This window comes from Marinobacter salexigens (genome assembly GCF_018860765.1).
Classification (GTDB): Bacteria; Pseudomonadota; Gammaproteobacteria; order Pseudomonadales; family Oleiphilaceae; genus Marinobacter; species Marinobacter salexigens_A.
Genome location: NZ_JAHKPV010000017.1, coordinates 1 through 57,671, shown reverse-complemented (window position 1 = coordinate 57,671; position 57,671 = coordinate 1). Strand labels below are relative to the sequence as shown.

Genomic DNA, 57,671 nt, shown 5'->3' with positions numbered 1-57,671 from the left:
TGCAAGGTTCTCTGGCGCCACGCTTATAGAAACCGACCTGACCTTCGCAAGCCTTGAGATAGCCTGGCTACCAAAAGTCGATCTGGGTGATGCGAACTTGTTCGGAGCCAACCTGCAAGAAGCAAAATTCGGAAGTGCCAATCTGGCTGGTGCGGATTTACGAAACACCCGCATCCACTACGCAACGTTTGTAGGCACCTTTATGGATGAGTGCACAGGCTGCCCGGTAGATTGGTGAGTTTGGTCGTACTTTAAGCGTAAAGGGAAAGGATGCCCAGCAGGAATCAGTTAAAGCAGGCAGGGCTTTCGCTACCCGCTGCTCCAACCTCGACCAGCCCCGAATCCACGGCAAAGTGTAACAGGCCAAGCGAGGATGAAATTTCCAGCTTGTTTTTTAGGGCTGACAGATGGTTGGCAACGGTCTTCACACTGATATTCAAGCGCTCGGCAATGGTTTTATTGGGCACCCCGCGTGCGGTAAGAATCAGTACCTCCAGTTCGCGCTGCGTCATCTCTGTTAGTTTGTTACCAACAGTGTTTTTAAGGCAATTACGACCCGACTGCACCATGGCCATCTGGGTGGCCAAATCATGTTCAAGGTACACTTCCCCACACGCGGCTTTTTCTATGGCTTTTGTCAGTTCCGTACAACTGCAGTTTTTCGATATGTAGCCCTGGGCCCCGAGCCCAAGAGCCTGCTTAACAAGGCCGGCGTCTTCCATGGAGGTCAAAAACAGAACATTGGCTCTGCGCCATCTCTGGTGGATGCGCCTGCAGAGCTCCAGACCGGAATAGTCGGGAAGCAACATCTCCGTAATAAGAACATCTGGCGCATGATCAGCGTACTCATTGATTGCTTGGGCTCCACTTTCGGCAGTCATAACGATAATGCCCGGCATAGTACTCCTGAGCAGGCAGGCTGTGGCATCCCTTACCAACCGTTGACCATCCGCAAGTACGACCTTCATGGGGCATTACCTCTAAACGCCCGGCGTAATTCAGACCCGGCTAAAGAAAAGATGCTTTTATCCTACCCCGCCCCCGTTCAGGCTAAATGGTTCTTTAGTACTGTCTACTTAGTACTGTTCATTTACGACTTTTCGAATATTTACCCTCTTTTGAGGCTCACGTAGTTTGGCACTTATACTTCGTGAAGCCACTGGAACATCAAGATGAAAGCTCTGTGTTTACTCATGCTTGTTTTTGCCCTGCCTGTGCTGGCATCCACCTCTCATTTTTCTTCGGAAGGCTACCGGATCGAACGTTACCGAAGCCCCACGCCGGACACGGCCCCCGGCGCCGAAACAATCGACACAAAAAAACTTCAAGCGCTACTAAAATCAAGCCCTCGCCCAGTAGTGATTGATGTAATCAACTCCGAATACAGAGCCGGACTATTCATCGAGACAAAACCTCATACATCCGTGCCTGGTGCTTTCTGGCTGCCGAATACCGGGCGCGGCGAACTAAGCCAGCTCTGGCAGAACTATCTTGTTAAAAATGCACTCAAACTTACAACCAACAACCAGAACCATCCTGTTGTAGTGATGTGCAAATCCGACTGTTGGCTCTCTTGGAACGCAACCCGGCGCTTGCATCTGGCTGGTTTCACCAACCTGTACTGGTATAAAGACGGCATAGATTCCTGGGAGAATTCTGATCTCCCCGTGCAGGTCATTACCCCTGTCCCACCGGAGTTCTGAAGATTCATCTCTGACAAAAGTCAAAAATAGTACTTTAGTCTCTAATTTTTGATGCAATGGTCGCATTCAACTCCTAGCGACAGTGGCGTGTAATGGCACAACTACAACAAAAATCAGGGGCCTCGCCATGCTTAACCAAGCCAGCACCGTATTTGCAGACGAAACCAGCTATCATAATCCGGAAACCACTTCCGCCACTGACGACCAACAGGCAGGCACGTTAATGGAGCCGACTTATAAAATCCTGATCGCTGACGACCACCCTCTCTTCCGCGAGGCTATAAGCAGCGTTATTGTGTCTGGCGTTGAAGGTAGCGAGGTTTTTCAAACCGATGATCTGGACAGCGCCCTTTCAGTGACTCGCGAGAACGATGATCTGGACCTGATTCTTCTGGATTTGAACATGCCGGGCATGAACGGGCTTAACGGGTTGATGACTTTGCGAAACGAAGCCCCAACCATTCCAGTGGTTATTGTCTCAGCAGAGGAAGATAAGCAGGTGGTTTTACAGGCCATCACTTACGGCGCGGTAGGTTTTATTACCAAGTCGTCGCCCCGGCAAGAGATGACCAAAGCGATTCAGCAGATTCTCAACGGGAATGTCTATTTACCGTCGGATATCATTCGTACAGGTAAAGAAAGTGACAGCAACCGGCGCAGCCGCAATGACGACAACCCGGTTTCTGCAGAAATGCTGAACTCCCTCACGCGGCGTCAACTTCTTGTGCTGGAGCGTATGGCGAAAGGCGAATCCAACAAGCAAATTGCCTACAACCTCAATATTGCTGAAACAACGGTTAAAGCCCACGTATCTGCAATACTGCGAAAGCTGGGTGTACACAACCGAGTGCAGGCCATTCTTTCGGCAGGCGATGTCGATTTCAGCCACTACCTGAAACGCTAGTGGCTGCACTCACAGCTCAGCCGCTTCGTAGTATGTGATTCAAAGCACTGCGAAGCTTGAGTGGCTTGACGGGCTTATTCATCAACACATAACCCAGCTCGCGGATGTGGTGTTTCAGTTCATGGGTGTAGTTGGCGGTGATCATCACAACCGGCACGGGCGTGCGCCGACTCCCATTGATAGCGGCCACCGTATCAACACCGTTCTCATCGTTATCCAAATGATAGTCTGCCAGTATTACATCTACTGGCTCTTCTGATGGGTCCAGTTGGCGTTCCAGATCTGCCATAGACACTGCCGTAATAACCGAGCAACCCCAGGTTTCCAGCACCACCTTCATGCCGTGGCAAATGGCAGAATCATTGTCGATAACCCATAGCCTACATCCATTCAGTTCCTGACCAATATGAGTTATGGCATCCCGCTTCACGAGGGCTGTATTGGGCGTGTGTGTGGCTAAAGGTACACGAACACTGAAAACGGAGCCCTTACTTTCCTCAGAAGACACATTGACCTCATGGTTCAGTATTCGAGAAATCTTATCGACTATCGCCAAGCCCAGACCAAGGCCCTTATCCGTCTGGGAGTTCGTTGGATGCACACGTTTAAATTCCTGAAATATCTCGACCAGCTTATTCTGCGGAATACCCGGTCCTGTATCCCAAACCTGCAACACCACGGAACCGGTTTCCCTGCGACAGCCAAGCAACACACGACCTTCTCCTGTGTAGCGGATTGCATTAGTGAGGAAATTACGAAGAATCCGTGCCAGTAACTGGGAATCCGACTCTACTATGGCGGAGCTTCCCACAAAGTCGAATTGCAGCCCCTCTGCATTCGCCAGCTGCCTAAATTCCCGCGCGATATTAATGAGAAGATCCCGCAGATCAAACGCAGTCACATCTGGCTTGATAACCCCCGCATCCAGCTTGGATATGTCGACCAGCGTACCCAGTAGGCCCTCGACATCATCCAGCGATGCACTAACCGAATGAACCAGATCTTCGGCTCTTGGGCCAAAGGAGTGCGCCTGTAATGCGCTGGTGAATAGCCTTGCAGCATTCAGAGGTTGCAACAGATCGTGGCTCACGGCTGCCAGGAATTTTGTCTTGGAAAGGTTGGCACGTTCAGCCTCCAGTTTCGCATCCCGCAGGCGTGCCTCGGCGGCATTACGCTCAGTGATCTCCTGGCGCAACTGAGTGTTTGCATCAGTCAGCGCCAAGGTGCGTTCTGTTACCCGACATTCCAGTTCATCATAGGCTCGCTCAAGGGCCTCGGCAGCTTTACGTCGATCGCTGATATCCCTGATGAGAACAAAAAAGCCGGCAACCTCACCCTGCTCACCAAAATTAGGCACGTATGAGCGAAGCATATAGCGCTCCTGGCCTTGCTCGCCGAACTCTTCAAATTCAAAAGTGACGCTGTTTCCAGACATCACACTTTCTATGTGCGGCTGCAGCCGCTCATACAGCTCGGGATTATGGATATCGCTTAAGCGCTTGCCCAAAGGCGATTCGCCACCGCGCCCGTACCAAGCGGCATAAACCTGATTGCAAAACTGAATGCTCTTGTCTGCCCCCACATAGGCGATAAGTGCCGGTACATGATCGGTCACAACCCGAATCCAGCGTTCGCTTTCCTCCAGTGCACTCAGGCGGCGCGCCATTTCGCTGTTCTTCACGTCGGTAATGTCCGAATAAAGTACAACCAGACCGCCCTCACGGGTGGGGCGTTCGGTCATTTGTACCCAGCGCTCATTCTTGAGCAAAAACACCTCGCCCTCAGAGTCTGGCTCACTGTGTTCCTCGAGGATCATTCCGGAATTCAGGGCACGCGCGCGAACATCGCTAATAGGAGTGCCGGGCGACGGCATCGCCACTCCCGCCTGACGCCAATAGCTTCGAAAACGGCTGTTACTTTGAATCAAACGATGCTCGTGATCAAAAAGCACAAAGCCATCGGCAATACTCTCTATGGCATCACTCAGGCGTTGACGAGTGGTTTCCGCCTCTTCGCGGGCATGGGTTAGGGCTTCGGTACGTTCACGAACCTGTTCCGCCAGCACCACAGAATGCTCAAACGCCGCATAGGGCTCAGGTTTATACGCAGATCCCGATTCAACCCGAACGATCAGAGCGTCCCTGATTTTTCGCAAACGTTCATTGTCCGCCTCTAACCGTTCAACCTGTTGCTGCAGGGTCTCCGCCGCCAGACAGGCTTCCTTGCTTGAAGCTACAAACACGTGTTCGTTGGCACTAGCTTTCGGGTTGACCAATGACCACCCCCGTAAATGTCTGATTGATGTGCATTCCGTTGTACTGCTCACCGTAGGTATTAAATCCAACCACTTTATGGCGGCGTAAAAAGCCGGATACCGCCACTGATTCACCAGTCAGCTCTGACTCCAATCTGCGCAAAAAGCAATCACATCCGATAGTCACCAAGGGTTTACCCACAACCCGCTCGGAGTCTTCCAGTTGATCCCGCACGGCTCCTAGCAGCGAGCCTTGCCCCATAGCTGTCATCACAATTCCCGTTTCCACGGCGCAATAGAAGGTCAGGCTTTTATCGGGGTTAACCCGTTGGATTGAGCGAACAAAGTAATTGCTGCCAATCTTTACGCCCAATGGCTGCAGTGCAAAAACCTCCCGGCTCAGTGCTTCAACTGAAGTCCCAACCGCCCGGGCATAGGCCTCTGCGGCGGGCTCGGCGTTGAGTTCGTAAACGGTGCGGGTATCTGCACAGGCATGGGTTACAACAAGTTTTTCGTTACCTTCAATCAAATGGTGGGTTGTAAACACCCGGAAATCCAAAGGCGTATTAATCAACAATACGGTTGCTGCTCCGGTATGAAAGCGCCCCCGGTGAAATACATAGGTATCTGCTAGATGTTCATCATCACCCGCTGAACCGCCGAATTGAGGAATGCTGCCAAGCACTGAGTTCAAAGCTGCCAGCACTAATTCCTCACGGCTTGAAAGCCCATCCAATAGCGTTAGTGCAAAGGTGTTTCCTTTTATCGGGGCAAGCTTCCGGTCTCGGCATCCAGAAAGTAGTTCATCAATGACACTCTGGGCATCCCTCAAGGTAAATCGATCCATTTCCCCGATCAGTGCGCTCTCAATCGCGAAATATCGGCGATCAAATCCGATGGCTGTAATGCAGCCTCGGTCATATCCCTGTGCGGTGATCTCACCTGCAGACGTACACCCTGAAAGCCCAACACCCGCAAACTCTCGTTCCAGAGCCAAACCGAGCAATGTGAGGTCATACTCCGCAGAGCAAAAGAACAGCACGTACCCCAAGTGTTCGTGCAGTAGTTGACTGGCTAGATCCCGTGCGGCTAAGCCCGGGTCTCGGATGCCGGAACTCGCCACTTGCACCGCAGGCGGGGTTGATACTGACGTCATAAAGGTTGGTTCCACTGGGAATAGCTGTCTCTAAATTTTACGGTATCCAGATAACACGCCAATGCGACTTCAGTGCTTTTGATTGACTCAAAGAAATCACTGTAACCCTATGTTTAATAAAATATTAAACAGAATCCGAAAGGCGCGATTGCTAGGCATGGGCAAAAGCCAGTACTTTGGTATTAGAAGTCTTGATCAGCGGGCAGTACACACGCTGCTGTGCCGCCCGCTTAACCTGCCGAAATCGCATAAAATCAAAAGATAACAATAGCACCCATAGCAATTGTGTCTGTGTCGGTGCTGAGCACGCCAGATGTTCGGTTTTTATCCTCGTACATGTTGTATTCAGCAACCAACTTGAAGTTGCTGTTCACATCATGGAAGAAGCCAAACGTATTGCTTTCGGTTTTCAGATTTAGGATTTCTGCGTCGGTTTTTCCGTGGGACAACACAATCTTGTTTGGACCGAAAGCATAAGAAGCCTGAATCAAATATCCGTCTGCACGGTCTTCCGTTAGCGCTTCATTCACGACCAGTACCGGACTATTAGCTTTAGAATCGAACCCCGAGGCAGCGATAGAAAAACCGGCAACTGAGCCTTTTACGCCATATCCCACGCCGGAACTATCAATGGTGGTGTTTCCGTTGCTTGAGGACTGATACCGGCCATTCAGCCAACCGGTTAGCACTACACCGTCGAGGTCAACTGTGTAGGTAATCTCTGATTCTATCCGCGGTGCCGAGTTCTCATCACCTGCACCAGTTACCGTGTCAGCCGGGTCCAGAGCACCTACGGCAATCTTGAACCCACTAAGGTCTGGCGAACGATAGGTTATCTGGGCGGAAGGCGTTGGGTATGGGTAGCCTGCGCGAATATTGCCAAAGGACACACCACCCGCGGCGCCCGGAGAGCCAAAGCCCATCAGGATTTCATCAAGGAAGATATTCGAGCGAGCAAAAAGGCCGAAATCTTTACCAATCAGGACCTGCCCAAATGCCCCATCCACCGTCGCGTAAAATTGGCGAACATCAATAGCCGTATCAGTTGGAGAATCAAGGCTGTCGTTGATACTGGTCCAGAACGACGATCGGCCGCCTAACACCAGATCGCCCATTTCCTTGCGGAAATTAAAGCCGATAGTGTTGGGCAGGAAACCCATTTTTATTCGCGTATCACGTGTGTCTAGTACCGCATCCTCACGGTTTACGTAAAACGCATTGAAGTAACCGTCTACAGAAAATGAAGTGCCTTCTGCGTTATACAATTCAACCGCAGCACTCGCCGCCATACTCGTGCCCAAGGCAGACGTTAATGTCAAAACCATAGCTGACTTTTTAAAACTATTTTTGTTCATAAATCCCCCAGTTCATTTGAAATTCCTGCACACTCGGTCAGCTAACCTGACCTCGCGCAAGAACCTCATGCTGTGCTATCAGAGGAATGTCGAACATCGGCCGAGGGGGCCGTTTTAATGCGTATTTAGAAGGCGAGACAAACAGAACTTTGGGACTAAGACCTACTTTGGCCGTACTCCTTTGGTCGCTTTATTCCGAGGAATTACAACCAAAAAGACCCATTGAGGCCGAAGGGTGTTCACTGAAAGTATGTATCGAGGTTCTACTTACATCTATTCAAATGGGTTAAAGACCACTTGAGGTCAGTGCTATGAAAAATAATAAATCGACGATCGTCTGCTTGATCGGCCTGACAACCATACCCTTCTCGGCCTTTGCACAAGTTGGCTCGGTTATCACCGTTACAGCACCCGTTATAGAGCGTGAACTCTACGAAACCCCAGTATCTATGTCGGCTATACGGTCTGAAACCATTAAAAACGGCCAACCCATGTTGAAACTCGATGAAACCTTAAGTCAGGTACCGGGTATTTATCTGCAGAACCAAGAAAACTACGCTCAGGGGGAGCGAGTAGCCATACGGGGTTTTGGTTCCCGGGCCCCCTTTGGCGTTCGGGGCGTAATGGTTGTTGTCGATGGTATCCCTTACACCTTACCTGACGGACAAGCACAGTTAGACGCTATTGATCTAGACAGCGCCGAGCGCATAGAGGTCATCCGGGGCCCGGCTTCCGTTTTGTACGGCAATGCTGCGGGTGGTGTTGTCAGCGTGACCACAGCAGATGGACGAATCAAATCAGGTCAGACCTCAATTCGCGCGACTGGTGGAAGCAACAGCTTCGGCAAACTCTCATTCAACAACAGTGGCAGCAATGGTAACTGGTCACACAATGTGAGCCTCTCGGCCTTAAATTACGAAGGCTACCGCGATCAGGCAGAAGTCGAAAAATACCTTTTCAATTCAAAGCTACGCTGGCAAATGGACAAGGAGCGTTCCCTCACGGCCATCATCAACTTGCTTGATAACCCACGCTCACAAGATCCGGGAGCCCTCACCGCAGAGCAGGTTGCTGAAGACAGAACTCAAGCTGGGCGCTTCACCGAACAATATGACACAGGCCAAGCCGTCGACCAGCAAGTGATCGGCCTACAGTATCAGGATCTTTCAGCGGGCGCTGGGGAACTGCGTGGGAAAATTTATTACCTCCGACGCAACTTCGAACAGCAGCTTCCTTTTCCTGGGCCCAGTCGTATTGACTACAACAGAGACTATTTTGGGGCGAGTGCAGACTATCGTCAGTCATTCACGGTTGCAGGGCTGCCATTTAGATATGTGGCGGGTGTGGAAGCAAGGGAACAAAGGGATGACCGCATTCGTACACAAATGAGTTTCGGTGGCGATTTGCAGGGATTAACCGCGGATGAACTGCAAACGGCCACCTCCCTAAGCGCCTTCACTCAGGGCGATTTGAACTTAACGGACCAGCTGGTTTTATCCATCGGCGGCCGATTCGATCGAATTCACATGGATGTTGCCGATGAGTTTCTTGCTGATAACGATCAAAGTGGGGATCGTACCTTCAGGGAATGGAGTGGCTCTGCAGGGTTAAGCTATCGCTACCTGCCAAATCACCAAATTTTCACAAATATCAGTACCGCCTTTGAGACCCCAACTTTCTCAGAATTTGCCAATCCCTCTGGCGTGGGAGGGCTTAATCCTGACACCCAACCGCAAAAGTCCCTCAACCATGAGCTAGGGCTGCGTGGCGCCTTTGATTACGGAATGGATTACGACCTCACATTGTTTTGGGTAGATGTTCGCGATGAGTTGATTCCGTACCAACTATCGGGGCCTGATGACAGAACCTTCTACCGCAATGCTGGGGACACAACGAGAAAAGGCATAGAAGCCACTGCGGGCTGGCTGGTTAACCAAAGCTGGCGGTTTGAAACTGCCCTCACCTTGGCGGACTACACATTTGATGAGTACACATCAGGCGGCAACGATTATCATGAAAACCGGCTGCCAGGACTGCCAGAACAACTTTGGTCAAACCGGCTCCAGTGGCAGGGCTTGGGCGGCACCTTTGTAACGTTGGAAACCCGCCATGTCGGAAGCATGTTTGCGGATGATGCGAACAGCGTGAAAGTTGAGGACTACTGGTTGGCCAATCTGCGTGGCGGGAATACGTTTTACGTAGGAAGAAAGCTTCTCCTCAAAGGTTTTGCAGGCGTTCGCAACCTGACGGACAGAGATCATTTTGCCAACGTTCGGATCAACGCCAGCAATGATCGCTATTTTGAGCCGGCTGCCGGGCGTACTTGGTATGCAGGGTTGGAGTTGAGTTTCTAACATATTTAGCACTCTCCAGTGATCGCCAGTTTTTCGTGGATAGTCCAAGCGTATGCGCTGTGGCGAGTGTAATCACAGAAATGGTAATTGACGCGCCGGGCAAGTCGAACGACCGCTGAGTTGGAATCAGGAAGCTCGCACGGCTCTTCAATGGATTGGATGCTTAGTGGGTGCAGCAACCCGGCTCGTTAATGCGCGGAGGCGTCAGATCCACCCTACACTTTCTTTTTCAGCTCAAACTCCTAGAATCAACGGCGAACCTTCTTGGAGCATGTGTATGCATTTGGACCCCACTTCATTGCGGCTGTTTGTTCGCGTTTTGGAAACCGGCACAATTGCTGCGGTAGCTGAGCAAGAGTTCATCGCTGCCTCAGCCATCAGTAAACGCATCAGTGAACTCGAGACCAGCCTGAACACTCAGTTGCTGGTTCGTACCAACCGAGGCGTCGGGGGCACTCAGGCGGGCATGGCTCTCGCACAGTTGTCCCGAGGAGTACTGCATCAGCTTGAAGAGGTTCATGCACGTATGCACGAATACTCTCAAGGTATTCGGGGCGAAGTTCGGGTCGTAGCCAATATTTCAGCCATCACGCAATTCTTACCCGTCCAGTTGAAGGCGTTTCTGGACCAACATCCTTTTATCCAGATTCAATTGGAAGAATGCATCAGTTCCGAAATCATTAAAACGGTAGCGCAAAATCAGGCAGACATCGGCATTTTCACCGAGGTATTTGGCAACACGGAAAACCTGAACATTTACCCTTATCAGTCCGACCGGTTAGCCTTGATTACCGCCAACCAGCACCCCCTCAACCAAGCCGAGAGCCTGAGCTTCATCGAAACCCTGCAATATGATTATGTAGGCCTGCACACTGGCAGCGCCATCAACAATAAGTTATTGCAAGCCGCAGCTACCGCTGAGAAGACATTTCGCATGCGCATCCAGGTAACAAGTTACGAAGCGTTGCTGCGCATGGTTGAACAGGATCTCGGGATTGGCATCATGCCTCAAGACATCGCGCAGCCTTATGCGACCACCCATCGCGTTAAGGTCATCCCACTTAATGACAGCTGGGCAAGCCGAAAACTTAAACTATGCACCAGCAACCAACACCCCTTATCCCATGCAACATTGCGTTTGCTGGAACACCTGACACCAAGCTAATAATCTTGGCATCGTATTTCGAGATGGCAGGCTCACATTTAACCATTTTGCTATTTCTCCCTCCCGGCTCATTATTTTGTAAAACAACACGATAACAATGCCATTCAATGTGAGATGAACATGACCAAGGAATCTTCCTGCCAAGGGGATCAGGAGAATACACCGCAACCCCTTGAAGGCGTTCGCGTGCTGGAACTGGGGTCACTTATAGCAGGCCCCTATGCCGCCAGCATCCTTGCCCAGTTCGGTGCAGATGTCATAAAGGTAGAGCCACCGGGTACCGGCGACCCTCTGCGGCGTTGGCGCAAAATGCACAACGACACCTCGCTATGGTGGTACGCCCAGAGCCGAAACAAAAAATCTCTTACGCTCAACCTCAAAGATCCCGAAGCTCAGGCAGTGATTCACAAGCTGGTTGAAGACTGCGATATCGTTATCGAAAACTTTCGACCTGGCACACTGGAAAAGTGGAATCTCGGATGGGAGCAGTTATCGGCAATTAATCCTGCACTGATCATGATTCGCGTATCAGGCTACGGGCAGGACGGCCCCTATGCGGCACGCCCTGGCTTTGCAGCGATTGCAGAATCAATTGGTGGTATGCGCCACCTTGCGGGCTATCCGGACCGGCCCCCGGTTCGCGCCGGCATAAGCATTGGCGACACCCTAGCCTCGCTGTATGGCGTGATCGGCGCAATGATGGCAATGCATCACCTGAAGGTTAACGGTGGTAAGGGGCAATTCGTCGACGTAGCTTTGTATGAAGCAGTTTTCGGTGTAATGGAAAGTCTGATCCCGGAATACGGCATGTTTGGCTTTGTTCGGGAACGTACCGGTGCCAGCATGCCCGGCATTGCACCCTCCAGCACCTATCGCAGCCGGGACAACCGATACATCGTTATTGCCGCCAATAGCGACAGCATCTTCAAACGACTGATGAACGCTATTGATCGCCCTGACCTTGAGCACGATCCCGAGCTGACCCATAACGATGGCCGCGCGAAGCGCAGTGATGAGCTGGATGAAGCCATAGAAGCCTGGACCTCCCAACATAACCTCGCAGACGCTCTGGCCGTTCTGGAAAACGCAGCGGTTCCCTCCAGCGGAATTAACACCGCAGCCGAAATTTTCGAGGACCCCCATTTCCGCGCCAGAGAAATGATCGTCGAACGCCCTTTACCCGGTGGTGGCGAAATTTCATTGCCGGGCATAGTGCCAAAACTGAGCGGCACCCCCGGAGCAACCCGCTGGGTGGGCCCAAGCCTTGGCGAACATAACAGCGAAATACTGGCCAGCCTTGGTTATTCCGATGACGATATTCAGGCCCTCAGAACCAAGGAGGTGATCTGATGTCTGCCGACCTGCCCAAGCGGGTATTCGTTAACGAAGTAGTCACTCGGGACGGATTCCAGAGCGAACCGGAGTTCGTACCAACAGGCACAAAAATTGAACTGATCAACGCGCTAAGCGATCTGGGGCTGAACAAGATTGAGGTCAGCTCATTTGTATCGCCCCGCGCGGTGCCCAATCTCAGCGATGCCGCGGAGGTTTTTCAGGGTATCCGGAAGGATACTCCAACCCGCTACGTCGCCTTGGTGCCCAATCAAAAAGGCTGCGCCAGAGCACTGGAGCTTGGCGTGGACGAAATCAATTTGGTCATGTCGGTCAGCGAAAGCCATAACCTAGCGAATATGCGCATGACCTGTGATCAGTCGTTGCAGCAGTTTAAAGACATCGCGGAGATGGCATCGGGCGCCCCCATGCGGCTGAACGGCTCTCTGGCAACGACCTTTGGCTGCCCGTTTGAAGGCCAGCAGTCACAGCAACGCATACTGGGCTTTATTGATGCCTACTTGGAGCGCGGCTTCCATAGCCTGACTCTGGCCGACACAACCGGTATGGCGGTACCCAATCAGGTGCAATCACTGTGCGAAGAAGTTCGCAAACGCTGGCCAGAACTGGAGCTGACACTGCACTTTCATAACACCCGTGGCCTTGGGCTTGCGAACGTGTATGCAGCGCTGGTTGCCGGGGTTGACCAGTTCGATGCGTCGCTCGGTGGGCTTGGAGGTTGCCCCTTCGCCCCGGGTGCGACCGGCAACATTTGTACAGAAGATCTGGTGCACATGCTCAGTGAAATGGGGTTGGATAGCGGCGTAGATCTGGATGGTTTGTTGTTACAATCCCAGCGCCTCGAAGAAATCGTTAACCATGACCTTCCCGGACAGGTTCGCAAAGCTGGAAAACGCAACGACACTCGCCCGCTCCCACAGTCCGTAAAAGAATTGATGCAAGACGGCCGCAGTTGAACAGGCCACCCTAAAAAACCAAAAACAGCTAACAATAAGGATCTATCATGAAATTAAAACACCTTCTTTACTCAGGCGTATTTGCCTGCACCCTCGGCGCAGCCATGCCTGCACTTGCAGCAACCACCCTGAAAGTAACGCTGCAACTGCCCTTAAAGCATCACCTAGGCCAGAACCTTGTCGACTTCAAAAACGAAGTGGAAAGCACCAGTAATGGCGATATAAAAATCCAGATTTTCCCGGCTGCACAGCTCTATAAAGACAAAGAAGTTCATAACGCCGTAAGTTCTGGCGCCATTGAAATGGGCGTAATCAGCCTTACCCAGATGGCGGGTACCATCCCTGCAGTCGATGTATTCTATGTACCTTTCATGTTCCCTACAAACGAGAAAGTCGTCAAAGCTACCGAACCCGGAAGCCCCGTGCGTACCCTGCTTGATGATGAAATCACCAAAACCGGTGCCCGCCCTTTGTGGTGGCAGGCCTACGGCGGTGTGGCGCTGCTCTCCAAGAAAAAGCCCATTCAGCAGCCAGACGACATGAAAGGCATGAAGGTACGTGTATTCGGTAAAACCCTCGGTGAGTTCGCCAAATCTGTAGGCGCTGCACCTACTGTAATGGCAGGATCTGAGCAGTTCCTGGCGTACCAGCGCGGAACCGTTGATGCAGGCATGACCGGTGTTACTGCAGTAGGCCCACGCAAACTCTATCAGGTTATGGATCACCTCACCCTAACCAACCACGCCAACATTGAGTTCATGACGCTCATTAACGAGGAAACCTGGCAGGGTTTGACGGAAACAGAGCAGACCATTCTGCAAAACGCGGCCACAAAGGTGGAGAAGCAGCTGCGCGACAAGATTCAGTCGCTTGAAGCCGATGCCATTGCAGATGCCCGCAAAGAAATGAACGTGATTGATCTCACCCCGGAAGATATCGCCAAGTGGCAGGAGGCAACTCGCCCTGTGCTGAAGAGCTTCATCGAAAATGCCGGCCCACTGGGTGAGCAAGTGATCGAAGCCGCAAACGCGCTCTAACTTGAATCCGTTCTCCCGTATACGGACGCTTGTTTTGTAGGCGTCCGTTATTGTTTGCTCTTCTGTTGTCGGGATTATCCATGTCAACTAACAACGCCTCATCAAAAGACCCACAGGCCTGGCGCGCAAGCCATCCATCTGCGTGGGTCCGTATTAATCATGTAGTGGTTACCCTTTGCGGCCGGCTCGCTGCGGCTCTATTTGCTTTGATTGCGGTGATGATCACCTACGAAGTCATTGCTCGTTACGTCTTCCTCTCCCCCACTATCTGGGTGGAAGACTTGTCACTGCTATGCCAAATCTGGGCTTCTTGTTTGGGTGCAAGCTGGCTACTTCAACATCAGGCGTTGATCCGTATCGACATGTTAATCAGCCGCTTCGGCCCTCGTTTGCGAGCTTTCGCAGAACTGTGGTCGTTACTTGTTGTTGCGTTGTTTTCAGGCTGGGTCACGTGGTACGGCGTGTACATCGTAAAAGACGCTGTCGCTATAAATGCCGCATCCGCATCCATGCTTGGCATGCCAATGTATATCACTAAAAGTGCTATTCCAGTGGGCTTCGGCCTTCTTTTTATTCAATGCCTCACAGAGGCAGCGCTTGTCTTGACAGGGCACATTCAGCCTGCTGAAGAGGTTCACGTCTGATGACTGTTGCTCTGATTATATTCGCCCTATTGATGTTGTTGCTGTCTGGGGTACCAGTGGGGTTTGTATTGGGTGGGCTTGGGCTGGGTATGCTGCTACTGGCCGACATGTCACCTTTGATGGTACCCATGGCCATGTATTCCTCGTTCGACAGTTTTATTCTGCTGTCCGTCCCGCTTTTCCTGCTGATGTCTAACATTCTGCTGCAAGGCGGCGTCGGCAAAGACTTGTTCAACGCCGTTCAAACCTGGGTTGGGCATTGGCCCGGCGGCTTGGGAATTGCAACCATCGCTTCCTGCACGATTTTTTCCGCAATCTCCGGGTCGTCTGTTGCCACGGCTGCAACCATTGGCAGTGTTGCCATCAAAGAGATGACCGATCGCGGATACCATCGCCCTTTTGTATTGGGCTTGATCGCGGCAGGCGGAACACTCGGTATTCTGATTCCCCCATCGATTCCGATGATCGTGTACGGCGTTATTACGGAAGAGTCGATTGTTGACCTATTTCTAGCTGGTATATTTCCTGGGCTGATAATGGCTGGCAGTTTTATCATCTTCAGCTTTCTGTACGCAACGCTTGGCAAGGCCTGTACACCGGTGCCCAAGGCCACTAGAAGTGAGCGCCTCGCAGCCACCTGGCGGGCTCTGCCCATCATCGTTCTGGCAGTCATTATTATTGGCGGTATTTACGCTGGCGTGTTCACGCCAACAGAATCTGCAGCCATTGGTGTAACGCTATCACTGATTATTGTTTTAGCATTGAAAACAATGAACTGGGAGCGATTCAAGCTCGCCTGCATCGCCACCATGAAAACCACAATCACTATATTCATTATCATGGCTGGTGCCAAAGTATTCGGTAAGGCCATCACCCTTTATCAAATTCCGCAAGACATCTCGATGTTCGTTACCATGCACATTGGCAGTGCTGGCCTATTCATCCTCGCGGTGTGTCTGGTTTTGCTTGTGATGGGGTTCTTTCTGGAATCCATCTCTATGCTGCTGATTATGATGCCGGTGCTCTACCCTTCATTGGCACCACTGGGTATAGACCCCATCTGGTTCGGCATCATCTTTGTGATCATGATCGAGTGTGCGTTGATAACCCCACCCGTAGGGCTAAACCTGTTCGTGATACAGGCCGTCGCCGGGGGCAAAATAATGGACGTGGTACGGGGTGTTTGGCCATTCATTATTATGATGTTCGGCTGTCTGCTGATTGTTTACTTCTTCCCTGTCGTAGCGCTTTATTTGCCGTTTTATCTATAACAAAGGCAAGCCAGATGATAGGCTGAATTTGAAACCATGTACGACACAAGGCCGTAGTACAGGCACAAACATCGTCATCGAGGTAGATCATGAAGGTAATCAAGTACGCTGTCGCACTCTTTCTGGTTATGGCTTTCGCCCAAGCCCAAGCCGCTGATGGCCTAATTTCGGTTAAGAGCCCTCATAGCGCTCAAGAAACTATGAACAAGTTCGAAGAGGTTGTGAAAAGCAAAGGCTTGAACGTTTTCGCGCGCATAGATCACGCAGCGGGGGCTAAAAAAGCAGGAATGGCACTTAGGCCTACTGAGTTGCTGATTTTTGGCAATCCACAAGGCGGAACTCCATTCATGAAGTGTGCGCAGTCGGTCGGGATAGACCTGCCACTCAAGGCATTGGTTTGGGAAGACAACTCAGGACAGGTATGGCTGGGCTACAACGATCCAAAGTATTTGGCCCAGCGCCATAACGTTCCTGAGTGCGCGGTGGCTGAGAAACTAAGTGGTGCATTGGCAGGTTTTGTAAAAGCGGCATTAGCGCCTTAGCAAATCAAGCCTCCCCGAATTTAGGGGAGGTTTTTTTGTCCTCAAGCCCTGCTCGCTTGCTGAAGAAGATCCGGCTCTTGGGATAAATATGAAGAAACTGCTTCAAACTGCAAAATTCCATCATCAACAGGGTCTTTAACCAACATTTTTTTATCTTTGCCATAGTGCATGGTTATTCTCCAAGGGTCGATCCTGCCCTGCCGAGGCATCTTATCGATTGCCCGGACGATATAACCGGGTGCAAACCCGTCCAATACACTGGCATCGGTCGTGTTATTGTCCGTGTCTACTGCTGTTGCGACCGACATTCCTACCTTGTCCATGTGGGTGAAAAGCCTGCAAAGATAGCGCCCACCAATATCGCACTTGAGGGTCCAGGGCGCATTGGTATAGCCAAAAATCCACCCGTAATTGGGTACGTCCTGAATCATGATGCCCTTGTAGGCCATTTTTTTGGGCAGGTTCACTTCCTCATTGTCGATGCTGAGTGTCGCCCCACCCATCAACTGAACGTCCAATCCTGTCGCAGCCACAACAATATCTGCGGCAATATGCTGGCCGGTTTTCAACACAATGCCGGTTTCATCAAAGCGGTCGATATGGTCGGTTACGATATTCGCCTTCTCCGAGCGCAAGCTTTCAAAAAAGTCTCCATCAGGCGCAGCACACAGGCGCTGATCCCACGGCATGTACTCAGGTGTAAGGTGGCGTTTATTAACGTTTGGTGCATGTTTGTACATATGTGACAAAAACATCTTTCGCATCGCGTTAGGCCAGCGCTGGCAAGCTAAATAAAGAGCGCGCTGGAATAAGATGTTGCGCCTGCGGGCCAGCTTGAACACCCAGGCCTTTGGTAATACTTTGTTCAGTACCATCGACACCTTGTCGGTGTTTGGTAGGGCCATAATGTAGGTGGGTGAGCGCTGCAGCATAGTAACCTTGGCAGCTTTGTTCGCCATGGCTGGCACCAGTGTTACTGCAGTAGCACCACTACCGATGACCACCACTTTCTTTCCGCTATAATCGAAATCGTCAGGCAAGCTCTGGGGGTGAACAATATCCCCTTTAAAAACGTCTTCCTTGGGGAAGCTCGGGCGATAGCCCTGATCGAAGTTGTAATATCCGGCACAGTTAATCAGGAAGTTGCAGCTAAGCACTGCCTCCTCACCCGTTGCTTCCTGTACAGAAGAAACTGTCCACTTTTGGTCTCTGGTCGACCAATTAGAGTTCTTGAGTTTCAGGCCAAATTTGACCTTCTCGTACAATCCGAATTCTTCTGCCGTTTCGCGCACATACTCACGTATATCGTCGCCTTGGGCTAATACGTTTTCGGAATACCAAGGCTTGAAGTTAAACCCGAAGCTGGCCATGTCGGAATCCGAGCGTATGCCGGGATAACGGAACAGATCCCAAGTGCCTCCCACGTTTTCACGGCGCTCCAGTATCGCAAGAGATTTTTCAGGGTGTTCCCGTGCAATGTGACATGCCGTTCCAATGCCGGAGAGCCCGGCACCAATAATGATGATGTCGTAGTGTTTTAAGGCCACCTGAGTTTCCTTGTTGTTATTTTCCAACCAATGTTAACTTTGATTTTCACAAAGGCCACCAGAATCGCCCACTACTCGTTTACACAGCGGTATTCAGGGGCTGTTCCGGCGCGTTCAAAGTACTTTATCCACCCTCCTCGGCAATCGTCCCGGTCTAGGTTGCCCGTTGACCGATCAGGGCGCGATCTTGTTTTTCAGGGTACGGGTGACCGGCAAAGGCAAGCTCGGTAGCGAACGCAGTACCCAAGGTAGGATTTTGCGCTTCAATCCGTTGAGGGATTCCGGCACCATGGCTTCGATCAAGTGTGGACCCGGCTGTGACAACGCATATTCAAGTGCGTAATTGAATGCTTCAGCGGTATCCACACGGACGCCATGAACCCCCATGCCCTGAGCCAACTGAGCAAAGTTCAGCACGGGTCCATTCAAGTCCAACTGAGATTTGGCCTTGTCTCCGGCATCTTCTGCACCCACTCGCTCCAACTCTATGTTCAGCACCGAATAAGAAGCGTTGTTGAATATAATGGTGGTTACATTCAACTGCTCACGGGCCATGGTCCAAAGGGCTTGAATGGTGTACATGGCGGTGCCATCGCCGATCAGGGCAATCACTGGCCGTTCCGGGCAAGCAATAGCGGCGCCGACCGCGTTGGGCAAGCCCTGGCCGATGGCGCCTCCGGTCAAGGTAATCATGTCGTGACGGGGTGAGCCCGCAGTCATGGCATTCAGCATCAGCCCAGAAGTAATAGCCTCGTCGATAATAATGGCGTTCTCTGGGAGAAAGTGGCCCATGGCCTTACAGACTTTTGGTGCCGAGAGGCGACCGCGGGGTGCCGATGGGCATTGTAACTGTTGAACCTCAGGCTGGGCGTTGTCGGCACCCAGTGCCGCCACCAGTTTTTCAAGGCTGGCCAGAGCGTCTTGTTCTGGGCGGGACAAGGTGTGAACAGTGCAAGTATCCGGCACCAGATAGCTCTTTTTACCAGGGTAGGCAAAGAAAGAAACAGGCGCTTTACTGTCCACCAGGATCAAGTGAGCAATGTCGGCCAGTTGAACGCCTGCCAGTTCCGCCAAATAGGCTACGCGCTCAACCGGCGGCAGGCCTTCACCACGCTCCATACGAGTCGGAAAGGTTTCTGCCAGTAGCGTCACACCGTTTGCAGCGGCAACCTTCGCGGCCGCCATCAATGCGGGCTCTCGCAAAGCCCGGCCTCCAAGTAACAGCGCTGTTTTTTTACCGGAGCGAATGGCGTCCACCACAGCGCGAACGGCTCCATCATCGGCAACAGGGGACGCTGCCTGTGCCGGAAGTGCGCATGGACTCCCCCCTTCTCCCCAAGATACATCGGCGGGCAGGATTAAAGTGGCCACTTGGCCGGGTAGGCCGCGGGCGGTTGTGATGGCTTCTACAGCGTCCATACACAAGTCAGCCGTAGTTTGTGACGTACGGACAAAGCCCGGTGATACATTACGGGCTACGGTTTCGATATCTGACTGCAACTGCGCATCGTATTTCACGTGGGCAATAGCGTGGTCGCCTACAATATTTACCACCGGCACCTTGCCTTTGCGGGCATTGTGCAGATTTGCCAAACCATTACCGAGCCCGCAGCCGAGGTGCAGCAGAGTAGCAGCAGGCTTATCGGCCATTCTGGCGTAACCATCGGCCGCCCCGGTTGCTACCCCTTCAAACAGTGCCAGCACGGCGCGCATCTTCGGTTCATCATCCAGCGCCGCTACAAAATGCATTTCGCTGGTTCCTGGATTGCTGAAACAGACTTCGATACCAGCGTCCACAAGGGTTTTCATCAGGGCTTGCGCACCGTTCATAGGTAATCTCCTTGTTGTTGTCTTGTCACGGTTGTGATCGCGTAAGCAAGCTTGATAATCGGTATGGCTATCTCCATTACGCGCTGGCCAGAATGGACCTTGCGGCTGCCCGGGCGGTCATGATGCAACCCGGCAAAAATGTGCCTTCGAGAGAGCGCTTGCCATTACAGCCACCCCCCCCAAAACCGGCGGCTTCACCTACACAGTAAAGCCCGGGTATGGGCTTATTATCGGCTCCAAGCGCACGGGACATAAGATCGGTACGCAAGCCTCCTAGGCTCTTGCGTGTAATCAGTTGCATACGCACGGCGATAAAAGGCCCGGCACCTTTCTTTTGCAGCGGCGCAGGCTTGCAGGTGCGCAGCTTATCTGGCCCCCATTGACGGGCATGCAATATGCGGCGGATTTGATCATCGTTTTCAAGCTTGCTGCCAGCCGCAAAGTTTGCATCGAAAGCATCAGCCGTAGCCTTCAATGTGGCTGGGTCAACATCGTGGGAGCGGGTCAGCATGTTCATTTTTTCGGCTAACTCTACGAGCGTATCTGCAACGAGGAAATCATCACTTTCACGAGCCATCTGTTTGACCAGATTGTGGTTGCCGGTCAGGGTTTCGAATACAAAGCGAACCAACTGTTTGTCGCGTATACGCTGGTTGTGCTCCGCGCCGGAGATGGCAAATTCTTTGGCTGCAATGCGCCAGTTCAACAGGTGCCAGGTCCATGGCTGCTCCTGCTCTGCAACACGCTGGCAAAGCCAGTGAGTATCAAAGCCGGTCACCAATGGCTCCGGGCCAATCCGCCTGCCTTTATGGTCAAGCCACAAGGCAGATTTGCAAGGGATGGTTGATAATCCGTGGCCTTTAAAGTGAGGATAAGGATGGGGGAAGCCAGCCGCATAGTTCCACATTTCGCCAGCGTTAACGATACTTCCACCCAGCTTGTCGGCCACTTCGTGGTGCAGCTTGCCATCGGCGTAAGGATGGGCACCATTCAACATGGTTTTTGGCATGGGTCGATCTTTTGGCCAGTTGGCACGGGTTTGTTGGTGGTTCCCGTTGATTCCACCAGTCGCTACCACCACCGCCTGGGCCGTTAAGTGGATCGGTTCACCCGTTCTATCATTGGTGCCAATGGCACCAGTAACGCGACCATCACGGCTCTCCAATGAACCAATGCTGTGCTGATGCATTACTGTGAGGCGATTGCCCGTACCGGCATCCCGCATGGTCGCAATCAGAGTGCGGGTAAGCTCCCGGGAGGTTCCAAACACTATGTGATAGCGTGGCACACTGTTCCCTTCACCTAACCGCCCCCGCTCGACCCAGTTCACCGCAGGCAAAAACTTGATACCTTCGGCCTTCAGCCAGTCATATACCTCACTGCAGGAGTTTTGCACATAGTATCGGGCCCAAGCGAGGGAATGCTCGTCTTCAGAATCTAGCTCACCGAAGCTGACCCAGTCTCTCAAAGCGCGCTCAGAGCTATCCGAAATACCCATTTTGCGTTGTAGCGGAGTATCAACCAAAGCCATACCGCCAAACGCCCACAAGGCCAGCCCCCCCAGACGCTCAGGTGTATCCCGGTCTACCAACGTAACGGTTTTACCCGCCCGAAGGAGCTCCAGCGTAGTAACTATGCCAGCGATACCGCCGCCAATAACCAGTGTGTCTGAGGTAATCTGATTGGCCATATAGAAACTCCTTGGGGCTAGAAGGACATCAAGCTTGGTTGGCCGTAAGGATAAACAGAATAATGCAGTTCAACTTTAATTACTTGACCAAACACGAGCCAGAATTTGACGATACACGAACAGAAGTCATTTTCACGACAGGCGTCATGCAATAGTTTGCACGCAGTGGTGCACCGGAATTCGGCGCTCGGCTGGGGTCTGGCGCAAACAAGTTTGAACAGAACCACACATTCAACGTGCGGGAATAAACGAACCGTAGCCTATCTCGCGCCCAAACTCCGGTAAAAACTCTTCCTCATCTACCGCCAGCTTTCCATTGATCATCACAGTTTTCACGATGCCCGGATTTCGGTTAACAAGTCTTTGCAGATCAAAGTTTTCCATGTCGCCCCAAGAAACCTCTTCAAGATTTTGGTTAAAGCCTGATGGGTCGAGCACCACAATATCGGCGCGATCGCCCTCCCGAATTTTGCCCGCTTCGATACCAAACCAATCGGCCTGATCACCGGTCAAACGATGAACTGCCTGCTCTATAGTCATCACCGCGTCTCCCTCGTCGATGGATTCTTGAACCAACTTCAACATACGCAACGGCAAGTTGTAGAAAGCCATATTGCGGATGTGAGCACCGGCATCGCTGAAGGTAATGAGCGTGGTTGGGTCTTTTACCAGTCGTCTCAGAACCTGTTTACGGTGGTTTCCAACCGTGGTGTACCAACGTATTTTCTTGCCGAACTCCACTACCAGGTCGAGAAACAAATCCACCACATGGATACCGCGCGCCTTCGCCACTTCTTCAAAGTTTTTACCGACTAGTGATTCATCGGGGCAGTCGATGATCATGGCGTCACCAAAATCCCGCTGCCAAACCCGAGGACTCAGTTTTTCACCATAGAATTTTCGAAAATTACGACGGTATTCCTCGCTTTGCAGGAGATCGTTTCGTTCCACTGCATCTTTCAAATCCAGAGCCATCTCCCCTGCTCCAAATTCCTCAAAGAACACAACGTCAATACCGTCTGCGTATACAGTAAAAGGTGTAGGCAGAACCTGCCATCGGAAGTCTCCCCGCAAGGCATTGGTAAACGAAGATGTTAGCTTGGTGAGGGCTGTTAACGCGGCGCTGCCCTTTAAGTCCATCTGGCTAATCAAAGTCGTTTTCAATGGGCGCCGTAATAGCCCAACGCATTCGCGAACATACTGAAGAATCTGCAAAGGCGTAGCGGCATTCGGCGCTCCTTGATGCACCCGGCCATACTGGCGCACAAGCTTATTTAAGCGTGCGATCTCATCCCACTTGGCGTAAGTGCTGGGCAAACTCTTGGACCATTCCCGATCACCATCTACCTTGTCCCACTTCAAGCACATGGTCGACAGGCCGAGGAACCCTTCATCAAGCGCCTCTTGCAAAAAACGCTCCATGGTCTGCAATTCTTCTTCGGTGGGCTGGATTGACAAGTCTGTGGCGCGACTCAACCCCATCACACCCACCCGCATGTCGCTGTGGCCCAGAAAGCTGACCACGTTAGGGCCGAGGGGCATCTGTTTGATGTGCTCAACCCACTGTTTTGGAGTCGACCAAGTTTTGTGTTCCTTCAAAATCGGCAGTACCCGCTCCCTCGGTACAGTTTCAACGCGAGTGAAAATGTCTGAAGCATCTTCATAATCACTGCAAATCATGCTTAGAGAGCAGCTACCCACCAACACGGTCGTTACGCCATGTCGCACCGATTCGGAAAGACTTGGGCTCACCAGCAACTCGGCATCGTAATGGGTATGAGTATCCAGAAATCCCGGCGTGACCCATTTGCCAGCAGCATCGATTACACGGTTGGCCTGATCATGAGGAATAGGGTCTGCAGTAACTTTCGCAATATAGCCGTCTTTAACCGCCAGATTACGAATGGATGATGGTGCGCACGTGCCGTCAAAGTAACGGCCGCCCTCGATGATGAAATCGTATGGGGTCATCGCGTTTTCTCTTTTTGGATCTTGTTATTGTGTTTTTTTAATTCTAAAGAATTGAGTCTACATTGTGGGCGGCCGCGCTGGACACCGCTAAACTAATTTTCTGGTTTCAGCGTATCGGGTATGTCCTGATATTATACGCTTAAATAAAACAACTTTAATGGATTGAGATCATGGGGTCATCAAGAGTGCCAAGGATTGCCTTAACGCCCAATCTCTCGCTCTATTTGTCTTGATTGTCGATTGGTTGGCCGGCAGCCTTGCACAGGTAGCGCCAGCAGTAACCCACTGATGCATTTGGGAACGGCAATCTATCCATTTTCGGTGCTTTTCGGGGGGGGTATTGCCGAGATGAGAACGGCGTCGGAATCTATAGAAAAAGTCCTCAACAGCAGGCCGACAACGCCCTTTACGAGGCCAAGGCGTCGGGTACAAATCAGGTACTCTGTGCGCCTTAATGAACTCAGTCAGGCCAAAAAATGAATTTGGGAAACCCAACTTTATTATTGCTCAGCATTCTAACTCTACCCATAGGCGGATGCGGAGGTGGCAGCTCCAGAGATAGTGCAACTGATACTCCCGGAGCAACCGAAAACCCCCTAATTCCCGAGCGCCCAGCACTCGAAAGCAGCAATCTTTCCATCGACGAAGAGTCGGAAGTGTTTCTTGCTGTAGATCTCAACGGATCCTCTTTTCAAGGCTTTGAGAGTGAAACTGGTACCGCTTCAAACATTGCCATCCTAGCAGGCGACGAGGGAGTTTATGTCCACACTCCCAGCGTTAACTCCCCGAAAATTGTTGAACTATTTCTGACGTTTACTAATGAGAACTCGACGTTCAGGGAGCCTATTTCTGTTCACGTACGAAACACTTCAGCTGAAACGCTGGAAAAACGTACCCAACAAACTATAGACGATAGCGCTTCCCTTCTAGGCCTTGAGCAGGACTTGGCGCTGTATCACTTTGCCGTCGATACCGCCTATTTAAATGGTGTGATCAAACATTCAGAGAAAAGCCGGTTAATGGAAGCCTTCGTTCCCGAGCATTCACTTGCCTATAACTTGCTTGACTCAAAACTGTCAGAGCTTGAAGCGAGCTATTCAAGTTATAATCAGGGACGCATAGCAGACATTGAGCTGGACCAGCTAATACAACAAATAGAGATTCTTGCTAAAGATCACGGAGCCTATGGAGTTGAGAAACTCACAAGCGTTTCTCACTTCAGTGAGATCTTCGCTCCGACACTGACGGCTGGCAGCTTATCGTTCTCCGAACGAGCGGGGTTCTTTTCCCGTTTTGTCGGTAACCCTGTTTACGGCGACTGGAACGGACAGATATTTCAGCTAAAGCCGCCCTACAACATGATCACTAGCCTTCTTCGAACCAGCTTGTCTCAGGATGTTCTCTGCGATGCGATCTAACAGAACACTATTTTTGGTGCTCTCACTCTTTTTTTCCATGGCCGTTGAAGCTGGCGAAATGCCTCGCCAACTCGTGAATGCTCCGGCCGAACAACAAAAAACCAAGGTGTCGCTTGTTGTTAGTTATCGAACAGATGGACTATCTACACAAAGCTCAGGGGCGGTTAAACGGGCTGAGGTCTTACATGTAAAAACAAAAGATGCGGAGGGATATGCGGCCTACCTAAAGCAAAAACCCGGGGTATTCGCCGTCGAACCGAATTATCTAGTTTCAAATCCCAGAATGCCCAAGGCTCCAATAGTTCTGGCGCCTAGCTCCGTAAGATCACAGTCAGTAAGCAGCACACCAAATGATCCGGCATTCTCTGATCAATGGGCCTGGCAGCCACCTACACAAGAGTACCCCGGTGCCCATGACATCCTCGCTGCCGCCCGCAAATCCGTTCAGAAGCGGAAGCTACGCATAGGCGTAGCTGATTCAGGATTCCACCAAATTAGTGATCTGAAATATACTGAAGGATACAACTTCTCCACCGTCGACGGTCCCGGTGCCGATTTTTATACCTCTCAAATTAACCCATCCTGCACCGACAGCCACGGCACGGCTGTGGCGGGCATCATTGCTGCAACTACAAACAACTTTGAGGGCGTTGCAGGAATTGTAGATACAGAACTTTATGCCGCCCGAGTAATGAGCTGCGGGTATGGTGCCATGAACGACGTCGCCACAGGAATATATTGGCTCGCAGGCCAGCCCACTGGTGCTGCCCCGACCCTTACCAAACCGGTAGATATTATAAATATTTCTCTGGGGTCATCCACATCTGAATGCCCGACTTATCTGCAAGGGGCTATCGATTTTGCGGTATCAAAAGGTGTTCTCGTTGTTGTTGCGGCTGGCAATGATGGAACGGATGTTAGCGGCTATTCCCCTGCGAACTGCAACAACGTTATCACCGTGGGCTCTGTGGATCGCAGAGGCAAACCTTCTGACTTTTCAAACCGCGGCTCCGGGATCGATATTGCAGCATTGGGTGAACTGGTCCGCACCTTAAATGGTGAGGGTCAGGCCAGTCTCTGGTTCGGAACATCGTTTGCCACTCCAAACATTACTGGTATTGCAGGGCTTCTGAAACAACACGCGCCGACCCTGTCCCCTGAATGGCTAGCTCTTCGAGTAAAAGAAGCTAGCCGCTATCCGCAGGATTACGACACAAACGTATTCAAAGGCGGTATCGCAGATGCAAACAGGATGATCACAAAATTAAATGAGGACTTGTCCGATATACAACCAAGTTTCAAACCGGCGCTGGCTGATATCGCAAGATGCCACCGAAATGCGTACCTGAACACGTCGGTAGATCCATCGCAGTTAGAGACGCTCTATGAAATAGACAGCAGCAATCTAGGGCCTCTTGCTGCCGATGAGCACTATACGGTTTTTGCTCTTTCGAAAAATCAGCCCGCAAGCGAAGCTACAATTATAGCTGCAAGCCAAGAATCCAAATTCCTAATACCGAACATTGATCTTACAGAAAACGAGTATCTGTTTGATATCTGTAAACTGGATGACACTGGCTGCCGCTATGGGAAAACACTCAGCCTCAATGTCAGCGTCCAGGTTGTGGACGTTAGATCCTGCTCCAAGGGTTGAATAGACTCCGGTGTTCCGCCATGATTTTAATTCGTTGAATAACAAGCTCCTCATATGCTGACTTGACCTCCTCCGGCATAAAAGAATGTTGGATAATCTCGGAAGCTTGCAAGCCAACGCTTTTGACCAAACAACTTAACCGAATCATCAAAGCACTCGCTCTTAGCCCTGCCCTAGCATTCATCTCGACAATTGAAGCCCACTGGCCCGTTACTGCCTCAAAGTTCGGTTCAGACATAAAAATGTTGGTTTCAGGCATCACAGAACCAGCTTCTAGCCACTTTGCCCTCTCCGGCTAAACGATGGGTAGTCCTTACGTGTCTCTGGGCGCCGAAAACTGTCAAAAGCCTCAATCTCCCATGGGCGCATGGCCATCAACAGGCTCACTCCAAACCGATGCTCTAGAGGCAATGCAACATCTTCTTCATGGCAGTGTCGAAACTCCAGAGCCAACCGTTTGAGCTTCTGCTGCACCACCTCGTTGGACTGAGCAGACAGCATGCCACTCACAAACAGTCTCAGTTCACCGGGGTGATTAAACCGACATCTCAGAAAATCCTGCTGCACTTCCGCTTCGAAAAAGCGCTGTATGGGCCCCCTATGTGTCAGCGTAGTTGTCGCGGCTCATCCGCAGCTCGCCAAGGCGGTAAGCGTACCTGCCACCAATGCTCCAGCGCTCTGTCAGGTCGTATATTGCATCTATCGCAGCGACATGACTGCGCTGGGAGTAATCAATAGCTCTACTCGTCGTGCTGCTCAGCTGGTCCGGCGGGGCCAAATCAGAAAGATAAGTGTACTTGGCTAACAGATTAAGCCGATCGTTGAATACAGGGCGGTAGGCATAACCGACAGACCCTTCAACAAAGTTTCCATCGAAGAAGTCACCTCTGGTTGAGTTGCCAATCGAAAAATCCAACTTACTAATAAATCGCCAATCTGGATTGATTTTGTAGCTAAGATTATTGCGCATCAGCCAGACATCACGAGTTTCGGCATCGCTTTTATCTTCACGATATTCAAGCGCACCCGCATAGCGCAGCCAATCGCCGCTATACCCAACCTTACCGCCAACAGCGCGCCGTCTAAGCTCATCACCCGACTCACTGTTAATCGTTCCAAACTCGGTATTAAGACCGTAGCTCCAATCGTCATTGGGTGCGAAATCCAGACCATAGGCCTGAATCAGGCCACTCTGCTCAGTTGCATCCTGATAGCGCTGCTCCGCAAAAACACTCACGGTATCTGTCCAGCGCGAGCGCGCACCCGTGAATCACCGAAATGGGCAACGTTCTTGGTGAGGTCGGTGTGAGTGTAGAGTAATCACGACCACCAAATGATTCTGGTCGTGGACAATTTTGAAAAAGGATGGGTATTATTTGAAGCTTGGGCAAAAGTAAATACAATCGGCGATTTTTGAGCTAGCGGGAAAAGAAGGCATGGAAAAGTTATTCGGTTTTGGGCTGCTTCTGATATTTCTATCAGGCTGCGCCAGTCAAACGTTGAACGAAAGCGAGATCAATATTGCAATAGAAAACAATGATCTCAAGAAACTTCAAGGCTATAGCGACAACCCTTACGTTATCAGTGGTAGCTTAGAGATACCTCGACCGGGTTTTACTGAGTTTTCTAATGCCATGGAAGCGGCTATCTACTTGCGGAATATTGAGGCTGTAGGTTACTTGGCTAGCATTGGCGCGAAAAATAAAGTGTCAGTGCATTATTATCAATACCCTAATTGGCAGCGTACGCCGGCCAATATACCGGCGGCGGAGCTTGCTTGCGGTGTTGGGGCCTTCGAAATTATGGAGCTATTGCTCCAGAAGTACCCGGATGACAAACCAGACTATACTAATTGCCTTCACTACCTTGTATCCAACTACATGTACTACCCCTCAGCTGAGTATCAGTCTGCCAGAAGAGGGCCATATTTCAGGAAAAATGATCCGGCTCTGAGAAGCTGGCGAACTCAAGCCTATCAAGCTCAGGCCGTGCAGAAGGTTATTGGCCTGGGTGCCGCCCACGACAAGCTTCCCACTTATGGCACCGCAATGTACGCGGCGATACTGGATGACCCAGGCAACGCAGTACTAAGCACGCTGCTGAAAAATGGCCTGAACCCGAATCAAGAGTATTCTTGTATGTATTCTGTCGGCACCTGCCGGTTTCTCATTGATATTTCTCGCTATAAAAATGAGAACCTGGCGAGAGAGCGTGCCAAGCTACTGGCAGAGTATGGAGCCGACTTGGATGCGGTGATTGATACTCCCGTAATTATCGGACTCAACGAGCATTCGGGTTTTCAGTATGGACAACAAAGTGTTACGGCTTTGCACATGGCCAAATATTTTGAGAAAGAATATATTGCGGATACTTTAGTTGGGCTGGGTGCGAATAAGGACACTTTGAATAAGAACGGCAAAACAGCAGAACAGTACAGCCTTAGATTTGCGCCCATCGCAGCCGCCCAAAAGCGGGCGGCAAACAAGGCTATGGCCACAATGCGTCAGGAGGAAGGTTCGAACAGTAATGCTGATGGGTCTTCGGTAATGGGGCTAATGCCTGCTGCTGGTTCGCTAATCGATGTGCTGTTGTAATTTAGATGTCACAAATAAGGTTAGTGGCGTATACAAGTATCGCTTTGCTATTCCTTGTGGAGGTGAAGGTCTTTTTCGGTTGACGCTATTAGCTTTAATCATCGTGACCTGCACCCATGGCAAGAAGAACAAGTGCTGTGCTAAGTTCGGTTACCGCAGCTACAAGGCACTGGGCAACGGCGCGCAGCCCAGCCGTGTCTGGCGGCAGGTCAGACCATCATGCTTTTTCAAAAAGATTACAAACCGGCTGTGATAACAATGTAAACGTCCCGCCCTACGGGAAAGGACTACAGACTTGGCTTTCCAAACGCTTGGGGGTCAGTCAGGAAGCTGTTCGTAGATGGTTTAACGCTGAGAGCGGACCTCGGCCTCAGCTGCTCTCACAATTGTCTGCGGTACCGGAAGTGGATGAAAGTTGGTTGGCACTTGGCATTACCAATGCACCCAAATCCTCAAAGCACCGAGCCTATAGTGATAAAGCTGCTGGCGCAGCCTATGTCGGTTTTGGGCTTCTCAGGGCGGCTGGGTACGCGTGTGCTTTTGCCGAGCACAATGCCCCCCCTATGTGTCAGCGTAGATGTCGCCATTTTGTCGCCATCGATACGCCGGCTCTAACACCGAAAAGCTAAACGACTGAAAAAAAAGGAAAATAATGGAGGCGCGGGTCGGAATCGAACCGGCGTACGCGGAGTTGCAGGACGAACTCTATGACCCAACAATATTCATATAATTCAACATCTTACAGACGCTTAATAAAGATAAGTATCGCTCATTGGCGCAACAAATAACCCTTATCGATCAGTAAGTTACGTTTCTATTTTTTGGGTTAATTACTGCTGTCACCCAGCTTCAACCATAAAACCAGGTTGTTCAATTGATCCCAGCCGGCGCACTAGCATTGTGCGCGAGGCTGAGCCAAACCATCATTACACAGAACCTCTGTTGAGGCGCATCTGAACAAAAAGAGCCAAGGCACTATAGGGCCTGTTGACACCGCTGATGGGCTACTACAACCGGCAAAGGCCTCACACGTTCAACGGTGGCATTTCTCCCGTTGCAGCAGAGAAAAACCTTAAAATACTGTCCGGGATTAGTTGACCACTACACCAACCAAGCTGCGACAAGCAGCTTAACCCCCTACTCAACAGGGCGGTTAAAAATGCGGGGATTACAAATTCAACTAGAAGGTGGCATGGATGGATGAAAGGTATTTTGAAATGCCCCCTTATGATACAGTAACTTGATGAATCAAAATGATAATTTGCATAACATATGGATTTAACACTTCTCGGTAAAACTCTTCCCGGCCTTCACTGCTTTGCATGTGCAGCGCAGTACCTAAGCTTCACTAAGGCAGGTGAAGCCATGAACCTGTCTCAAAGTGCAGTTAGTCACAGAATTCGAAAACTCGAGGAGCAGCTTGGCTTTGTCCTATTCAAGCGCTTAACACGCCAACTTGTGCTAACGGAGGAAGGAAAACGACTCTATTCCGTTATACGAGCGACACTTGGTGATGTATCTTCCGAAATCCATTCACTTCAGAATCAGGAGATAGGAGGTACTCTTCAGATTACGGCGACCCCCTCTTTCAGCAGCTGTTGGCTAATGCCCCGACTGTCAGATTTCGTGAAAAAGTACCCAAGTATTTACCTTCACCTGCGAACTAGGAATGACCTAGTCAATTTCAGTTCAGAAAATGTCGATCTTGCGATCTACTATGGTGAGAGGGAACATCCCGGCCTGGTGGTAATACCTTTTCTGGAAGAGAAAGTTCTACCCGTCTGCTCGAAGGATTACGCCGATAATAAAAAGCTTTGGGGGGACCCTGAAGCATTAGCTTCCTGCACTTTACTTCATGATGCCCAACCTTGGCCAAATGCGCAGTATTTTTCGGAGTGGAAAACTTGGTTGGATTTTCTAGGTCTTAATGACGTTGATTGTGAAGGTGGACACAGCTTTGACCGCTCGGAACTTGCATCTGCCTTGGCTGTTCGTGGTGGAGGTATTGCAATGGGCAGGCTGAGGTTGGTGCAGGATCAGTTGAAGTCTGGCGAGCTAGTCGCACCATTTAAGGTGGATCGTACAGCCTCCCAGTCCTACTATTTGGTTACTACGCAGGAACGCAGCCAAACTACTCGTGTGTCTGCGCTCTGCGACTGGTTGATTCAACAAGCCCACCAACAGGAAACCTGAAGCCAGTAGTCCTCAGTATTCAGCTAATATAACGCTCTAGTTAACATGGGGCCTTTTAAGAACCTTGCCCGGGCGACTACCCGTACATTGGCCGTTTTGCCAGACTACCTGGCCATTGACGATCACTAGATCGATACCATTCGCCTTGGAAATCGGTTTTTCGAAGGTGGAGGTATCGATGATCTTGTCAGGGTCGAAAACAGTAACATCCGCAAACATCCCTTCTTTCAGTCGACCTCGTTCAACCAAGCCGAACTGCTGAGCCGACAGACCCGTCATGCGGTGAACTCCCTCCTCCAGTGTCATAAGCTTCTGCTCACGAACATAACGGCCTAATACTCTGGGAAAGGTTCCCCAAAGACGAGGATGAGGGTGTTTGTCTTCTGGAAGACCATCGGAGCCTATCATCGCATCAGGAGATGCCATTATCTGCTTAACATCGCCCTCGTCCATCATGAAATAGATCGCGCCCGCTGGTTGAAGCTTTTCTATCGCTTCTTGCTCATTACATCCAAGTTTTTCAGCAACATCGTCGAGATAGGTTGCGGTAAACTCCGGATGAGGGTCCGACCATGAAATGAGTGTCCTTACCGCATTTTTTACCATTGACTCTTCAAGCACCGTTGAACAAGCATCGTATGGATATACATCGAGCGCAAGGGATTGGTTCGCCTTAGCTTCGCGAATCAACTCAAGTGTTTTCGTACTCTTTCCAAAATTTCTTTTACCCTGACATTTGTGGTGTGAAATAATGACATGAGCATCAATTTGCCGGCCGATTTCTAGCGTCTCCTCAACACTTTCTATAACCTTGTCGGCTTCATCACGCATGTGTGTGGCATAAATACCACCGAATTCCTTAAGAACCTTCGCGACGCCTATTACTTCCTCGGTCGACGCTTTGAAAGCTGGCTCATAGAATAACCCCGTCGAAAGACCGATCGCCCCTTGTTCCATGCATTCCTTTAACTTCGACCTCATAAGAATAATCTCTTCATCAGTCGCAGTTCTATTTAAGTCATCATCCCCCATCACCTCCATTCTAAGCGTGGTATGCCCCACAAGGAAGGCTGAATTAATCGTTGGCTTTGCTCCTTCCACCTTGGCAATAAAAGCTTCCATGGATTCGGCGACAAAAGCATCAGACTTGAACACCAACCTCAGGAGGCCGGGGGGATTTCCTTTGGAAGAGTACGGCGCACCGCTAATGCCACAATTACCACAGATTACGGTTGTGACACCTTGGCTAAGCTTTGGAGTCATATCAGGGCGCAATATAAGGGATGCATCATCGTGGGTGTGAACATCAATGAAGCCTGGAGCTACAACTTTTCCGGTTGCATCTATATGATATTTGGCAGAGGCGCCTTCAAGATCCCCTATCTTAACAATCCGGTCGTCTTTAATTCCCAAGTCAGCCAAAAACTCAGGCCTACCGGAACCATCTATCAATCGCCCATTTATAATAATAATATCAAAGTCATCATATTCGAACATAACATCACCATTCATGAATTATTTAACTGCGTCTGACTCATTGTCCAACCACTTTGCTTCCAAGCATCATTGTCGGCAACCAAGTGGAAAGGGAAGGAATATAAGTTGTAAGCATCAAAACAGGAATCCCAACATAAAACAAATATTTAAGCATGATTGGTGCAACTTTTTGATAAGCAGTACCTGACAACCTTGTTCCAACAAATAATGACATTGCAAAAGGGGGCGTTATAACACCTAACCCGATATTAATAATGAAGATTGCACCAAGATGAACCAAATTAACGTCTAACTCAACCATTAAAGGCAGAACCAAAGGGACAGTCAATATAAGGATAGGGATAGCTTCGATAAACATACCAAGCAATAACAAAAACCCATTCAAAGATAGCAATATCATTTCGGGACTTTCGAATAAACTCAGCATATGGTCGGCAAGCGATTGCGCAGCCCCAGCACGAACAAGATAGCGGCTTATTATACTACCTGAAGCTATTAAAAGGGCAATCAAACCAATTGAAACAGTTGTTTCTAAAAGAGCCGAACTAAAACGCTCTTTGTTGAGATGCTTATATACAAAAAAACCTACAACGATACTGTAAACTACCGCTATCGCTCCTGCCTCATTCGGTGTACATATACCACCATATATACCCACAAGTATTACCAACGGACAGCCTAATGCGGGCAGTGCTTTCCATGTAACACTTTTAAATTTCATCCACCTATCGTGAAAACCTAAAAATTCTTCAGGTTCCGAATCACCAACTTTATCTATGTACTTCGGGGCAATGAAGTAGTTGAGCACAGCATAACCTACTGCGAGAAGAATGGCGGGTATTACGGTAGACAGAAAAACTGCTGCAACTGATTGCTGCGCAACCAGACAGTATATGAGTGCGGGCACACTTGGAGGAATCAAATATCCAAGAAAACTGGCACTGCAGAGTACAGCAGTAGTGTACTCTTTTTGGTAGCCGAGTTTATGTAACCTAGGCACTAGAATTGGGACAAGCGCCGACACACACGGTACCGAGGAACCTGTAAGCGCACTCATAAAAACTGTCGAAATTATAGCAACTAGGGTCATCCCACCGCGAATCTTACCTACAAGTGCGTGGGAAAAGTCAACGATCTTATCAGCAAGACCTCCGGCCGATATAAGGGAACCAGCAAATATGAAAAAGCCGATCGACATCAGCACGTAGCTGTTCAGTGACGCATAGAACGTCCCGATTACAAAGTTATCAGGAATACCGTCAACTGAAAGTCCAATACCTGTAGTAGCAACAAATAACCAACCCAATGGAATTGCAAGCAACATCCCCACCAGAAAAATACAAATTGTTACAAAAATCCCTATGGACATTGTATATCTCCAGCCTTTATTTGTTTTATCAAGCTTAATGATTTCATAAAAATATGATGTGCCGTATGAAATGCACAGAGAGACAATGAAACCAATACGCTTTGTCTAATCCAGCTAGTATTAAACCATGGAACCAGTGTTCCATATTCCGAGTATTTCATTGCACTGAGAAAGATTCTATGAGCCATGGGGATAAGATATAATATCGATGAAAGAACCAATACATTTATTACAATTTTTGAAAAGGCAATAAAAACAACATTTTTTCTTAACAAAATCTCTAGAAAAACATCTACAGAAGTATGTGATTGCTCTCTGGTCGCTATGGCTATAGAGTAAATTAAAGCAGGAATAAAAAGGTATAGAGCAAGATCCCCAATCCACATTATTTCAAAATGAAGTACATACCTGTTTACAACCTGAAAAACAACAAGAAATGAACAAATTATAAGCATCGAAAAACAAAATAGATTTTCAAGAAAAGATATACACCTAATTAAAGCTAAGTATATATTCATGTTTTCGCCTACTGTAGCCAAATACTATTAAAGAAAGGGGGCCTATAGCCCCCCCTTCACCCTTAATCGCTGTTGCGTGAAGAATTATTAAGTTCTTTTAGCTGGCTACGGAGTTTCTCGCTCATGTTCTGATTTGGATATGCTTTCTCAAGCCAGGTATCGGCAAGCTCCTCCCATATCGCGTCAATATTAGAAGCCTCTCTCAGAGCATCTCGCTCTTCACTTGTAAGACGAACGATGGTGAAACCGTCCAACTCCTCAAGCTCTTGAATATAGTTGGATTCTGCTTCTTTATGCAGCTTATGCGAGTATTCCTGAGACTCAGCGGCAGCGCGTTTCACAGCAGACTTAAGATTTTCTGGCAGCTCATTCCACACATCTGAATTGATGGCAACGTTCTGATTATCCCATACAAAGTTAATGTCAGAGTAATAATCAAGAACCTCAGCATGACGCTCATCTACCAAGGATGGCCACATGGTCCAGTTACCATCAATTACTCCACGAGATAGCCCATTATAGATCTCAGACCAAGGCAGCGTTTGCAAGGTCATTCCTGTACCCGCTCCCATTCCCTCAAGAGCGCGTACGAGACCTAATGATCCGGATACCCGGATCTTTAGATTCTTAAAATCTTCGCTCTTACGAATCGGCCGAACAGTATTACCAATACCGTAAGCGCCCTGTGAGACATGCATTAGTGTGTGCATACCTACTTCGTTATAAGCAGTCTCCAAAACTCCATGCAGTGGGCCACCAACACGGTATGCTTCTTCTGCAGCTTCCCAGTTGGAAATGGCCCATGGCATCCAGTTAAGCACTCCTCCCGGTATAATTTTGGCGTATGGAGAGAATATACCAATAGTTATACTTCCATCCTGAACACCGTGGAAGGTTTCCTCATGGGATCCAAGCAAGCCATTTTTATACAACTTTATGTCAATTGCCCCATTGCTATATTCATCAACCTTATCAATAAAATCTTCAATTACTTTATCAGTAATAGGTCGAGTCCAAGGTTGGGAAAACGTCCACTTATAATCAGATGCAAACACATTACTTGAAATCGCTACGAGAGCACCTATCAAAGTAAAGTTTTTTATTGCCATTTTTGTTTTAAATTTAAACATATAATTCACTCCTAGCAATTGATATTTTAGTTATTGCACATCTCGCTCTTATACCGTTCACGGCCATCTTCGTAATACTTCAACCACTCATCCTCTGGGACCATAATGCCTCCAGTAGCCCAAACTATATGAGTCGAATTTTTCATTTTATCGGTAAGACTATAGTGCTGAATGTAATCTGACGAACCTACTGTTTGAAAGTAGCCGTAGAACCCAGCTGCGGCGGAAGGCTCCAATTTTATTTTTTGAGCATCCCATGAAACAGCTAAATATGGATTAAGCCGTTTATCATCAACTGTAGTGATGCCGCTAATAAGTGGCCTCATTGCGCGGCAAACTAGTCCAGATGGTCGACTCACAGCTAAACCATCTGCAGCAGTGAGCCCATCCAATCCATAGTCCCTGGCGCTAACATGCTCATCCAGACCTGTGGCCACACCTAAGAGGACCGCGGGTGCATGTGTCGGTTCTACAAAGACGCAATGAACGTCGTCGCCAAAAACCAATTTCAATCCAAACGTTACACCCCCTGGCCCTCCTCCAACACCGCAAGGAAGATATACAAAAAGTGGGTGTTGCGAATTTACCTGAATTCTTTGAGCATCAAGCTGTTTTTTCAGTCGGCGAGCTGCTACTGCGTATCCTAGGAATAGATCGGCAGAGTCCTCGTCGTCGATGAAGTGACACTGTGAATTTTTGGCCGCGTCCTTTCGAGCTTCAATTACAGCATGTCCAAAGTCAGCTTCGTGCTCAACAACTACAACACCCTTAGATCGCAGGAGATCCTTCTTCCACTTACGAGCATCCGTTGACATGTGAACTGTAACATTGAACCCCAAACAGGCACCCATAATCCCTATGCTCATACCCAAGTTACCAGTTGAGCCTACTGTAATTGAGTAGTTGCTAAAAAACTCCCGGAATTCTTTTGAGGAAAATCTTGAATAATCATCATTATAAGTAAGCAGTCCACTATCTACCGCCAGGCTCTCTGCATGCTTTAGAACTTCATATATTCCCCCTCGTGCCTTTATCGATCCTGATATAGGGAGTTCGCTATCCAACTTGATCATCAGCTGACCGACCGATACAAAGCCGAGATGTTTTTCTAGCTCCGATTGGATTGGTGAAGCGTCGACAATATCAGACTCTATCACCCCGTTAGAAACTTCCGTTTCTGGAAATATTTTCTTTATATAAGATGAAAAGCGCTCTAACCTTTCAGATGCGGCTATTTCGTCGGTATCTTTGAACTCTATAAAACCTCTTGCATCTTCGAATGGAATTTTAAATGAGTTAATCCAAAAGGTTTCTTTGGCAGAAGTAACGTCATCTTCGTTAGGAAAATGATTCGCACTTTTCAACGCCTCAGGCTTTATGTGTTCCATTAACCAGCTCCAGAAAGGATTTTTTTATATTTATAACATATGTATTTGTGACTATTTCTAATCAGCTTATGAACGCCCACTAAAAATCACAAGCGTATTATTTTTGCCCGACCCATTACTCAGATTCATGCATAAAATCCTCATGCAACTAGCGGTGTCGTTGGGACTGTAGAAAAACCCCAAATTAGGCTGTAGTGGTTCAATGATTCCGGACACCAACGTAGGTGGTAATATCGCCACCAATAAGCGAGGTGTCAGATGACCAGGAAACGACGATCTTTTACGGCTGAGTTCTAAGGAGACTCTGAATAAGTCTCGAAATCAGCGATAATACGGCCATCGTCAACTGCACAGGATTCGTTGCCACCATGGATCAGATCACCTTCTCCGAAGCCGAGTACCAGTACAAGAAGCGCAAAACTCGTCGCGAGATCTTTCTGGAACGGATGGACAAGTTGATTCCCTGGAAGCAGCTGGAGAAGAAGGTAGCCCGATATTACCCTCAGGGCCAGACTGGCCGGCCACCCTATCCGTTGCCCACCATGCTCCGAGTTCACTGCATGCAGTTGTTTTATAACCTCAGCGACCCGGCCATGGAAGACGCCCTGTACGAGATAGAATCCATGCGCCACTTCGCTGGCCTGAAGCTGGACCGCTTGCCGGACGAAACCACCATTCTCAAGTTCCGTCATTTCCTGGAGCGCCATGGCCTTGGCAAGGTGTTGTTCAAAGAGGTGAACAAGCACCTGGAGAAAAATGGTTTGATGCTGCGTGAAGGCAGCATTGTGGATGCCACGATCATTTCTGCCCCGAGCTCCACCAAGAATGAGAGCGGCCAGCGCGATCCGGAAATGCACCAGACCAGAAAAGGAAAACAGTATTACTTTGGCATGAAGATGCATATCGGTGTCGATGACACGCTCGGCCTGATCCACAGCATTGATACCACAGCCGCCAACGTCCACGACATCGTGCCCGCTGGCAATCTTCTCCACGGCGGCGAGCAGCGCATGTTCGGTGATGCCGGCTATCTTGGCATTCAAAAGCGGGATGAGCATAGAGATCGCCAAAATGTATCCTGGTTCATTGCCAAACGCCCCGGCAGTCGGAAGAAACTGGACGCCCGTAAACTGAAAGCCGAGAAGCTCAAAGCCAGCGCCCGGGCCAAAGTCGAACATCCGTTCCGGTACATCAAACAGGTCTTTGGCTACAACAAAGTCCGCTATCGCGGCCTGGCCAAAAATAGTAACCGACTGCATTTGCTGGCTGCGTTCAGCAACCTACTGATGGGTGAAAAATACCTGCTGGCGTAGGGCCAGTACGCCTGTTTTCCGCCAAAACGGCGGGAAATGGGCAAAAAACAAACAGAGGGGCTGATCGTGCCTAATTTGCCTTTGAATGGCTTTTTTTCGAGTTGAAAAGCGATTCAGCGAGAAATCAGGCGTTAATCAGACCTTCCTTAAACACCGCATCTACCGGATCCGCATAAAAACTGGCCTGTAATTTAGTAAACAGTTCCCCTGGCACAGTAGGAATATCAGCGGCACTGGTAATCGGAAGCGCTACACGCTTGCCGCCTGCATCAAACGTTACGTGCAAGCACTCAGCAAGGCTTTGAACAGGGTTTACGCTGCCGCCTAGACTCATATCCCCAAGCACCACAGATTGTGCATGTGTTGGCCTAGCCATGATGCCAGAGGCAAAGGCGACCATACTGGGTAGTGCCAGTGATTGGATGGGGCCACCATTTTGTAGATCCACAAGGTGAAGGTGGAAATCGTGCTCTAACACGCGTGAGGCACCCGAGATTCTGGTTATGTTGGCTTTGAAATAATCAAAGGCCATTTTGAGCTGCTCTCGCAAGGGAGGCAGGCCCCACAAACCTGAAGTGGCTAGTTTACCTGTGCCCTTGGTCACCTGTAGTTCGATTCGATAGAGGCTCGGCACACCTTTGGCGCTCACACTTACCAAATTCACCACACCGGGCTTGCTTGGCCCTTCAGAAATCAGCTTGCCGCCGCCCTGCTCTTTCTCCGTCACGAAATGTTCTTCCAAGCTTTCATTGTCAATGTAGCTGAAATGCACATCGTAGAATTCCATCCCGCCGATTTTCTTTAACTGTTCTTTAACGCTGTGACGAACCTCAAGCGCATACTCCAAACACTGGCGCACGGCTTCTTTATCAAACTCCCCTTGTGGGTACAGCAGCTTCAGCTGGCCTGATACCGTTTTGCGTCCCGCAATCACATCACGCTGGTTCAGATTACTGCCAAACTTGAAGTGCCTGTCTATCGCATCCGCAAAGCTGCGCTTACGCATCTCCCGATAGAACTCGGCCAGGTAATCTACGATCAGGCCATAGCGGTTGGTGAAAAACTCCGGCCGCATCTTGGGGATTTCCCAACCAGGGATATCGGTGTGAAAACGATCAAAGAAGGCAGCATCAACCATCGCAGCTGGGAACTGTGCCAGTAGATGGCTGGTTTTCACCAGCGATTCAACGGACTGGTTGATGTTGCCGATAAACACCATGGAAGCACTGGCCTCCATCTGTTCCCGACCACGGGCAAACGATCCCGAGGCCATGTAACCTTTCATTATCTGGATGCCGTCTTTATCTGTTTGTGACGATTCCACAAGCTTCTGACTAGTAATCACCACACCGCCGACTGCCAATCGCAACTGTTCTTGGGCATCACTTCGTGCCCGGGTCTTTGCCCGCGCGATCGAGCCTCCCTGCCCGATTCCCACAAACACCATCGCCTACCACCAGGTTCCCGAATTTGCGTTTGTAAGGTCCACAATGGACGCTCAGCGGTCTTCAGGATCGGTATATCGTTTGCACAGGCCAAGTCAGATGCCATAAATAGAAGACTGACTGTCATGAGAAGAAAACCTCTATTCATCATTCGTCCTCATCTAGCCGGCCCATATCCTCCATCTCATCGGACCTTCCAACATTAAGCGAATTCATGGGCATAGCTGCGTGAACAGAAAGCAGGTGCGTAATCCAGTTCAGCTCCTGCATTGGGTCTTGAACCCCACTCTGCGAATTAGCTCCGCGTTCAGTCCGCTCGACCTTGGCTTTAACCTGGCTGGCTACAATAAATAGCAACCCGGCCGCGAGCATCAACCATGGCAGCATCTTGCGCGCCCGTTTGCGTGCTGTGCCGGTTACTCATTCTAACCACACGGACAGCCTGGTCTGCTGAATCCTTTATCGCAGTCGGCGCAAGAGTCCACGTCGGACGAGAGTCTTCTCCGTCCGATGTTCAGATCAGCTTGCCGGCAACCACGGGAGGTTCGTAGATAGTAGTGCAAGCGGTCATAAAAATGACCAGAGCGAGTGTCACAGAGAGAGAGGAATAGTCAGTTTGAAATTTACCATTTTGCCCCTGTGTCGCAATTGAGGAAGCAGCTTCTATTTTTCTCATGAATCGCGATCTGCCAGCCGGTCACTTCCAAACTGACAAAGAACTACTCATGTGTTTGTGGTGGTCGGGGCGGCTCGCCGGCTCTTCCCATAACTCCCCATAAAAGTCGGATAGCGCTGTCATAATCTCTGGCCGTCGTCGGTGCGAAATCATGAGCCCTATAAAACTCATGGATCTGCCTTCGGCCAATTTGTTCTGGCGCCCTGCCGCACCACTTAATTAACCGGTCTACACGCTGGAGCTGTCGTTTCCGGGCAACTTTCCCTCCTCGACGGGCATGCTGGTGCAGCTTATAAAACAGTTCTTGATTCATGGCCTTCCTCCAATATAGGAACTCAGAACGTCAGTTCTACCGTGTCCCAGTTCGACTGCAATCACTTTTCGTGCAGCCATGTCGACCGCTTTCGATGCCTTGCCGCCACTAAGCGGCGGTAGTTCACCGGTAATATTCTCGTAGAGATCGCATGCGTACCCAGCTCGAAGGTCGTGTAACCCCGTCATCCCGTGGGCCTGGAGAATCTCCCGAATATCTCTCAAGTCTCCCTCACAAAACTGGGACCAAGTTTGATTTTCTGGCACTAAAGAGCGAGCCTCACCTTGAATGTGAGAGGCATGCTCCAGTGACGCCAACTGTTGTTCGTTATTGATCGGCACTTCCCGTTTTCGACCACCCTTGGTGCCGTGAACGATCGTGACTTTTTCACTTTTCTTCGCTTCCATAAAAGCGGCTTTTGCATCGATCAGGCTGCTTTCTTTAGATCGCAAACCAAGGTCTCGGGCCAGACTCGTGATCGCGCGTCCTCGTTCACTCATGGCCGCCATTGCCATGTCGACCAGACCACGGTCTATCGATGCAGGGGTGTTTTCACGCACGTGGCACCGCTGAGGTATTTTGCACGTCTTGGTCGGACTCACAGATGCCCAACTACCTCTTGTGGCCGCTTGCATAACAGTATTCACCGCGGATACTAGGTTCTGGGCGTAAGCTGCAGACAGATCACCTGTCTCGACCTGCCGAGCCAGCGCCTGGCCATAATCAGTGACAAGATTAACTGTAATTTCCTCAAGTCTTCTCAGCCCCCTGTCTTTAGCAAACTTCGAAAAGAGATTGAATCGATCCCCAATGGTGGCTGCCGTCGAAAAACTGGCATTGCCGTCGGCCACCTCCCGATTCATGGCAAAGCGACCGGCTTTGGCCATGTCACGAGTTTTTAAACCAAGATTATTTCCTCTCATAACTGTTTTCCCTGGCTGTTAAGTGATGCGCTGTGCTTCAGGTGCACGCAAACCCTCTGAGAGAAGACGCTTTCAGTGCCGGTGCGTCAGGCCGGAATTCTGGTAAGAGGTGCTTTCCATTGCGGGATCGAGTGCTGTGGCGAGGTAAGTCGCGCGCGATACCGACCCTGTCGCAATAGGACATTGGGTGATACAGCCCCGGCGTAGGCATTGAGCCCCGCGCTCCAGATGGCGCGGCTCGAGCAATAGAAAGGGTGGTTAAAATTGAGAAAATTTGGCCTGAAGCCACGTTTTCGTCCAGTTTCGTCCACCGAAGTTGGCGGCTAATCCCGCGCGTAGCGCGGCCTAGCATTACATCGTTCTAACCTGTCTCTGTGTAAAATGATTTTTTAAAAAATAGTAGAACAAGTGACAATGCCCTAGTGGTGGCCTTGTAAATCAGCCAGAACTATTCCACGCACGGGCAAGTCGAGTCTAAAAATAAACGTCGAGGCTGGTTTGCAACAGCATTGCGACAAAACGCATGCATGTGGCAAAAAAACTGAACGGAAACTCTCCGGGGGATCATCAAATCCCTACTGAGAGGCTGAAACCGGGAGGTCCGATACAGCGGTCTGAAGTGACTCAATGGTGTGAGTTTTTGCGGTACTGCCGATTGGCAGGCGGCTTACCATCTAGTTCGATGGCATGGCCGCAGCTGTTCGAGGCCCAGCTAGCTCTATTCCGCTATGCGTCGCGGACAGACGTCTGACATGATTCTGAGATAACTGGAGCAACTTCGCAAGTCCTGAAAATGGCGGGTTGCCGCTGCTTTTTTTCGAGCTCAACCAAATAAGGCCAGGCTAGGTACGCCAGTGAACCTGTGGGTTCACTGGCGGTATCCTGCTCATCAACTGCGCTCATCATGAGTAATGCTGTGAACCTACAGGTTCACTCACGGTACACTGATCAATTCATCCGAATGACCTACTTTTTGCACCAGTGAACCCACAGGTACACCAGCGGTTCACACGAAATAGGACGTTTACTTAATATCGCTCAAGGCTTCGTCAGACAGGGCTACAATCGGCACCAGAGGGAGGGTATTTCGGCATCATGCCAATGCTATTTTCCGCTACGCGGTTTGAAGCAGTTTCTGCAATCGCTCAATTTCCTCTTGTAGTTCCTGCTTGGTCAGAGACCGGGTGTCTTGCGCATAATCGCCTGCTTCAAGATCAAACCAATCATCATTAGCAATCAGAGCCTTGGCAACTTTCCTCTGCCCTGGTCTTTTTTCTTTTTTCTTGTTTCGCTCCATGATCTTTGCTCTGAACGTCTCTTTGCTACCAGGCTCTCCGTGATTGATGAAAACAGTTGTCCCCCCCTGCCTGCCCTTATAGCCAACAAGTTCGAAAATATTGTCCAAAAGTTTTTGCTGATCACCATGCCCCGAATAATGAGACGATAAATCGACAACTTCCGCACCTTGCTCAGAGCCTTCCAAGAGAGCCCGCCCAGCAGAACTCTTGGACTGAAAGCCCGTCAAGATAATTGTATTTCTCGGATCATCCCGGAGCATTTGCAAGTACTCAGACGACGGGCCTTGATCACACATTCCGGAACTCGCCAAGATCACATCAGATTTCTCAAAATGTTGCCCGAACGATTCCTCTGCCTTCCCTTTTTTTGGACCGACCGAGGCGATCGTAATCGAGCCATACGATACTGTGCGACCATGGTTAAGTGAGGCTCCTAACGCTGTGTAATCGGCTACCGCTACCCGCAACCTACAACAGCCTCCCATTTATGTCACAATTCTGGTGACGGAAATCGCACGTACACTTCTCTACGCTCTAGTTAGTTGTCCATACCGTATGGGTTTCCAGCAACATCAATCGCTTGGTCGACCATCGGCAAGCCATTTGCTGGGTTAATCTCCAGGCCGAAATTGTCATTATCCAATGAGCTATTTGAGATGCTCATCGACGAATCGTCTAATAATGGACTGGAAGGATTGGTCAGCAACCACTCTTCATCTTCATCGAGTTCCATGTCGGAGTTGGTCGGCAACAACTCTACCGCTGTTTGAACACTGCACAAGTCCTTGGACAGTATACCTACAACAGCCCCGACAAAAGCGGCTAAAGGACTGATCATGAGACCGATCCCAGCTCCCAAAATCATATAAATTAACCGATCCATTTTCCCGCCTTTTGTTCATGATTTGCTATCAAAACTACACCCGCCGCTTGAGTCTGCAAGGTGCTCTACCGTTGATCACTTCAAATGCTCAAAGCTATTAGTCTCGCTACGCTTATGCGGCTCACCCGAAGCACGGGATCATGAACCTACCCTCAGCCAAACCGGTACAAAATTGATAGTCGTACCTACCTAACGGTGACGGAAAAACGTGGCCGCTGTGTCAGTCAGATGAGCATCGAGCCCCTATCTTGCCAATGAATCAGATACATCAAAATAACTTGTCTACCGGTGTAATTCCCCCGAAAAACAGCGGCGATCAAAAGTAGAATTTTTCGTAAGCTACCCGCAGGGAGATTCTGCATGAAGAAGTCACGTTTTCCAGACAACCAGATTATGGCAATTTTGAAACAAGCCGAGAGCGGTATACCGGTGCCGGAACTCTGTCGAGAGCACGGAATGAACATTGACAATTTTTATAAGTGGCAAGCCATATTTGAAGGCATGGATACCTCCATGATCAAACGCATGAAAGAGCTAGAAGATCAAAACCGGCGACTGAAGAAGGTGTGCGCCTAAAAACGGCTCAAGCCTGAGTTGCGCAAAAAAGCCCTTGAGGGAATGTGGTAAAGCCATCTCTTAGCTGTGAGATGGCGCAAAAAACCGTTGCTGTAGCGTTAACTTGCCGGCGACTCGCCATATTCACCCTCTCACACTGGGCGAATTTAGCCTGACAAAATCTATTATGAATCGCTATTATTTTTCTTTTTCCCGTACATATCGGAATCTTTTTTTACAGACTCTTCAAATTCAGACCGTCGTAATTGCTTCGCTGCTTCGCTGGATGAGCAATCAACACTGAACTTAATCACAACTTTTTTAGGCTGCTGATCGTTCTTCTGACTCACGTGCTCTCTCCCTAAGAATTAGGAGGCTATGCTCCAATGTGATACGCACCGAGAAATGCTCAATAACCCACGCATAAAGCTCTGAATGTTTCTCCACAAGGCATAGAGACCTATTGCCGGCAATTGTAATCACGTACTCAATTTTATTAGTTGCAGGATGGATGACTGGGTAACATAGTTGAGCTCCTTCCTCCCCATTTTGGACATTACCTCTCATAAAGCGACGCTCACCCCGCGGTCTCAATAACTAAGTGCAACACCCTCTAATCGAGTATCGTGTTGCCATGGAAAAACACTATCATCATCTCAGTGCCACTGATCGCGTGACACTCATGTTTTTGAAGCGTCAGGGTCATAGCCTTCGCGCTATTGCCCGAGAGCTGAACCGTTCACCCAGCACCCTGACTCGAGAACTGCGTCGACGCACAGTAAAAGGTCAGCCTTACGACGCTGAAGCTGCGGTACTTGCAGCGCGTTCAGCCCGCTTACGGTGTCGGCCACGGCGCAAATTGGTTGAGGGCACCGACTTGCATGGGGTGGTCGTCGACATGCTGAGAAACAAGTGGTCTCCTCAGCAAATCAGCGGCACACTGAAGGCTATGTTTCCTAATCATCCCGAGTTTCAAGTCTCACACGAGACTGTGTACAAAACCATTTATGCTCAACCTCACGGTGAACTACGCAAAGAGCTGATTACCTGCCTGCGGCAGGGTCACACCAAACGTCGCCCTCGGGCTGGTGGGGTTGATCGTCGCCAGCAAATCCCGGATCTGGTCAGTATTCATCTGCGACCTCCGGAAGTCGAAGAGCGATTGCTGCCTGGGCATTGGGAAGGCGACTTGATCAAAGGCGCCTTCAATCGCTCAGCTGTTGGAACCTTGGTGGAGCGTGTTAGTGGCCTGGTGTTTCTGGCCAAAATGGACGGAGCCACCGCCACGGCGGCCGTTCAGGGGTTTAGCGCGGCACTGAATCGGGTACCTTTGGAAATGCGCCAGACCTTCACTTACGATCAGGGTCGAGAGCTTGTGCGCCATGCTGAGATCACCCAAAAGACGGGTACGGCGATCTACTTTGCAGATCCGCATAGCCCTTGGCAACGAGCCATCAACGAGAACACCAATGGCTTGTTGCGGCAATACATGCCCAAGGGAACCGACCTGTCGGTGTTCAGTCAGGAGGAGCTTGACGCCTTTGCCTTCCAGCTTAATACACGGCCTCGGAAGCGGTTAGGCTTCAAAGCGCCATTGGAAGTGTTTATGGATCTGGTTAAACGTACCCAAGACGCGCCGTCAGGCATTCATTAAACTGGGTGTTGCACTTAGAGTTGGAGACCACCCCCTTTGTCTTTTTCGCTAACTCTTTACCGATGTTCTCCACAACTACTATTGAGCGAGCTTTAATACAACGTGACACTGTGCTCGTCGGGGCCTTAAGGTCTGCTGCAGGTGTACGAGGAGGCGAGGATGCTGGATCGAAGGAGTACCAATCTACGGGTTTATCATTTTCAATTTTGATAAGCCCTACCCTAAATGCTGTATTTTTCGAGCCCATGAACTCGAATACGCTTCTGATCCCCGCGATAAGCAGCGGTATTTGCTGATCTGGCCGGGTAATCTGCAGAAATGTTTTCCTGCCGCACACATCAGCTGCCTTCATTCTCAATTTCGCTTCAGAATTAAACCTTTTGGTTTTATCACCGACAACAATATCAATAGCCTTCAGTAAAGCGAAAAGATCTCCGGTTTCTAGCTGCCGTGCAGGTTTGGCGTATGACCGGATAGCAGCATAAGCCGCTTTCATGAGTACTACATAGACATAGGTTCCGACAATGATTATTAAGGCTGAGCTGTTAAGAAAGTTGCCGACTGATTCACCAGCAAACTCGACCACGTCTGCGTGTAGCCCCTGTCTAACGGCCAGCGTCGTCACCAGTATGGGCGGAAAGAGAAACAGGATCGGTCGAGCGATATGCTTCACGAACCAAGATTCGCAAACCCTGACGGTACGTCTACATAAGCTTTTACCCCAGGACTCTTTAATGCGAGGTTCGTGCATGCTTTTCCCTTGTAGTTAATTGAAGTCACTGTCCGTGAAAGACGCACTGGCTATAACTGTCACCCAACTCGTCGTCCCAATCAAGTAACCGCCTTGACCAGCTTCTTAACATACTCAACATCTTCCTCACGAAATAGTATATTCCAGCTTTCCATGAGTTCCCGAGTGACTGCATGGCCCGTCGTATCCTTCCACTGACTCACCAACTGAGACGAATGCGTCTCCGAGATTAGGAACGCATGCAGCTCGATTCCGGCATTTTCCGGACGCTGCTTGCGAAGGTCTGCCTCAATGTCCTTGATTGTCTCATGGAAGCGAACTTTGGGATCGTCCGGTTTATGATGGCGCAGGCCTTTCGGGTCGACGAAAACTACTTTCTGGGATTGGCCCTTCACTAGCCAAAGGATGAAGTCCGGGTAGAAGCCACCATCAACGAAAACACCCACGGCTCCCTGACCGGTCTGGTTGCGCAGAAGGTAAACCTCGTAGCCTTCAAAAGCCCCAGTCTTAGTTGCCGCCTGGATGTCGCGAACGAAATCCGCCTCGCCTTTGTTGAGGGATACCGGAGTCACCTGAAAATCCAGCCCCTGGGTGGATGCCAGCAGCGGCTGATAGAAGTGCCGTTCGCACCAGATAAACTCAAGTCCCTCTTTGACCGCTCCATTCCAGGCATCCACATCACCCTTTTCGATACTCTCCCTCAAGTTCGAGAGTTGTTTAATCAAGGACTGGTGGCGAACCCGGTCAAGGGTGACCATGTAGCTGCCTTCTGGTGTGGCTTCACTTACACCTGGGAGGTACTTCCGGTTTTCGGTGATCGGTCTGTACTCCAGCTTGTCCGCTTCCCACTGTTTCCGGCGGAATCCGTAGAACAGCTCGCAGTATTTTCGGAGCAGGGATATCGCCATGTCATGCCATAGCGTCATCTTCTCCAACCGGCCCAGCTCCATCGCCTCATCCGGGGCATAGAGCCGGTACCAGTCGTACCGATTATCAGTCAGGAGTTTTTCAACGACATCCGGGGTGATGGTCAGGTTTGACCAACGCTTGTCCCTCTTGAACGCCAGCAACTCAAAATAAAGGCGCTGCATATCCAGCAGCGCAATGTGAGTCGGCTTTAGACGCTGAATCTTGGCCCCGGTATTCTGAAAGCCCTTCTTGTCGGTTGCGAACAGTCCAACCTGGGGATAGAAGTCCAGGATGACCCTTGGTGGACTGCAAAAGTAGTCAATCTCAGTAAGCTGCAAATCCCCTGGCGCCTTCAGTACCACCTGTTCGGCAAGTTCCTGAAACGCCGTACCGGAGCCGCCAATAGCCTTATTGGCGATGCTTTCCTTAACCCGCACAACATGAAGGTCCTTGCGTAGGTCCTTCATCGGCATCAGTGGAAGCACGAATTCTTCAAGGCCCTCGTTAACCGGGATCTCTTCGTCTTCCAGCTCCTTCCGGAACTGAGCGATGTAATCGGCCTTCACCCCAAAGATGTTCAGGGTCTCCAAAACACCAATGTGGTCAGGCCGCTCAATGCCTGCTTCTTTCAATCCAGTGGCAAGCTCGGCTGAACGCTTCAGTGTCGTTTTCCAGCCTTTCAACCGAACGCCACGGCCGAACAGCTGGATGATCTGGGCACCCTCATTCTTGCCGACGTTCATCAACGTCATGTTAGAAACACGCCAACTGCTCCAGCCCTCGGTGAACTTCTTCGAGCCCAACAGCAGCTTGACCGGTGAACTTTCGGTGTTGATGCCGTGGAACAGGCTTTCGCTAAAGCGAGAATCCTGAGTGAACAAGTCGTGCTTCTCGCAGAGTTTGACCAGCTTTGCATCATCCCCCACGTTGATGACACCGAACGGGGTGTCTGACGTGCCAGCTCGAAGCGCGATTTCACCAGGAATACCGGTAATATTTTCGATATGGAGTCGACCGCCACTACTACTGAATACCCTGACTAGCAGATCGTGATACAGCGAATCCCCGCCTTCACCCAGCTCTTTCAGGTAATTGAACCGACCATGGAGCAGATCGGTACCGCCCTTGGCAACCATGCCGCGTTTCAGCAGGTAATCAATCGCGGCGACCGTTTCTTCCTGCTTGTGCAATACCTGGTCGATAAACGCCAGCACCTGAACGGTGTCTGAAGCCTCACCGCTGGACAGCGTTGCCGTTACCTTAGAGCTTACAAACACCCATAGAGGCTTCTCCAGGTTGAAGGGCTTGAAGCTGGCCTTTTGCTCTTCGAACAACCGTAGTTGCTGGTAGTAACACAGTAACGAGGCAACCAGATATCGAAATTCATCCTGGGCATTGGGATTTGCTTGAAGATTCAGAATCTGAGACTGCTTACCGTAGCCATCCCCGTAAAAATGTCGGTAGGAGTAATCGAACAGAATGGCCTTCGTATAGGTCTGACGCAGGTTCTCGTGTTTGGAGCCTGACTGGGCAAACGTAGCGGAGTATTCGAAGGAGAAACCCAGCGAACATAATTTTTGCCGATAGTCGTACCAGCTGCCACCACCACTAGCCGTTCCACGATGGCCCTCGTCTACCAAGAGCAGGTTGCGAGAGCCAAAGGAGTCGACCGCAACTGTCTTCTTCTTCTCGCTATCGCGGAGCTTGTTGATGTCGATGACAATCACATCCTGGGCGAACAGGTCGCCACCACGGGCAGAGAACTCACTGGCCCTGATCCCGGATTTCTCCAGGTCACGCAAGTGTTGCTGGGTGAGCCCTTCGTTGGGGGTCAGCAGAATAATCTTGTTTATATCCCCGGCTTTGCCATACCGCTGAAGGTAAAAGCGATACTGAAGGATGTTGGCGTGCATAATCAGGGTTTTACCCGAACCAGTCGCGCTCCAATAAGCCACCATGTTGAGCTGCGGCCACAGATCATCCTCTGGGTTCAGTAAATTCAGGGGTTTGTGATTAAAGCCCTGCTCAACTACCCAATGATCATTCCAACGTTCAATCTGTTGGTTGAGCGCGTCCAGCAACTCATCCGGTTTGGTGAACAGATAGTCCAGGTAGATCTCGGTGAACAGCAGCATCAAGTACTGGAAGTATTTCCATTCAATCGGCTCCTCACCGGAGGCCAGCCGCGCGTTATTGATGGTATCTGTCAGCTGCTTAATCCGGCGGTCGTACTCCAGCAGTTGCTCATCGCTCAGCTTCGCGTTTTCGTTGAGATTTTCCCGCATTCTCTGGATGATCAGATGCTCCCCCTCGGCATTGCGGCCGCTGGTTTCGCCGATCAGCTGGAAACGGTCGCGGAACGCCTCTAGAGTTGGCGCTTCCCGATTTCCCAAATCAAACTGCCCACTGAGAGAGTCGAAGCCGAACAGAGAGAACAACCACTGGTTGAGCACCAAGTGATGGCGGAATGGCAACGTCTGTTTGCTGCCCTTGGCGGATTTCCGTGCTGCCATGATACCCCCCCCTTAGTGAACCGCTTCAGTGTCTGCGAACATCAGCCGATGGAAAGCTTCCTCGATCAGCTGGATACGCGCCTGCTCCATCGGTTTCCCCTTGCGGGACCGGGGGATACTGATATTGTGGTCACCGTTTACATACAGCACGTCGATCTCGTCGTCCTGGCTTTCGGTCAGGCGAATAGAGAGCTTCTCGATCAGAACCGCATCTAGCACGGCGTTGTCCTTTTGGATACCATCGGCCTCACCATCAATGACCGACGGTAGGTTTCTCCATACTACCAACACCTGCTGCCCTGCCCGGTTCGTGCCGTAGACGGTTCGGAACCACCATTTGCCGGTTTCACTGCGCTTAACCTTAGCCTGCCAACGCCCGTATTCCCCTCGGATCAGCTCCGCCTCGAAGTGAATAGATACCGCAATATGCTCTACTTCCAAGCCCAAGAGGTAGTTGAAAGTTTCAAGCAAGTCGACATTTACTGGTTTAGTTTCATCCCCTCCGGCAGAGCGAACGTTGAGCTTATATGTTCCCGGGTCTGTAAAAAGCTTGGTGTTTAGCAAGGATCGTGAATCTCTTGTTTCAACGTCAAGCATATAATTCAACACATAGGCTTCGTGAGCAACGGAGCTTGATAGCTCCTGATCAGAAAACAAGCCTGACGATGTCTTAGGTCTCTGTATAGAAAGGTTCCCCAGTGAATCCTCATAACTTTCGAGAGACATATACTTGAACATGTACGAAGAATTGCAGAAGTTAAAACCTTGCCCATCCAAAACTGGCGACCCATTCCTCCATTTCGGACTATATACAACCTTCTTTAGGCGACCCAATGTAACTTCTCGAAAATACTCACCCATCTCGACTAAGCAAAATTTCTTACTATGACCATTCTTTCTATTTAAGTTAATTACAGCGTGCCCAGTGGTTCCCGATCCAGCAAAGTAATCAAGAACGATAGCATCGTGATCACTCCCAGACGAAACAGTAATACTGTCTTCGACAGCATGAACCGATTTAGGAAAACTAAAAGCTTGCTCCCCCGGGAACATAGATTTCAATAGGTTTGTTCCATAATCCGAGGCAGAGTATTTCGAATCCGACCAAATAGTGAGTGGTAAAGTTCCATCCTCATTTATACGAGCCTTGAGATAAACGGAAGGCGAGCCAGTCCTATCCGGTCTCACACAGAATTCATTGATGCTCTCTGTAACCGAAGCATGCTCCCATTTCCATGTCTTTTCGGCCCCATCTTCTGCGATCGGATAAACTATCACCTCCTGTGTCCCGGATAGTCTCTCTATTATTTTCCATTCTCGCTGGACAGCATCCCATTCCATTTCTGGGATCCTGATTCTATCGCCCGATATAATTATCGGATAAAATAGCTTAGGCCTAGCGGATCGATTAGCGTTAGCACCACCATGTTTTCGGAAATTGACCCATTCAAATCGGCCTCTCTCATCCTTTTCCTTATACCTTTCTTTTTGCTTTTCACTATGTTCTAGACGACCGAGGGCAACATCTTGGCTTTTTCGTGCAAAAATCCCGTATTCATGAGCAATTGCAAAGCCCTTCTTCGTGGACCGCCCCGCTGGATTGTTACGAATAGTAGATGTACCAAGAATGCTTTCTTCACCAAAGATACTTTCAATGATCCAACTTAATTCTCGGAATTGAAAATCGTCAATAGTTGCACAGAATATACCATTACTCTTCAAAAACTCGGAACCCAACGCCACTCGATCATTAAGCATACTCGCCCATGAAGATGAGCGAAAACCGTTTTTGTAAATTATAGGCGACGCATCGGTATTATAAGGAGGATCAATATAGATACACTGAACCCTATTACGGTATTTTTCCTTAATAAGATTCAAAGCCTGGAAATTTTCAGAGTTAACCAACAAACCATCACAGTCTTTGTCAATTGATTCGAAGCTCGCAATCAATCGCTCTTTAAAATACTTATCAAAAAAATAGGTATCGACCATCAAGTACTGATACCTGTAATCTTCCGCCAGACTCTTCACACCATTGGATTTGTATTCTTTTTGCAAGTCATCAACATCAATTTTATAAGTTGTCGACCATTCCTCCAGCTGAGCATCATTTGACATTACTTCATCAAATAGATCGGAGTAATATTTTAGACGATCAAGAGTAAGACAGTAGTGAGCCTCTGTTACAAACTTCTTCTTCAACCAGAGCTTCTTCTGAAAGTTCTCGAGCTGCGCAAGAAAAGCAATGATCCTCTCACCCAGAGAGCGAATTACTTCAATCTTACTTACCAGGGGGGCGAGTCTCGCCGGATCGTTTTTCAACGAGGCAATATCATTCCAATCCAGTAACTCGTTCTTGATGTAGAAATCAAGCTCCCGCGTCAGGAATCCACCAAGATCTTTGTGGATGAAATAATCAAACGTATTCTTCTTGGTGTAGTTGTTCAGTTGTCCAGCTAACATCGAATAATCAGCTCGATTACCATCAGCCTTACGGTAGGGTTTTCCCATCGCGCTTTTCCAGGGCTCTGGCAAAGTAGAGGCTGCCCCCAGAAGCGTTTCTCCAGCAATTGCTCGGAGCGCATCTTGTGTCGGCTGTTTCTTCTGGGCTGCAGCTGTAGCTTTCTTCTTCTCGGTTTCCGTCCAGTCGCTTTCCGTTGCCGGCCGAAATAAGAATCGACATTGCAGTTCTGTGTGTTTGTCACCGTGCTCGGTTGCTTCTCCCTCTACCAGCTCAAATGGGTTCTCTGCGTTAAGCACGAAGACTCGGCGACTATCAGCGGATTCCTTGTTGTTATCTTTTGCTCCTGCCCCAGCATCCACCAACTTGAAATGAACGCGCATGGGGTCTTCGCCGGGGCCTGCATCCGGATTCAGGCGGAAGCTGTAATCTCGCAAGGTTTCGCTGCTTTTAATGTAGTATTGGTCTTTGTTGGCCCAGTGCAGCACGACCTCTTCCCCCTGATAGGGGATTGCGTAGGTGCCGTCTTTGTATACCCGGCGTGACAGGAAGTCACCCTCGTTGTAGTAGCGGTTAAAGAACGTGACCAATGCGTCGTAAACTTCGCCCTCTTCCCGCGCGAGGTCAAATCCACCCTGCAGTTTCTGCTTGAGCTCCTGCACCTTGGGAATCGCGTCTGGGTCCATACCCAGCCCTTTCGCGCTCTTGATATGCTCTTCCAGTTCCGCTGCCAGCTGAGCCTGATCCTGGCTGGCGTATTGGCTGAACGCTTCCTGAGTGATTCTCGGTAGGTCCTGATCAATAAATCGATTAATGTCGTCTTTACGGGCATGCATAATGCGATAGAGCCCAAAATCCAGTTCCGGCTGATTTAGCTGAAACATTTCGCGCAAAAGATCGGCAAATTTCTGTCGACGTTGCTGGGCTTTTAACTGCTGTGTCGCGTTACTCATGGTATTCCCTGTTTGAAAATCGAACTTGGCAGGTCTGAAATGCTGGAGATTCTCCCACAAATAGCTGGGAGATTGTTAATCGAACTTACAACTAAAGATCAGGCTAAGCGCCATCGAATTCGAAACAGATGATGGGTGCTACTGCTTTGGTGCATCTGGCGTTCCAGGGCATCAATCAAGGCATCCCGGCGGGCTTCTATCTCGTCTTCCACATCGAAGATTTCCTGTCGCTGTCGGCGCTGCAACTTACTGAGATGCTTGATCGCCTCCTGGGCGCTCTTCTGGTCTTCAACGCTCCCTGCCAGGCGAGACTGGCGCTTTGCTTCCTTGATTTGAGCTTTTGTGTCCTCGAGCTTTTGCTCTGCACTCACCAATTGATCATCAGCCCAGGCTTCGAGCTTGGTCCGCTCACGCTGGAAGTATTCGTTGTTCTCATCGAGCAATCGGCTGAGCCGGGCATCCAGTTGCCTGGTAACGGTTTCACTTAGCTGCCGCCCCGGTTGGTGAACGGGGCCGTCAGCGTCATTGCTCAGCACCTCACCCTGCAGCCGGAAAAAGAGTTCGCATTGCTCTTCATCAAGCAGCTGCCCAGCATCCGTGATTGCGGTAAAAACCAGATGCTCTTCGCGCTGAAAGCTTTGCAGCTCAAGCAAATTCAGTTCAAGCCAGCCGGATTTTTCCGGCAGGTTCTGAAGTGCGGAAAGTTTCGCCTCGTGGCCGGACAGATTGAACACCATTTCAGTTACCGGCGTTTCCAACCTACGGCCAGTGTCCAAAACATACTCACCGAGGGGGTGGCTTAACCGGTATAGGTGGGCGTGCTCTGACGGTTTCTCGCCCTTTCGGATCAGCTCGAAAAATCCGGTGGGCACCTTGGTTAAAGGACTTTCGTTCAACTCAAATGCGAGGCGGTTCTCATCAAAGGTTGCGAAGGGGGCTAGTTGATGCCTGGTGAGCTGCCAGAAGAGGCGACTTACCCAGTCCAGCTGCTGCTCTGCTCTCTCGCGCTGGATCTTCAGCAAGTCGTGGATTTGGGCATCGAAATGCTCCAGAAGCTTTTCCTGAGTTTCTTGCATTCGCCGGTTGATGCTTTCTTCCAGTTCCTTTTGGAGATCATTGAAGGCCTGTTCGATTTCGGACTGAGACCGGCAGGTGTCGTAAATGGCCGCTATGCGCTTCTCAAAGTCGACACCGGACTCGATTCGGCCCAGCACTTCGTCTGACGCGCCAAACAGGCCGTCGAACAAGTGAAACTTCTCACTGAGCAGTTCAAGGACCCGCCGGTCTGCCTCATTCTTCTGGTTGAGGAAGTTGATGACGACGACATCAAATTTTTGACCATAACGGTGGCAACGCCCTATCCTCTGTTCTACCCGCTGGGGGTTCCAAGGCAGATCGTAATTGACGACCAGGCTGCAGAACTGAAGGTTAACGCCCTCTGCTGCAGCTTCGGTGGCAATGAGTATTTCTGCATCGTCCCTGAAGTGATCGATAATCGCTGTGCGCCGGTCAACTGCAGGGCTACCGGTAATCTGATCAGAACCTTCATTACGCGTGAGCCATCGCTTGTAAATCGCCTGCGTAGTGCTGGAATTATTGGTACCACTAAATGTGGCGACCTTGCCGAGATAGCCATGGCGTTCCAGGTACTTGAGCAGGTAATCCTGAGTTCGGCGGCTTTCGGTGAAGATAACAGCCTTACGCTCCGCCCCCATCTCCGTCATGTGGCTGAAACCCTGTTCCAGCGCATTTAGTAGCGCCTCAGATTTGGCGTCTTCGGTGATCCTGTGCGCAAGGTCCAGATACTGTTGTAATTCAGCAATTTCTCCACGGAGGCGGTCCAGCTGTATGGGCTCATCAAGTTGTTCAACTTGGTAATCACCCTCCCCGTCAGCTGCTTCGTCAAGGAAGTCATCTTCGACATCCTCACTACCGATCAGTTTTTCCAGCCAGTTATCTTCATCCTCATGAGTTTGCTCCAGCTTTTTCAACCGATCGATCATCGTCTCAAGCGTATTGATAATGGCACTTGTGGAGGATGCCAGCAGTTTTCTAACCACCAGAGTGACCAGGTGACGCTGTTGATGGGGGACACCGTAACTATTCTCACGCTGCAGGTAGGCTGACACTAAGTGATAAAGCCGCAGTTCATCTTCCGAAGGGGCGAAGGGAATAGTAATGGCGCGTCGCTGTGTGTAGCGGATGTACTCCAGAACCTGTTTACGCAAGGTTCGCTTCGTGAACTCCTGAAGCCGATCTTTCAGGCCTTCCAGGTCTTCCCCACCGCGCAGATACTGGCGACGGAAACTGAGCGCATCACCAAACAGTTGGCTGTCGATGACCGTCGAAAGTCCGTACAGCTCCATCAGGGAATTCTGTAATGGGGTTGCCGTCAGCAGCAGCTTGTTGCAAGCGCCGAAGGCTTCTTTGATAGCCTGACCAGTACGGTGACTATCCCGGTGGGCGTTACGGAGTTTGTGAGCTTCGTCGAATACCACCAGATCCCACGGTGTCAGCCGCAGTTTCTCCGACATTCTCGCGGCGAAATTGTAAGAAATGACGTTCACACCGGGCTGGTCAAACGGGTCTGCCACCCCCTGCTTACGCAATTCCCTATAGGTTCGGGCATCCAGAACCTGCGTGGGCAGATGAAACTTCTCCGCCAATTCGTTTGCCCATTGCTTACGCAGTGCCGCTGGGCAGACGACGATCAGTCTTCGTCTGCGTTCTGCCCAGTACTGTGCCAGCACCAGGGCTGCCTCGATGGTCTTACCGAGGCCGACTTCATCCGCCAGGATCACACCTTTAACCAAAGGGTTCTGTAGAGCGAAGAGCGCTGCATCGATCTGGTGTGGGTTCAGATCGACTGATGCATCGAACAATGATTGAGTCAGCCGACCAACGTCTCCGCCACGGCGCTGCCTGGTGAGTTCGTAGGCAAAATACTTGGCATGATAGTCCGTTATCGGCATTGGTTACTTCCTTATTTACGACAAGAATACTCAAACTGTAGCCTGCTAACGGCAGGAATCAATAGAACCGATTGCTTACCCAGCATCACTGTTGCTGTATGCTCGCCACCAAACCTTTGTAGTGTCCTTCATCCAGAGCGTGCATAAGCCCCAATAGGTCAGAGAACACCTGAGGAGCTTCGCTGAGCGTTGAGAGGTCGTGCTCCGGATCAGCAACACGATCATGATGGGAATGAACATGTAAAAAACGCAACAGGCGAGTTTTCTTTGCCGGATCAAACTCAACCTTAGACATCAACAAACCAAGAGTGGGCTTTCCACCTGGAAATTTGAAGCTCAAGAAAGTTTCCAATAGCCGCCGACCCACATTCGGAAGCACGTAATACTGGTCGAGAGGCGCAGCCTCTGTATCTTGAGCGACGGACCAGATCTGCTTAAAGAGATAATGGTACTCGGATTCGTAATTGGCGAGTAAAGGGTCAAGCGGAACCAGCGACGAGGACCGGTTTCCTTCGGCCCATTTTGGTTCGAGAAGATACCCCCCTCTGTCAGCCTA

General features: G+C 50.1%; 42 protein-coding genes and 3 pseudogenes (1 of these 45 running past the window's edge). 19 read left to right on the top strand and 26 right to left on the bottom strand.

Annotated elements, in window-relative coordinates; all coding sequences use genetic code 11:
• Window positions 1-238, top strand: the end of a protein-coding gene (locus KO508_RS09300) for a pentapeptide repeat-containing protein (RefSeq protein WP_216008050.1). It extends 413 nt beyond the left edge of the window; the window shows 238 of its 651 coding nt (coding positions 414-651); its start codon lies beyond the left edge, outside the window; it ends in the stop codon at window positions 236-238.
• A 46-nt stretch (window positions 239-284) separates the two neighbouring features.
• Here the strand turns inward: KO508_RS09300 and KO508_RS09295 are convergent, their stop codons facing one another.
• A complete protein-coding gene (locus KO508_RS09295) occupies window positions 285-968 on the bottom strand; it encodes a response regulator transcription factor (protein WP_216008049.1) in 684 nt (227 codons plus the stop codon).
• Window positions 969-1,172: 204 nt separating this feature from the next.
• On the opposite strand from KO508_RS09295, the gene KO508_RS09290 reads away from it, so the two are divergent.
• Together KO508_RS09290 and KO508_RS09285 are read left to right on the top strand one after the other, a co-directional pair.
• The gene (locus KO508_RS09290; RefSeq protein WP_216008048.1) at window positions 1,173-1,703 is read left to right on the top strand and encodes a rhodanese-like domain-containing protein; all 531 of its coding nucleotides are present in this window, start codon (window positions 1,173-1,175) and stop codon (window positions 1,701-1,703) included.
• 223 nt (window positions 1,704-1,926) lie between these two features.
• Complete coding sequence (locus tag KO508_RS09285) at window positions 1,927-2,607, top strand: response regulator transcription factor (RefSeq protein WP_252738041.1); 681 nt, start codon at window positions 1,927-1,929, stop codon at window positions 2,605-2,607.
• A gap of 16 nt (window positions 2,608-2,623) precedes the next feature.
• Here the strand turns inward: KO508_RS09285 and KO508_RS09280 are convergent, their stop codons facing one another.
• The 3 genes from KO508_RS09280 to KO508_RS09270 form a co-directional block, all read right to left on the bottom strand.
• Window positions 2,624-4,804, bottom strand: coding sequence for a NahK/ErcS family hybrid sensor histidine kinase/response regulator (locus KO508_RS09280; RefSeq protein ID WP_436836617.1), 2,181 nt, complete (start codon window positions 4,802-4,804; stop codon window positions 2,624-2,626).
• Between the two features lie 58 nt (window positions 4,805-4,862).
• A complete protein-coding gene (gene nosP, locus KO508_RS09275) occupies window positions 4,863-6,017 on the bottom strand; it encodes a nitric oxide-sensing protein NosP (RefSeq protein ID WP_216008046.1) in 1,155 nt (384 codons plus the stop codon).
• Window positions 6,018-6,271: 254 nt separating this feature from the next.
• On the bottom strand, window positions 6,272-7,372 hold the full coding sequence (locus tag KO508_RS09270) for a porin (RefSeq protein WP_216008045.1): 1,101 nt from the start codon (window positions 7,370-7,372) through the stop codon (window positions 6,272-6,274).
• Window positions 7,373-7,683: 311 nt separating this feature from the next.
• On the opposite strand from KO508_RS09270, the gene KO508_RS09265 reads away from it, so the two are divergent.
• The 8 genes from KO508_RS09265 to KO508_RS09230 all read left to right on the top strand — a co-directional run bounded on the left by KO508_RS09265 (window position 7,684) and on the right by KO508_RS09230 (window position 16,694).
• Complete coding sequence (locus KO508_RS09265) at window positions 7,684-9,726, top strand: TonB-dependent receptor family protein (RefSeq protein WP_216008044.1); 2,043 nt, start codon at window positions 7,684-7,686, stop codon at window positions 9,724-9,726.
• 277 nt (window positions 9,727-10,003) lie between these two features.
• Entirely contained in the window at window positions 10,004-10,891 is an 888-nt protein-coding gene (locus tag KO508_RS09260) for a LysR family transcriptional regulator (RefSeq protein ID WP_216008043.1), read from the top strand.
• Window positions 10,892-11,011: 120 nt separating this feature from the next.
• Window positions 11,012-12,241: a CaiB/BaiF CoA transferase family protein gene (locus KO508_RS09255; protein ID WP_216008042.1), complete on the top strand. Its 1,230-nt coding sequence runs from the start codon at window positions 11,012-11,014 to the stop codon at window positions 12,239-12,241.
• A gap of 11 nt (window positions 12,242-12,252) precedes the next feature.
• Window positions 12,253-13,200 (top strand): hydroxymethylglutaryl-CoA lyase, encoded by a 948-nt coding sequence (locus tag KO508_RS09250; RefSeq protein WP_252738040.1) that lies wholly within the window; start codon window positions 12,253-12,255, stop codon window positions 13,198-13,200.
• 47 nt (window positions 13,201-13,247) lie between these two features.
• Entirely contained in the window at window positions 13,248-14,237 is a 990-nt protein-coding gene (locus KO508_RS09245; protein ID WP_216008040.1) for a TRAP transporter substrate-binding protein, read from the top strand.
• An 80-nt stretch (window positions 14,238-14,317) separates the two neighbouring features.
• Complete coding sequence (locus KO508_RS09240) at window positions 14,318-14,881, top strand: TRAP transporter small permease (protein ID WP_216008039.1); 564 nt, start codon at window positions 14,318-14,320, stop codon at window positions 14,879-14,881.
• Window positions 14,881-16,152 (top strand): TRAP transporter large permease, encoded by a 1,272-nt coding sequence (locus KO508_RS09235; protein ID WP_216008038.1) that lies wholly within the window; start codon window positions 14,881-14,883, stop codon window positions 16,150-16,152. Before KO508_RS09240 ends, KO508_RS09235 begins: the two co-directional genes overlap by 1 nt.
• Before the next feature lie 89 nt (window positions 16,153-16,241).
• A complete protein-coding gene (locus tag KO508_RS09230; RefSeq protein WP_216008037.1) occupies window positions 16,242-16,694 on the top strand; it encodes a DUF302 domain-containing protein in 453 nt (150 codons plus the stop codon).
• A gap of 41 nt (window positions 16,695-16,735) precedes the next feature.
• Here the strand turns inward: KO508_RS09230 and KO508_RS09225 are convergent, their stop codons facing one another.
• From KO508_RS09225 to KO508_RS09210, 4 genes are all read right to left on the bottom strand, one after another.
• Window positions 16,736-18,241, bottom strand: coding sequence for a flavin-containing monooxygenase (locus tag KO508_RS09225; RefSeq protein WP_216008036.1), 1,506 nt, complete (start codon window positions 18,239-18,241; stop codon window positions 16,736-16,738).
• 174 nt (window positions 18,242-18,415) lie between these two features.
• Window positions 18,416-20,071, bottom strand: coding sequence for an acetolactate synthase large subunit (locus KO508_RS09220; protein ID WP_216008035.1), 1,656 nt, complete (start codon window positions 20,069-20,071; stop codon window positions 18,416-18,418).
• Between the two features lie 76 nt (window positions 20,072-20,147).
• The gene (locus tag KO508_RS09215) at window positions 20,148-21,761 is read right to left on the bottom strand and encodes an FAD-binding dehydrogenase (protein ID WP_216008034.1); all 1,614 of its coding nucleotides are present in this window, start codon (window positions 21,759-21,761) and stop codon (window positions 20,148-20,150) included.
• A 231-nt stretch (window positions 21,762-21,992) separates the two neighbouring features.
• Entirely contained in the window at window positions 21,993-23,732 is a 1,740-nt protein-coding gene (locus KO508_RS09210) for an N-acyl-D-amino-acid deacylase family protein (protein WP_216008033.1), read from the bottom strand.
• Between the two features lie 476 nt (window positions 23,733-24,208).
• Between KO508_RS09210 and KO508_RS09205 the strand changes: the two genes are divergently transcribed.
• The gene (locus tag KO508_RS09205) at window positions 24,209-25,150 is read left to right on the top strand and encodes a hypothetical protein (RefSeq protein ID WP_216008032.1); all 942 of its coding nucleotides are present in this window, start codon (window positions 24,209-24,211) and stop codon (window positions 25,148-25,150) included.
• A complete protein-coding gene (locus tag KO508_RS09200) occupies window positions 25,140-26,804 on the top strand; it encodes a S8 family peptidase (RefSeq protein ID WP_216008031.1) in 1,665 nt (554 codons plus the stop codon). The genes KO508_RS09205 and KO508_RS09200 overlap by 11 nt, the downstream gene beginning before the upstream one ends.
• A 273-nt stretch (window positions 26,805-27,077) precedes the next feature.
• Here KO508_RS09200 and KO508_RS09195 read toward each other — a convergent pair whose 3' ends face one another.
• Both KO508_RS09195 and KO508_RS09190 read right to left on the bottom strand, forming a co-directional pair.
• A complete protein-coding gene (locus KO508_RS09195; protein WP_216008030.1) occupies window positions 27,078-27,314 on the bottom strand; it encodes a hypothetical protein in 237 nt (78 codons plus the stop codon).
• An 88-nt stretch (window positions 27,315-27,402) separates the two neighbouring features.
• Window positions 27,403-28,041, bottom strand: coding sequence for a hypothetical protein (locus KO508_RS09190; RefSeq protein ID WP_216008029.1), 639 nt, complete (start codon window positions 28,039-28,041; stop codon window positions 27,403-27,405).
• A 199-nt stretch (window positions 28,042-28,240) separates the two neighbouring features.
• On the opposite strand from KO508_RS09190, the gene KO508_RS09185 reads away from it, so the two are divergent.
• From KO508_RS09185 to dsdC, 3 genes are all read left to right on the top strand, one after another.
• On the top strand, window positions 28,241-29,398 hold the full coding sequence (locus KO508_RS09185) for an ankyrin repeat domain-containing protein (RefSeq protein WP_216008028.1): 1,158 nt from the start codon (window positions 28,241-28,243) through the stop codon (window positions 29,396-29,398).
• Between the two features lie 116 nt (window positions 29,399-29,514).
• Window positions 29,515-30,027, top strand: coding sequence for a helix-turn-helix domain-containing protein (locus KO508_RS19060; protein WP_216008027.1), 513 nt, complete (start codon window positions 29,515-29,517; stop codon window positions 30,025-30,027).
• 643 nt (window positions 30,028-30,670) lie between these two features.
• Entirely contained in the window at window positions 30,671-31,591 is a 921-nt protein-coding gene (gene dsdC, locus KO508_RS09175; protein WP_216008026.1) for a DNA-binding transcriptional regulator DsdC, read from the top strand.
• Between the two features lie 36 nt (window positions 31,592-31,627).
• Here the strand turns inward: dsdC and KO508_RS09170 are convergent, their stop codons facing one another.
• The 5 genes from KO508_RS09170 to KO508_RS09150 form a co-directional block, all read right to left on the bottom strand.
• Complete coding sequence (locus tag KO508_RS09170; RefSeq protein WP_216008025.1) at window positions 31,628-33,088, bottom strand: N-acyl-D-amino-acid deacylase family protein; 1,461 nt, start codon at window positions 33,086-33,088, stop codon at window positions 31,628-31,630.
• 37 nt (window positions 33,089-33,125) lie between these two features.
• A complete protein-coding gene (locus KO508_RS09165) occupies window positions 33,126-34,457 on the bottom strand; it encodes a TRAP transporter large permease (RefSeq protein ID WP_216008024.1) in 1,332 nt (443 codons plus the stop codon).
• On the bottom strand, window positions 34,448-34,912 hold the full coding sequence (locus KO508_RS19055) for a TRAP transporter small permease (RefSeq protein WP_354668021.1): 465 nt from the start codon (window positions 34,910-34,912) through the stop codon (window positions 34,448-34,450). Before KO508_RS19055 ends, KO508_RS09165 begins: the two co-directional genes overlap by 10 nt.
• 125 nt (window positions 34,913-35,037) lie before the next feature.
• Window positions 35,038-36,105 carry a TRAP transporter substrate-binding protein gene (locus KO508_RS09155; RefSeq protein WP_216008022.1) on the bottom strand — a complete coding sequence of 356 codons (1,068 nt, stop codon included), beginning with the start codon at window positions 36,103-36,105 and terminating at the stop codon, window positions 35,038-35,040.
• A 26-nt stretch (window positions 36,106-36,131) separates the two neighbouring features.
• The gene (locus KO508_RS09150; protein WP_216008021.1) at window positions 36,132-37,493 is read right to left on the bottom strand and encodes a D-serine ammonia-lyase; all 1,362 of its coding nucleotides are present in this window, start codon (window positions 37,491-37,493) and stop codon (window positions 36,132-36,134) included.
• A 368-nt stretch (window positions 37,494-37,861) separates the two neighbouring features.
• Here KO508_RS09150 and KO508_RS09145 point away from each other — a divergent pair, with 368 nt between their 5' ends.
• Window positions 37,862-38,806 (top strand): IS5 family transposase, encoded by a 945-nt coding sequence (locus KO508_RS09145; protein WP_216008020.1) that lies wholly within the window; start codon window positions 37,862-37,864, stop codon window positions 38,804-38,806.
• 124 nt (window positions 38,807-38,930) lie between these two features.
• Here the strand turns inward: KO508_RS09145 and KO508_RS09140 are convergent, their stop codons facing one another.
• From KO508_RS09140 to KO508_RS09125, 5 genes and pseudogenes are all read right to left on the bottom strand, one after another.
• A complete protein-coding gene (locus KO508_RS09140; protein WP_216008019.1) occupies window positions 38,931-40,253 on the bottom strand; it encodes a BREX system Lon protease-like protein BrxL in 1,323 nt (440 codons plus the stop codon).
• Between the two features lie 983 nt (window positions 40,254-41,236).
• Window positions 41,237-42,163, bottom strand: coding sequence for an integrase domain-containing protein (locus KO508_RS09135; RefSeq protein WP_216008018.1), 927 nt, complete (start codon window positions 42,161-42,163; stop codon window positions 41,237-41,239).
• 1,114 nt (window positions 42,164-43,277) lie between these two features.
• Window positions 43,278-43,646, bottom strand: a complete 369-nt coding sequence (locus KO508_RS09130) for an MBL fold metallo-hydrolase RNA specificity domain-containing protein (RefSeq protein WP_252738029.1) — start codon at window positions 43,644-43,646, stop codon at window positions 43,278-43,280.
• Between the two features lie 12 nt (window positions 43,647-43,658).
• Window positions 43,659-43,946: pseudogene (locus KO508_RS19050) on the bottom strand (hypothetical protein); the annotation flags it as partial.
• Between the two features lie 53 nt (window positions 43,947-43,999).
• Window positions 44,000-44,344: a hypothetical protein gene (locus tag KO508_RS09125; RefSeq protein WP_216008016.1), complete on the bottom strand. Its 345-nt coding sequence runs from the start codon at window positions 44,342-44,344 to the stop codon at window positions 44,000-44,002.
• Between the two features lie 360 nt (window positions 44,345-44,704).
• Between KO508_RS09125 and KO508_RS09120 the strand changes: the two are divergent.
• Window positions 44,705-45,054, top strand: a pseudogene (locus tag KO508_RS09120) (transposase); the annotation flags it as partial.
• Between the two features lie 30 nt (window positions 45,055-45,084).
• Here KO508_RS09120 and KO508_RS09115 read toward each other — a convergent pair.
• Window positions 45,085-45,249 (bottom strand): ATPase, encoded by a 165-nt coding sequence (locus tag KO508_RS09115; protein ID WP_153045480.1) that lies wholly within the window; start codon window positions 45,247-45,249, stop codon window positions 45,085-45,087.
• Window positions 45,250-45,533: 284 nt separating this feature from the next.
• On the opposite strand from KO508_RS09115, the gene KO508_RS09110 reads away from it, so the two are divergent.
• Window positions 45,534-46,553, top strand: a complete 1,020-nt coding sequence (locus KO508_RS09110; RefSeq protein ID WP_216008149.1) for an IS30 family transposase — start codon at window positions 45,534-45,536, stop codon at window positions 46,551-46,553.
• On the opposite strand, the gene KO508_RS09105 is transcribed toward KO508_RS09110, so the two are convergent.
• From KO508_RS09105 to KO508_RS09085, 5 genes and pseudogenes are all read right to left on the bottom strand, one after another.
• The gene (locus KO508_RS09105; RefSeq protein WP_216008015.1) at window positions 46,516-47,304 is read right to left on the bottom strand and encodes a hypothetical protein; all 789 of its coding nucleotides are present in this window, start codon (window positions 47,302-47,304) and stop codon (window positions 46,516-46,518) included. The two genes, KO508_RS09110 and KO508_RS09105, sit on opposite strands and share 38 nt — an antisense overlap.
• 80 nt (window positions 47,305-47,384) lie before the next feature.
• Window positions 47,385-50,726: a DEAD/DEAH box helicase family protein gene (locus tag KO508_RS09100; protein WP_216008014.1), complete on the bottom strand. Its 3,342-nt coding sequence runs from the start codon at window positions 50,724-50,726 to the stop codon at window positions 47,385-47,387.
• 12 nt (window positions 50,727-50,738) lie between these two features.
• A complete protein-coding gene (locus KO508_RS09095) occupies window positions 50,739-54,143 on the bottom strand; it encodes a site-specific DNA-methyltransferase (RefSeq protein ID WP_216008013.1) in 3,405 nt (1,134 codons plus the stop codon).
• 98 nt (window positions 54,144-54,241) lie between these two features.
• Window positions 54,242-57,115 (bottom strand): SNF2-related protein, encoded by a 2,874-nt coding sequence (locus KO508_RS09090; RefSeq protein ID WP_216008012.1) that lies wholly within the window; start codon window positions 57,113-57,115, stop codon window positions 54,242-54,244.
• A gap of 85 nt (window positions 57,116-57,200) precedes the next feature.
• Window positions 57,201-57,614, bottom strand: a pseudogene (locus KO508_RS09085) (AAA family ATPase); the annotation flags it as partial.
• Between the last annotated feature and the right edge of the window lie 57 nt (window positions 57,615-57,671).

Excerpts from the sequence above, each read along its gene's own strand:
- KO508_RS09295 (WP_216008049.1), bottom strand. The coding sequence starts at position 968 with ATGAAGGTCGTACTTGCGGATGGTCAACGGTTGGTAAGGGATGCCACA.
- KO508_RS09290 (WP_216008048.1), top strand. The coding sequence starts at position 1,173 with ATGAAAGCTCTGTGTTTACTCATGCTTGTTTTTGCCCTGCCTGTGCTG.
- KO508_RS09285 (WP_252738041.1), top strand. The coding sequence starts at position 1,927 with ATGGAGCCGACTTATAAAATCCTGATCGCTGACGACCACCCTCTCTTC.
- nosP (WP_216008046.1), bottom strand. The coding sequence starts at position 6,017 with ATGACGTCAGTATCAACCCCGCCTGCGGTGCAAGTGGCGAGTTCCGGC.
- KO508_RS09270 (WP_216008045.1), bottom strand. The coding sequence starts at position 7,372 with ATGAACAAAAATAGTTTTAAAAAGTCAGCTATGGTTTTGACATTAACG.
- KO508_RS09265 (WP_216008044.1), top strand. The coding sequence starts at position 7,684 with ATGAAAAATAATAAATCGACGATCGTCTGCTTGATCGGCCTGACAACC.
- KO508_RS09260 (WP_216008043.1), top strand. The coding sequence starts at position 10,004 with ATGCATTTGGACCCCACTTCATTGCGGCTGTTTGTTCGCGTTTTGGAA.
- KO508_RS09255 (WP_216008042.1), top strand. The coding sequence starts at position 11,012 with ATGACCAAGGAATCTTCCTGCCAAGGGGATCAGGAGAATACACCGCAA.
- KO508_RS09245 (WP_216008040.1), top strand. The coding sequence starts at position 13,248 with ATGAAATTAAAACACCTTCTTTACTCAGGCGTATTTGCCTGCACCCTC.
- KO508_RS09240 (WP_216008039.1), top strand. The coding sequence starts at position 14,318 with ATGTCAACTAACAACGCCTCATCAAAAGACCCACAGGCCTGGCGCGCA.
- KO508_RS09235 (WP_216008038.1), top strand. The coding sequence starts at position 14,881 with ATGACTGTTGCTCTGATTATATTCGCCCTATTGATGTTGTTGCTGTCT.
- KO508_RS09230 (WP_216008037.1), top strand. The coding sequence starts at position 16,242 with ATGAAGGTAATCAAGTACGCTGTCGCACTCTTTCTGGTTATGGCTTTC.
- KO508_RS09220 (WP_216008035.1), bottom strand. The coding sequence starts at position 20,071 with ATGAACGGTGCGCAAGCCCTGATGAAAACCCTTGTGGACGCTGGTATC.
- KO508_RS09215 (WP_216008034.1), bottom strand. The coding sequence starts at position 21,761 with ATGGCCAATCAGATTACCTCAGACACACTGGTTATTGGCGGCGGTATC.
- KO508_RS09210 (WP_216008033.1), bottom strand. The coding sequence starts at position 23,732 with ATGACCCCATACGATTTCATCATCGAGGGCGGCCGTTACTTTGACGGC.
- KO508_RS09205 (WP_216008032.1), top strand. The coding sequence starts at position 24,209 with ATGAATTTGGGAAACCCAACTTTATTATTGCTCAGCATTCTAACTCTA.
- KO508_RS09200 (WP_216008031.1), top strand. The coding sequence starts at position 25,140 with ATGCGATCTAACAGAACACTATTTTTGGTGCTCTCACTCTTTTTTTCC.
- KO508_RS09185 (WP_216008028.1), top strand. The coding sequence starts at position 28,241 with ATGGAAAAGTTATTCGGTTTTGGGCTGCTTCTGATATTTCTATCAGGC.
- KO508_RS19060 (WP_216008027.1), top strand. The coding sequence starts at position 29,515 with ATGGCAAGAAGAACAAGTGCTGTGCTAAGTTCGGTTACCGCAGCTACA.
- dsdC (WP_216008026.1), top strand. The coding sequence starts at position 30,671 with ATGGATTTAACACTTCTCGGTAAAACTCTTCCCGGCCTTCACTGCTTT.
- KO508_RS09170 (WP_216008025.1), bottom strand. The coding sequence starts at position 33,088 with ATGTTCGAATATGATGACTTTGATATTATTATTATAAATGGGCGATTG.
- KO508_RS09165 (WP_216008024.1), bottom strand. The coding sequence starts at position 34,457 with ATGTCCATAGGGATTTTTGTAACAATTTGTATTTTTCTGGTGGGGATG.
- KO508_RS19055 (WP_354668021.1), bottom strand. The coding sequence starts at position 34,912 with ATGCTTATAATTTGTTCATTTCTTGTTGTTTTTCAGGTTGTAAACAGG.
- KO508_RS09155 (WP_216008022.1), bottom strand. The coding sequence starts at position 36,105 with ATGTTTAAATTTAAAACAAAAATGGCAATAAAAAACTTTACTTTGATA.
- KO508_RS09150 (WP_216008021.1), bottom strand. The coding sequence starts at position 37,493 with ATGGAACACATAAAGCCTGAGGCGTTGAAAAGTGCGAATCATTTTCCT.
- KO508_RS09145 (WP_216008020.1), top strand. The coding sequence starts at position 37,862 with ATGGATCAGATCACCTTCTCCGAAGCCGAGTACCAGTACAAGAAGCGC.
- KO508_RS09140 (WP_216008019.1), bottom strand. The coding sequence starts at position 40,253 with ATGGTGTTTGTGGGAATCGGGCAGGGAGGCTCGATCGCGCGGGCAAAG.
- KO508_RS09135 (WP_216008018.1), bottom strand. The coding sequence starts at position 42,163 with ATGAGAGGAAATAATCTTGGTTTAAAAACTCGTGACATGGCCAAAGCC.
- KO508_RS09125 (WP_216008016.1), bottom strand. The coding sequence starts at position 44,344 with ATGGATCGGTTAATTTATATGATTTTGGGAGCTGGGATCGGTCTCATG.
- KO508_RS09110 (WP_216008149.1), top strand. The coding sequence starts at position 45,534 with ATGGAAAAACACTATCATCATCTCAGTGCCACTGATCGCGTGACACTC.
- KO508_RS09105 (WP_216008015.1), bottom strand. The coding sequence starts at position 47,304 with ATGCACGAACCTCGCATTAAAGAGTCCTGGGGTAAAAGCTTATGTAGA.
- KO508_RS09100 (WP_216008014.1), bottom strand. The coding sequence starts at position 50,726 with ATGGCAGCACGGAAATCCGCCAAGGGCAGCAAACAGACGTTGCCATTC.
- KO508_RS09095 (WP_216008013.1), bottom strand. The coding sequence starts at position 54,143 with ATGAGTAACGCGACACAGCAGTTAAAAGCCCAGCAACGTCGACAGAAA.
- KO508_RS09090 (WP_216008012.1), bottom strand. The coding sequence starts at position 57,115 with ATGCCGATAACGGACTATCATGCCAAGTATTTTGCCTACGAACTCACC.